This window comes from Paraburkholderia sp. MM5482-R2 (genome assembly GCF_050436125.1).
Taxonomy (GTDB): domain Bacteria; phylum Pseudomonadota; class Gammaproteobacteria; order Burkholderiales; family Burkholderiaceae; genus Paraburkholderia; species Paraburkholderia tuberum.
Genome location: NZ_JBNDLP010000004.1, coordinates 747,147 through 803,596, shown reverse-complemented (window position 1 = coordinate 803,596; position 56,450 = coordinate 747,147). Strand labels below are relative to the sequence as shown.

The 56,450-nt window shown below is 62.7% G+C and carries 53 protein-coding genes and 2 pseudogenes (2 of these 55 cut by a window edge); 27 read left to right on the top strand and 28 right to left on the bottom strand.

Features of this window, described 5'->3' with window-relative positions; all coding sequences use genetic code 11:
* Positions 1–561, bottom strand: partial view of a DUF4410 domain-containing protein gene (locus OKW37_RS39755; protein WP_429401819.1) — the 5' portion only. 363 nt of this gene lie to the left of the window's left edge; 561 of the gene's 924 nt are visible here — the first part of the coding sequence; its start codon is at positions 559–561; its stop codon lies beyond the left edge, outside the window.
* A gap of 65 nt (positions 562–626) precedes the next feature.
* Between OKW37_RS39755 and OKW37_RS39750 the strand changes: the two genes are divergently transcribed.
* Positions 627–2,279: an FAD-dependent oxidoreductase gene (locus OKW37_RS39750; RefSeq protein WP_429401821.1), complete on the top strand. Its 1,653-nt coding sequence runs from the start codon at positions 627–629 to the stop codon at positions 2,277–2,279.
* Between the two features lie 42 nt (positions 2,280–2,321).
* On the opposite strand, the gene OKW37_RS39745 is transcribed toward OKW37_RS39750, so the two are convergent.
* Together OKW37_RS39745 and OKW37_RS39740 are read right to left on the bottom strand one after the other, a co-directional pair.
* On the bottom strand, positions 2,322–3,224 hold the full coding sequence (locus tag OKW37_RS39745) for an ATP adenylyltransferase family protein (protein WP_429401823.1): 903 nt from the start codon (positions 3,222–3,224) through the stop codon (positions 2,322–2,324).
* Positions 3,225–3,275: 51 nt separating this feature from the next.
* Entirely contained in the window at positions 3,276–3,761 is a 486-nt protein-coding gene (locus OKW37_RS39740) for an adenosine-specific kinase (protein ID WP_018422486.1), read from the bottom strand.
* Positions 3,762–4,175: 414 nt separating this feature from the next.
* On the opposite strand from OKW37_RS39740, the gene OKW37_RS39735 reads away from it, so the two are divergent.
* The 3 genes from OKW37_RS39735 (at position 4,176) to OKW37_RS39725 (ending at position 6,739) form a co-directional block, all read left to right on the top strand.
* Positions 4,176–5,483 carry a tryptophan leader peptide gene (locus OKW37_RS39735; RefSeq protein WP_429401825.1) on the top strand — a complete coding sequence of 436 codons (1,308 nt, stop codon included), beginning with the start codon at positions 4,176–4,178 and terminating at the stop codon, positions 5,481–5,483.
* A gap of 68 nt (positions 5,484–5,551) precedes the next feature.
* A complete protein-coding gene (locus OKW37_RS39730; protein ID WP_429354354.1) occupies positions 5,552–5,860 on the top strand; it encodes a hypothetical protein in 309 nt (102 codons plus the stop codon).
* A gap of 33 nt (positions 5,861–5,893) precedes the next feature.
* Positions 5,894–6,739: a GNAT family N-acetyltransferase gene (locus OKW37_RS39725; protein ID WP_429401827.1), complete on the top strand. Its 846-nt coding sequence runs from the start codon at positions 5,894–5,896 to the stop codon at positions 6,737–6,739.
* A gap of 112 nt (positions 6,740–6,851) precedes the next feature.
* Here the strand turns inward: OKW37_RS39725 and OKW37_RS39720 are convergent, their stop codons facing one another.
* Both OKW37_RS39720 and OKW37_RS39715 read right to left on the bottom strand, forming a co-directional pair.
* Complete coding sequence (locus OKW37_RS39720; protein WP_184068571.1) at positions 6,852–6,989, bottom strand: hypothetical protein; 138 nt, start codon at positions 6,987–6,989, stop codon at positions 6,852–6,854.
* 25 nt (positions 6,990–7,014) lie between these two features.
* Entirely contained in the window at positions 7,015–7,911 is an 897-nt protein-coding gene (locus OKW37_RS39715; protein ID WP_429332692.1) for a LysR substrate-binding domain-containing protein, read from the bottom strand.
* A 179-nt stretch (positions 7,912–8,090) separates the two neighbouring features.
* On the opposite strand from OKW37_RS39715, the gene OKW37_RS39710 reads away from it, so the two are divergent.
* The 4 genes from OKW37_RS39710 (at position 8,091) to OKW37_RS39695 (ending at position 13,798) form a co-directional block, all read left to right on the top strand.
* Positions 8,091–9,257, top strand: coding sequence for a mandelate racemase/muconate lactonizing enzyme family protein (locus OKW37_RS39710; RefSeq protein ID WP_184068557.1), 1,167 nt, complete (start codon positions 8,091–8,093; stop codon positions 9,255–9,257).
* A 272-nt stretch (positions 9,258–9,529) separates the two neighbouring features.
* Positions 9,530–10,546 carry an IS110 family transposase gene (locus tag OKW37_RS39705; protein ID WP_429401829.1) on the top strand — a complete coding sequence of 339 codons (1,017 nt, stop codon included), beginning with the start codon at positions 9,530–9,532 and terminating at the stop codon, positions 10,544–10,546.
* A 272-nt stretch (positions 10,547–10,818) separates the two neighbouring features.
* Positions 10,819–12,189 carry a C4-dicarboxylate transporter DctA gene (gene dctA, locus OKW37_RS39700; RefSeq protein WP_429354350.1) on the top strand — a complete coding sequence of 457 codons (1,371 nt, stop codon included), beginning with the start codon at positions 10,819–10,821 and terminating at the stop codon, positions 12,187–12,189.
* A 61-nt stretch (positions 12,190–12,250) separates the two neighbouring features.
* Positions 12,251–13,798: a methyl-accepting chemotaxis protein gene (locus OKW37_RS39695; protein ID WP_429401832.1), complete on the top strand. Its 1,548-nt coding sequence runs from the start codon at positions 12,251–12,253 to the stop codon at positions 13,796–13,798.
* 34 nt (positions 13,799–13,832) lie between these two features.
* On the opposite strand, the gene OKW37_RS39690 is transcribed toward OKW37_RS39695, so the two are convergent.
* The 4 genes and pseudogenes from OKW37_RS39690 to OKW37_RS39675 all read right to left on the bottom strand — a co-directional run bounded on the left by OKW37_RS39690 (position 13,833) and on the right by OKW37_RS39675 (position 18,536).
* On the bottom strand, positions 13,833–15,356 hold the full coding sequence (locus OKW37_RS39690) for an ATP-binding cassette domain-containing protein (protein ID WP_429401834.1): 1,524 nt from the start codon (positions 15,354–15,356) through the stop codon (positions 13,833–13,835).
* Positions 15,353–16,279: a branched-chain amino acid ABC transporter permease gene (locus tag OKW37_RS39685; RefSeq protein WP_429401836.1), complete on the bottom strand. Its 927-nt coding sequence runs from the start codon at positions 16,277–16,279 to the stop codon at positions 15,353–15,355. Before OKW37_RS39685 ends, OKW37_RS39690 begins: the two co-directional genes overlap by 4 nt.
* Before the next feature lie 23 nt (positions 16,280–16,302).
* Positions 16,303–17,178 (bottom strand): branched-chain amino acid ABC transporter permease, encoded by an 876-nt coding sequence (locus OKW37_RS39680; protein ID WP_090810933.1) that lies wholly within the window; start codon positions 17,176–17,178, stop codon positions 16,303–16,305.
* Between the two features lie 91 nt (positions 17,179–17,269).
* A pseudogene (locus OKW37_RS39675) lies at positions 17,270–18,536 on the bottom strand (ABC transporter substrate-binding protein).
* 570 nt (positions 18,537–19,106) lie between these two features.
* On the opposite strand from OKW37_RS39675, the gene OKW37_RS39670 reads away from it, so the two are divergent.
* From OKW37_RS39670 to OKW37_RS39635, 8 genes are all read left to right on the top strand, one after another.
* Complete coding sequence (locus OKW37_RS39670; protein WP_184067929.1) at positions 19,107–20,363, top strand: ABC transporter substrate-binding protein; 1,257 nt, start codon at positions 19,107–19,109, stop codon at positions 20,361–20,363.
* A gap of 40 nt (positions 20,364–20,403) precedes the next feature.
* A complete protein-coding gene (locus OKW37_RS39665) occupies positions 20,404–21,273 on the top strand; it encodes a carbohydrate ABC transporter permease (RefSeq protein WP_429401841.1) in 870 nt (289 codons plus the stop codon).
* Complete coding sequence (locus OKW37_RS39660) at positions 21,273–22,124, top strand: carbohydrate ABC transporter permease (RefSeq protein ID WP_429354345.1); 852 nt, start codon at positions 21,273–21,275, stop codon at positions 22,122–22,124. The genes OKW37_RS39665 and OKW37_RS39660 overlap by 1 nt, the downstream gene beginning before the upstream one ends.
* Before the next feature lie 56 nt (positions 22,125–22,180).
* The gene (locus tag OKW37_RS39655; protein ID WP_429401843.1) at positions 22,181–23,065 is read left to right on the top strand and encodes a phosphatidylinositol-specific phospholipase C; all 885 of its coding nucleotides are present in this window, start codon (positions 22,181–22,183) and stop codon (positions 23,063–23,065) included.
* Between the two features lie 1,448 nt (positions 23,066–24,513).
* Positions 24,514–25,257: an acetoacetyl-CoA reductase gene (gene phbB / locus OKW37_RS39650; protein ID WP_184069596.1), complete on the top strand. Its 744-nt coding sequence runs from the start codon at positions 24,514–24,516 to the stop codon at positions 25,255–25,257.
* Between the two features lie 94 nt (positions 25,258–25,351).
* The gene (locus tag OKW37_RS39645; protein WP_429354342.1) at positions 25,352–25,510 is read left to right on the top strand and encodes a hypothetical protein; all 159 of its coding nucleotides are present in this window, start codon (positions 25,352–25,354) and stop codon (positions 25,508–25,510) included.
* Positions 25,511–25,560: 50 nt separating this feature from the next.
* Entirely contained in the window at positions 25,561–25,827 is a 267-nt protein-coding gene (locus OKW37_RS39640; RefSeq protein WP_429401845.1) for a hypothetical protein, read from the top strand.
* Positions 25,828–26,009: 182 nt separating this feature from the next.
* Positions 26,010–26,264 carry a hypothetical protein gene (locus tag OKW37_RS39635; RefSeq protein ID WP_429401847.1) on the top strand — a complete coding sequence of 85 codons (255 nt, stop codon included), beginning with the start codon at positions 26,010–26,012 and terminating at the stop codon, positions 26,262–26,264.
* A 112-nt stretch (positions 26,265–26,376) separates the two neighbouring features.
* Here the strand turns inward: OKW37_RS39635 and OKW37_RS39630 are convergent, their stop codons facing one another.
* Positions 26,377–26,754 (bottom strand): DUF3022 domain-containing protein, encoded by a 378-nt coding sequence (locus OKW37_RS39630; RefSeq protein ID WP_018422505.1) that lies wholly within the window; start codon positions 26,752–26,754, stop codon positions 26,377–26,379.
* A 302-nt stretch (positions 26,755–27,056) separates the two neighbouring features.
* Between OKW37_RS39630 and OKW37_RS39625 the strand changes: the two are divergent.
* Positions 27,057–27,533: pseudogene (locus OKW37_RS39625) on the top strand (ABC transporter ATP-binding protein); the annotation flags it as partial.
* 44 nt (positions 27,534–27,577) lie between these two features.
* Here the strand turns inward: OKW37_RS39625 and OKW37_RS39620 are convergent.
* Positions 27,578–28,441, bottom strand: coding sequence for an alpha/beta fold hydrolase (locus tag OKW37_RS39620; RefSeq protein WP_184067916.1), 864 nt, complete (start codon positions 28,439–28,441; stop codon positions 27,578–27,580).
* Between the two features lie 108 nt (positions 28,442–28,549).
* Between OKW37_RS39620 and OKW37_RS39615 the strand changes: the two genes are divergently transcribed.
* A complete protein-coding gene (locus tag OKW37_RS39615) occupies positions 28,550–29,401 on the top strand; it encodes a LysR substrate-binding domain-containing protein (protein WP_184044869.1) in 852 nt (283 codons plus the stop codon).
* 177 nt (positions 29,402–29,578) lie between these two features.
* Here OKW37_RS39615 and OKW37_RS39610 read toward each other — a convergent pair whose 3' ends face one another.
* Positions 29,579–30,709, bottom strand: a complete 1,131-nt coding sequence (locus OKW37_RS39610; protein ID WP_184067913.1) for an MBL fold metallo-hydrolase — start codon at positions 30,707–30,709, stop codon at positions 29,579–29,581.
* An 84-nt stretch (positions 30,710–30,793) separates the two neighbouring features.
* Between OKW37_RS39610 and OKW37_RS39605 the strand changes: the two genes are divergently transcribed.
* Positions 30,794–31,408, top strand: a complete 615-nt coding sequence (locus OKW37_RS39605; protein ID WP_429401850.1) for a TetR/AcrR family transcriptional regulator — start codon at positions 30,794–30,796, stop codon at positions 31,406–31,408.
* Positions 31,409–31,533: 125 nt separating this feature from the next.
* Here OKW37_RS39605 and OKW37_RS39600 read toward each other — a convergent pair whose 3' ends face one another.
* Positions 31,534–31,722: a hypothetical protein gene (locus OKW37_RS39600; RefSeq protein WP_429401852.1), complete on the bottom strand. Its 189-nt coding sequence runs from the start codon at positions 31,720–31,722 to the stop codon at positions 31,534–31,536.
* 455 nt (positions 31,723–32,177) lie between these two features.
* On the opposite strand from OKW37_RS39600, the gene OKW37_RS39595 reads away from it, so the two are divergent.
* A complete protein-coding gene (locus OKW37_RS39595) occupies positions 32,178–32,744 on the top strand; it encodes a winged helix DNA-binding protein (protein WP_429401854.1) in 567 nt (188 codons plus the stop codon).
* 91 nt (positions 32,745–32,835) lie between these two features.
* On the opposite strand, the gene OKW37_RS39590 is transcribed toward OKW37_RS39595, so the two are convergent.
* From OKW37_RS39590 to OKW37_RS39550, 9 genes are all read right to left on the bottom strand, one after another.
* Positions 32,836–34,149, bottom strand: a complete 1,314-nt coding sequence (locus OKW37_RS39590) for a Rieske 2Fe-2S domain-containing protein (RefSeq protein WP_429401856.1) — start codon at positions 34,147–34,149, stop codon at positions 32,836–32,838.
* A 119-nt stretch (positions 34,150–34,268) separates the two neighbouring features.
* Positions 34,269–35,624 (bottom strand): purine-cytosine permease family protein, encoded by a 1,356-nt coding sequence (locus OKW37_RS39585; protein WP_429401858.1) that lies wholly within the window; start codon positions 35,622–35,624, stop codon positions 34,269–34,271.
* 130 nt (positions 35,625–35,754) lie between these two features.
* Positions 35,755–35,937 (bottom strand): Tar ligand binding domain-containing protein, encoded by a 183-nt coding sequence (locus tag OKW37_RS39580; RefSeq protein ID WP_429401860.1) that lies wholly within the window; start codon positions 35,935–35,937, stop codon positions 35,755–35,757.
* An 88-nt stretch (positions 35,938–36,025) separates the two neighbouring features.
* A complete protein-coding gene (locus OKW37_RS39575) occupies positions 36,026–36,391 on the bottom strand; it encodes a BON domain-containing protein (RefSeq protein WP_429401862.1) in 366 nt (121 codons plus the stop codon).
* A 40-nt stretch (positions 36,392–36,431) separates the two neighbouring features.
* Positions 36,432–37,175 carry an SDR family NAD(P)-dependent oxidoreductase gene (locus tag OKW37_RS39570; RefSeq protein WP_429401864.1) on the bottom strand — a complete coding sequence of 248 codons (744 nt, stop codon included), beginning with the start codon at positions 37,173–37,175 and terminating at the stop codon, positions 36,432–36,434.
* A gap of 20 nt (positions 37,176–37,195) precedes the next feature.
* A complete protein-coding gene (locus OKW37_RS39565; RefSeq protein ID WP_429401866.1) occupies positions 37,196–37,795 on the bottom strand; it encodes a bacteriohemerythrin in 600 nt (199 codons plus the stop codon).
* Positions 37,720–38,265, bottom strand: a complete 546-nt coding sequence (locus tag OKW37_RS39560) for a cupin domain-containing protein (protein ID WP_429401868.1) — start codon at positions 38,263–38,265, stop codon at positions 37,720–37,722. The genes OKW37_RS39565 and OKW37_RS39560 overlap by 76 nt, the downstream gene beginning before the upstream one ends.
* 28 nt (positions 38,266–38,293) lie before the next feature.
* The gene (locus tag OKW37_RS39555) at positions 38,294–39,409 is read right to left on the bottom strand and encodes an alcohol dehydrogenase catalytic domain-containing protein (RefSeq protein ID WP_429401870.1); all 1,116 of its coding nucleotides are present in this window, start codon (positions 39,407–39,409) and stop codon (positions 38,294–38,296) included.
* A 115-nt stretch (positions 39,410–39,524) separates the two neighbouring features.
* Positions 39,525–40,598 carry a porin gene (locus tag OKW37_RS39550; protein ID WP_429401872.1) on the bottom strand — a complete coding sequence of 358 codons (1,074 nt, stop codon included), beginning with the start codon at positions 40,596–40,598 and terminating at the stop codon, positions 39,525–39,527.
* A gap of 474 nt (positions 40,599–41,072) precedes the next feature.
* Here OKW37_RS39550 and OKW37_RS39545 point away from each other — a divergent pair, with 474 nt between their 5' ends.
* From OKW37_RS39545 to OKW37_RS39530, 4 genes are read left to right on the top strand one after another with little or no spacing between them, the layout of a single operon-like run.
* Positions 41,073–42,422, top strand: coding sequence for a Rieske 2Fe-2S domain-containing protein (locus tag OKW37_RS39545; RefSeq protein WP_429401874.1), 1,350 nt, complete (start codon positions 41,073–41,075; stop codon positions 42,420–42,422).
* Positions 42,423–42,447: 25 nt separating this feature from the next.
* Complete coding sequence (locus OKW37_RS39540) at positions 42,448–43,470, top strand: FAD-binding oxidoreductase (protein ID WP_429401876.1); 1,023 nt, start codon at positions 42,448–42,450, stop codon at positions 43,468–43,470.
* Between the two features lie 34 nt (positions 43,471–43,504).
* Positions 43,505–44,830 carry a M20 family metallopeptidase gene (locus tag OKW37_RS39535; protein ID WP_429401878.1) on the top strand — a complete coding sequence of 442 codons (1,326 nt, stop codon included), beginning with the start codon at positions 43,505–43,507 and terminating at the stop codon, positions 44,828–44,830.
* Between the two features lie 19 nt (positions 44,831–44,849).
* Positions 44,850–46,247 (top strand): amidase, encoded by a 1,398-nt coding sequence (locus tag OKW37_RS39530; RefSeq protein ID WP_429401880.1) that lies wholly within the window; start codon positions 44,850–44,852, stop codon positions 46,245–46,247.
* Positions 46,248–46,269: 22 nt separating this feature from the next.
* On the opposite strand, the gene OKW37_RS39525 is transcribed toward OKW37_RS39530, so the two are convergent.
* The 4 genes from OKW37_RS39525 to OKW37_RS39510 form a co-directional block, all read right to left on the bottom strand.
* Entirely contained in the window at positions 46,270–46,842 is a 573-nt protein-coding gene (locus OKW37_RS39525) for a winged helix DNA-binding protein (protein WP_184012166.1), read from the bottom strand.
* Positions 46,843–47,193: 351 nt separating this feature from the next.
* Entirely contained in the window at positions 47,194–48,489 is a 1,296-nt protein-coding gene (locus OKW37_RS39520; RefSeq protein WP_429401882.1) for an RNA polymerase sigma factor, read from the bottom strand.
* Positions 48,486–48,854, bottom strand: coding sequence for a YciI family protein (locus tag OKW37_RS39515; RefSeq protein ID WP_184023933.1), 369 nt, complete (start codon positions 48,852–48,854; stop codon positions 48,486–48,488). Before OKW37_RS39515 ends, OKW37_RS39520 begins: the two co-directional genes overlap by 4 nt.
* A 284-nt stretch (positions 48,855–49,138) precedes the next feature.
* Complete coding sequence (locus OKW37_RS39510) at positions 49,139–50,197, bottom strand: LysR substrate-binding domain-containing protein (protein ID WP_429401885.1); 1,059 nt, start codon at positions 50,195–50,197, stop codon at positions 49,139–49,141.
* Between OKW37_RS39510 and OKW37_RS39505 the strand changes: the two genes are divergently transcribed.
* The gene (locus OKW37_RS39505; RefSeq protein WP_429401887.1) at positions 50,175–51,116 is read left to right on the top strand and encodes an alpha/beta hydrolase fold domain-containing protein; all 942 of its coding nucleotides are present in this window, start codon (positions 50,175–50,177) and stop codon (positions 51,114–51,116) included. The genes OKW37_RS39510 and OKW37_RS39505 overlap by 23 nt on opposite strands.
* Positions 51,117–51,259: 143 nt before the next feature.
* On the opposite strand, the gene acnB is transcribed toward OKW37_RS39505, so the two are convergent.
* On the bottom strand, positions 51,260–53,845 hold the full coding sequence (acnB, locus tag OKW37_RS39500) for a bifunctional aconitate hydratase 2/2-methylisocitrate dehydratase (RefSeq protein ID WP_184067887.1): 2,586 nt from the start codon (positions 53,843–53,845) through the stop codon (positions 51,260–51,262).
* A 288-nt stretch (positions 53,846–54,133) separates the two neighbouring features.
* On the opposite strand from acnB, the gene OKW37_RS39495 reads away from it, so the two are divergent.
* Positions 54,134–54,736 carry a DUF1326 domain-containing protein gene (locus OKW37_RS39495; protein WP_429401889.1) on the top strand — a complete coding sequence of 201 codons (603 nt, stop codon included), beginning with the start codon at positions 54,134–54,136 and terminating at the stop codon, positions 54,734–54,736.
* A gap of 2 nt (positions 54,737–54,738) precedes the next feature.
* Positions 54,739–55,530 carry a DUF2182 domain-containing protein gene (locus tag OKW37_RS39490; RefSeq protein WP_429402512.1) on the top strand — a complete coding sequence of 264 codons (792 nt, stop codon included), beginning with the start codon at positions 54,739–54,741 and terminating at the stop codon, positions 55,528–55,530.
* A 34-nt stretch (positions 55,531–55,564) separates the two neighbouring features.
* Here OKW37_RS39490 and OKW37_RS39485 read toward each other — a convergent pair whose 3' ends face one another.
* Positions 55,565–56,450: the 3' portion of an alpha/beta fold hydrolase gene (locus OKW37_RS39485; RefSeq protein ID WP_429401891.1), read on the bottom strand. The gene runs 65 nt beyond the window's last position; the window shows 886 of its 951 coding nt (coding positions 66–951); the start codon falls outside the window, past its right edge; the stop codon is at positions 55,565–55,567.

Sequence of the window (56,450 nt, the reverse complement as noted above, 5' to 3'; positions counted from 1 at the left end):
CGGTTCACCCGGCGTGACGCGGCGCGCGTCTACTCCGGCCTTCTTCAGATCGTCCGTCAGAGATTGCGCCATCAGCGCAACGATGTCTCGCGCACGCGCCTGCGGATCCTGCTGCTGACGCAGCGGGCCCTCAGGCACCAGATTGCCCAGGATGCCTCGCGCGCGGTGGCCTGGCCCGCTGTCAGGGGCGATGTTCGCGGCGTCGAGATCGAAATCGGAGACATAGACGACCGGCGGCGCGACAGGAGCCGCGAGCGCCGCCGACGAATCCGCGGCCAGACATCCTTGCGCGCTGGCACACACGTACGTCGCCAGGCATACCATTCGCACCCATCGCAACACCATTGCGCACCTCCACGCTGATCGCCTGATACTGGTTGCATGGCAGCGACGAAATACGGCATTCATATCGCGGCCGTTCATCCAGCTTAGGTCTTTCAGAAGCGCACCCATGGCTTGATCGTCTGCATCGCGATCTGAAAATCCTATACTGGGTCGGTGCGGTTGCTGACTTCGCGCCTTGTCTGCACATCGGTTTGCGCGAGTCCAATCGTCCGACATGACGCATCTGAAACCCGGTGCACCGCGCGTTGCGTCATCTGCCTGACAGAACGGAAAACCAAGCCATGCTGACGATCGACGACATCCGCGCCGTGCCGCTGTTCTCGACCCTCCCCGACAGCGAACTGGAAATCCTCGTGCACGCGTGCGCCGACCTGCATCTATGCGCGGGCGAGTTCGCGGTCCATGAAGGCGGCGAGCGCGCGTTATACGCCGTGCTGTCGGGCAAGATGGAAGTCATCAAGACGTTCGACGGCATCGAGCGAACCTTGGGCTGGCGTCTGCCCGGCACGATCTTCGGCGAAGTGCCGCTCGCGCTGAGCTCACCGTTTCCGGGCGCGTATCGAGCGGCCGAGCCTTCGCGCGTGATGCGGGTCGACGCGCCGCAATACTATGCGCTCGCGGCGGCGTCGCCCGACGTGGCGTTCAAGATGGGCGCGCTCGCGCGCGAACGCATTGGCGGGCTGCAAAGCCTTTCCGCCGAGCCGCCGAAGGCGCGTGTGACGATCGTCGGCAACCGTTGGGACAATGCGTGCACGCTGCTGCGTCAGTTCCTCGCGCGCAATCAGATCAGCGTCGACTGGCTGGCGCCGGATGCGCCCGAATTGGCCGCGCGCTGGCCTGGCACATGTCCAACGGAAGGCGAGTGCCCCGCGTTGCGCCTCGTCGACGGCACGGTGCTGAGGCGGCCCGCGACCCGCGAGCTTGCGGGACTGCTCGGCCTCCAGACGCAGCCGCGTCTGGCCGGATACGACACGGCGATCATCGGCGGCGGCCCCGCGGGGCTGGCTGCCGCGGTATACGGCGCGTCGGAAGGTCTGCGCACGCTGGTGCTCGAGCGCGAGGCGCCGGGCGGACAGGCGGGCACGTCCTCGCGCATCGAAAATTATCTCGGCTTTCCCAATGGTGTTTCCGGCGACGAACTCGCGAGCCGCGCGCTGCAACAGGCACGGCGGCTCGGCGCGGAGATCCTCGTGACGCGCTCGGTCGAGCGCATCGATGTGCAGGCGCGGCGGATTCATCTCGACGGCGGCGACGCCGTGCACGCTCGAACCATCATTCTCGCGACGGGCGTCACGTGGCGGCGGCTCGCGATCGACGGCTTCGACCGCTTGATCGGCAAGGGGATTTACTACGGCGCGGCGCGCAGCGAAGCGAGCGCGACGCACGGCCTCGATGTCCATCTGATCGGCGGCGGCAATTCGGCCGGCCAGGCGGCGTTGTACTTCGCCAATCATGCGCGCAGCGTGACGCTCGTCGTGCGCGGCGATTCGCTCGAAAAGGGCATGTCGCGCTATCTCGTCGAACAGCTAGCGGGCAAATCGAATGTCGCGGTGCGGCTGCGCTCCGAAGTCGTCGGCGCGCATGGCGATACGCATCTGACGGCCATCACCGTTCGCGATTCGACGAGCGACGCAGTGAGCCGACACGACTGCGGCGGTCTGTTCGTCTTCATCGGAGCGGATGCGCAGACGGAGTGGCTGCCGCCCGAAATCGCGCGCGATGTGCGCGGCTACGTTCTGACCGGCGATGACGTCGTCAAGGCCGGACGCTGGTCGCATCAGCGCGATCCTTTTCTGCTCGAATCCAGCGTGGCTGGCGTGTTCGCGTGCGGAGACGTGAGACTGAGCCCTGTGAAGCGCGTCGCTTCGGCCGTCGGCGAGGGCAGCATGGCGATTGCTTTCGCGCACAGGTATTTGCAGTCGGACAGAGCTTGAGTTCGTCGCGTGAGTCTGCTGCGCGGTCGGGTTGCGCGGCCGCTATGGATTCGCAGGCAGCGCGACGCGTTCCAATACCGTCATCGGGCCGAGCCTTTCGATCACATCCAGTTGAGCCGCATCGCGCACGAACAGCGAACCCGCAAAGCCGAGCGCGTTGACCGACACGCCTTCGACTCGCTCTTGCGATCTCGGCACGAGCAACATCCAGCGCCGCGTGACCAGCAGGTTGTAGGGCGTCGCATGACAGCAGGCACGGTCGATTTCGAGCGCGCCGATATCCGCCGCTTCGAGCAGCGTGCGATAGCGGGAAAGCGCCAGCTTCGGCGCATCCGCGCGAGCCAGATCATCGGCGTGAAAGCGTGCGAACGCATGCCGGAACGGCAGATCCGGCAAGCCGTTCTCCGCACCGAGCAAGGGCTCGACAGGCACGGACGGATCGGCTTCCCCGAGCGGCAGCGGCACGATTTGCAGGTGCTTGTGCGGCTGGCTCGCGCCCGCCTGCGTGCCGGCGTTGTAAAAGCCGATGCCGTCGAATTCGGCCATGCACGCGAGCAGCGCTTCGAAATCGGCAAGATCGAGCAGCGCTTCCTGCGGTTCGAATTCGCGCGTGACGATCAGCAAATGATGATCGATCACGTTGAACTTGTTCAGCAACGCGAGGTGAGTATCGGAGATGTCGGCGACGAACAGATCCGGCTCATAGGGAAGAAATGGGTTCGCCTGAGGGTGCTTTGCCGTCTGCAGCTTGCGCGCTTGCTCGCGTTGCTGTTCCTTGCGCGTCAGGCTCGACACCCGACGCACGAGAAAACGGATGCCGCCGCTGTCGATCACGGACTGTTGCGTGTCGATCGGTCGCAGCGCGCCGCAGCTCAGCGCATGTCCGGTCTGTCGCACAATGGCGGGCCACAGCGTGCCCGGCATCAGGCGTCGTTGTCGTTCCATAGGATGTCGGCAGGCGTGGCGGCGCGCGTGAAGCGGGTGAATGCGCAGCCGCTACAGCTTGTAGCCTATCGTGCGCAAAAGATCCTTGCGCCATTGAATGTCCTCCGCGCTTTCCGTGCCGACAGGCGAAAAACCATCGACCACGCCGACGATGCCTCGCCCCTGATCTGTTTCAGCGATCAGCACTTCGACGGGATTCGCCGTTGCGCAGAAGATGCGGCAGACCTCCGGCACGGCCTTGATCGTGTTCAGCACGTTGACGGGGAAAAAGCCGTCGCCCAGAAACACGAAGAAGCTATGGCCCGCGCCGACGTTGGTTGCGTTCTGGCATGCCATCTCGACGAGGCTTTCGTCGGTGCCGGAGCGCCGCACGAGGCGCTTGCCGGAAGCCTCGCAAAACGCGAGACCGAACTTGATGCCGGGCACCGTGCCGACCATCGCTTCGTGAATATCCTCGACAGATTTGATGAAGTGGCTTTGCCCGAGAATGAAGTTGGTCGCTTCGGGCTTGACGACCTTGACGGCGGACAATTGCATGGTGGACCTCGCTCCATTGCGGCAACACGCCGATGAAAACACGTCGAACACGGGCCAACGCGACCGTGGATGGTTCGCGCGCCAGCCGGTCTTCGTCGATCCGGCTTCTAGCCTAGTACTAACCGCGCGTGAGCGAAACCTCGACCGACCACGAGCCGCGGGATTCGAATGCGCCCAGACGCCGTTTCCGAGTCGCGCCAGTCCAGGATCGAGCAGGCCGAGAAAGCCTGACTTATGGCGGCACCGATCGACCAAAAGCCGATTGATCCTCATAGCGTTTTGACCCGCTTTAAACCCCAATCGCACCGCGGCAACCTCTCCGGGTCAACAAGGTCAACCGCCGGTTTACGCCCCCGACCGAGTGTGCAAGTATCTTCACCAAGCCGCATCCCGCACACTCTTGCGAGGTTCACGATGGCCTGGAAACTTTGGAAGACCGAGAAGCGGTACGACGAGACGCGAAGCTGGCCGAGCGGCACGCATGAGTCGTTGAAGCAGCTTCTGGATATGTACCTGGGCAGCGACTCGCCACCGTTTGCGAACTGGGCCGCGCCTGGAATTACTTTTGCGCCCGAAGTCGAAACGCTCGCGCGAAACGGAGTCCGGGGGTATCAGCTTGCCCTCTGGTTGTGGCTTTTCGCCGAGAAGCACGGCACGATCGCGGCAAAAATGGTGCGTGAGTCTTTGTGCCTGCTCGCCGACGCCATGCAACCGTCGTCCGGCGACAAGATCGACTCGCTCCTCGACCTCGAAAACCGCCTCGCGCATTCTGTCGAGGACCTTTCCGCTCAACAGCGCACCTTCCGACTGGAGGGTCTGTCCGTCGAGCTACCCATGGAGTTTTTCCTCGCTACTGCTTTCCTCAGGCTCGCACCGGACTCGCCTTATGCCGGGAATGAAGGCGCCGACATGCAAGGCAACGACTTCAAACTGGCCGACTGTTTTGAGCATGCAACCGAAGAGGGGCTGGCGGTATTCCGGCCCATGATAGACGCGGTCGACTTCGACGCGAAATCGCTGCCCAACTGGAGATGGAGCGCTCATCCCGGCGCCGCCGAGCGACACCTGCAACGCCGCCACAAGAATCCCCTTTTCGCCCTTCATCGCCAGATGGTGACGGCTTACGAGGTCTATGAGGCACGGCTTGCCGACGCTCGGGCCATCGAGGACATCAGGACCGAGCTCAACGAGACTAGCCGGTCGTTCTCCGAGACGACCGAATTGCCCTTGAACTGGCAGCCCTTCCTCGAAGGATACCGGGACCACGTCGACAGGCTCGACGAACGCCGGCTCGTCGTTGGCGGACAGAGCACGTCGCTCGGCAATGCAATTGCAGCGTTGCGCGCCGACATACTTGCGACCTGGCGCGCTTCGATTCACAAGAACCGGCACAGTCTCGCGACTCTGGAGCAGGAAGAAGCGAAACGGGCTGAGCGACGGACGCTGCTGTATGGATGCGAGTGGACGGCCCAGCTTTTGAGCCACGGGTCGCTGATCCCGGCGGAAGAGGTGGTTCCCGCCCTGCTAAGCGAGCCCCCCTCCGAGCTGGAAAAGGTGGTGACCGGTTTGCGGGGCGAACCGCGACTGCATGAGACGCTTGCGCAGTGTTGTGCAACTGCGCATCGGCTTGTCAACGAGCTTCGCGCGGCTGGCCATCAGCTTCCCGACATCGACGACAAGCTTCGCATTCTGGATGGTGCGCCCGGCCAGTTGCCGGTCTGATCGTCTTCGAGGTGTGCCATGTCTTGTTACCTATTTGGATGCCACGCCCGACCCACAAAAGGCCACTTATGAACTCTTCCTCTCGCGACCCCGCATCTACGCTTTCAGAGTACCTGGAGCTTTCGCTAGACAAAGGAAAGAGCCTGATTTTTGTGCTCTCTCAAGGCGAAAATTGCGAAGTCTACCTTGGTGATCCTGGCGAGCCAGACGCGGACTGGACGAGCTGCGCGGCCATTCCGAACAAGCTGGTCCACGCGCTTCTGGAGACCACGCGGTCAGGATTCAACCAATTGGTCATTGAAGGACAGGCCTACCGCTTCGCTCGGACCTTCGCGCAAGTTGCCGAGCAGGGCGCTGTCGTCTTCACGCCTGCGTAGACGTTGTAGCCAATCACGTTGATGCGTTTGATCATGGATGATCGTGACGATTTCCTTGTGCGCAACATGGCGTTCCGCGAGGTCGATCTGGCGGTCGAATGGGCTGCGGCAGAGGGGTGGAATCCGGGCCTCGACGACGCGAGGTGCTTCTGGAATGCAGACCCCAATGGCTTTTTCGTCGGTACCTGGCGCGGGGAGCCGGTGGCATGTATCTCGGCAGTCGCCTACGATGAGCGCTTCGGTTTCATTGGCCTCTACATCGTCAAGCCGGCGTTTCGCGCCAGGGGTTTCGGTCTGCGCACCTGGCAGCACGCGATGCGCTATCTGGGAGATCGTACGATCGGCCTCGATGGTGTCGTTGCCCAGCAGCAGAACTATAAAAAATCCGGCTTCCAGCTCGCCTATCGCAACATCCGCTTCCAGGGCGTCGTGCAAGCTGCGTCGACGCCAAACCTGACGAACGCGCGGGAGGTACCGTTCGCGCAACTGGTTGCCTACGACAGCGCATGTTTTTCGACCGCCCGTCCCCGCTTCCTGGCGGACTGGATCGCGCAGCCACAGGCGCTGGCCCTGGCGGATGTGCGCAACGCTCAGATAAGGGGGTACGGCGTGCTGCGCCGTTGCGGGACCGGCTACAAGATCGGTCCGCTCTTTGCCGACGACGCACGGATCGCCAACGATCTGTTCGACGGACTGGTCGCGAGCGTCGCAGGCGAAGTCATCGCGTTCGACGTGCCGGAGGTCAACGCGGCCGCCGTAGCGCTCGCTGAACGCTACGGCATGGTTAGCGCGTTCGAAACGGCGCGAATGTACACTCGCGCCCCGCCGGCCATTCCCGTGCAACGCGTGTTCGGGGTGAGTTCGTTCGAACTAGGTTGACTGCAAAGATCGAGCCGCTGGAAAAAACCGGCAGTGATGCGCCAGACCTCCACTACGATCCGAGCGGTCCGCCCCGAAAGGGAACGATCATCGAGCGAGCGTAAGCGACGACTCACGCTTCAAGCTTCACTTCGTCGCGCGAAGGCTTGGTACGAACGCTCAGATAGCCGACGGTCTTGCCGCTTTCAATCACCGGTGTGACGTTCGCGCATACCCAGTAATGGTCGCCATTCTTGCGGCGGTTTTTCACGAGCGCTGTCCTCGCGACATGAACGTCACTTTCGCGAGACCCACTTCTTCCTCTCCGGAACTTCGACGGTGGCGTCGACCGGTGTGAACGGTGCGTGAAAATGATCGACGAGGAAGTCGATGAAGGCGCGTGCCCGCGCGGTCTGATTGCGCTGCCTGGGGTAATAGACGAACAGGTCCGCGGACGGCAGCACGGTATTCGGCAGCACCAGCTTAAGGCGCCCGCTCTGTACATACTTGGCCAGATCCCATTCAGAGCGAATCAGAATCCCATGACCGTCGAGCGCCCACCGAAGGACAATGTCGCCGTCATTGCTCGATAGCGCGCCTTTCACCTTGATCGCCTCGATGTGGTCGTTCACGATGTAGCGCCACACGCCATAAGCGTCATCGTTCTGCCGATGAATGATGCAGCGATGCTGGTGCAGGTCCTCCACCCGCTCGGGCGTTCCAGAACGTTCCAGATATTTCGGGGACGCGCAAAGAAAGCGGCGATTGCTCATGATGCGCCTCGCGCTCAGGCGACTGTCGGGTAGCTCGCCGAACCGTATCGCCATGTCGAAGGCCCCTTCGACGAGATCGACCGGCCGGTCTGTCACCTCGAACTGAACTTCGACATTCGGAAAACGCTTTGCGAAGTCAGAGACGAGCGGCGCGATGGTGGTCCTGCCAAAACCGAGCGTCGCGTTGATGCGCAACGGCCCATGCGGATCGCGTCTGGCGCCGGATATGGCCTCCTCCATCTCGCGGACCTGCCCGACGATCTGGGACGCGTAGCGCAGATAGGTCTCGCCCTCGGGCGTCAGGCTGACGCTGCGCGTGGTCCGGTTGACCAGACGCGCGCCGAGCCGCTGCTCGATGATCCCCAGCCGCTTGGTCGCCGCTGGCGGACTCAGATCGAGCGCCCGGGCGGCGCCGGACATGCTCCTGAGTTTCGCCAGGAGAATGAAGAACTCAAAGTCGGATGCGGGGGCAGTACTCACTTTTGGTGAAATATGTAGTGAACGTAAGTGAATTCTAGCAAGCTCTTTCGCGGCTAAGCTATTCACCACATTGAAGCCGGTGTGGCTCAATAACTGTTCAAATCTCTGGAGACAGTGGCGTGAGAATCGTTGAAATCCGCGAAAAAACCGTTCCGATCAGTTCCCCGATCCGGAACGCCTACATCGACTTCAGCAAAATGACCTTGAGTCTCGTCGCGGTCGTCACGGACGTCATTCGCGACGGCAAGCCGGTGATCGGCTACGGCTTCAACTCGAACGGCCGTTACGGTCAGGGCAAGCTGATGCGCGAGCGCTTCATCCCGCGCCTGCTCGAGGCCGCCCCTGCCTCGCTGGTCGACGACTCCGGCGACAACCTCGACCCCCACAAGATCTGGGCGACGATGTTCATCAACGAGAAGCCCGGTGGCCACGGTGAGCGGTCCGTCGCCATCGGCACGATCGACATGGCCGTCTGGGACGCGGTGGCGAAAATCGCGGGCAAACCGCTGTTTCAGCTCCTCGCGCAACGGTACGGCAATGGCGAGGCCAACCGCAAGATCTTCGTCTATGCGGCGGGCGGCTACTACTATCCGGGCCAGGACCACGAAAAGCTCAAGGATGAGATGCGCAGCTACATCGACCGGGGCTACACGGTCGTGAAGAAGAAAATCGGCGGTGCCTCGCTCGACGAAGACCTGCGACGCATCGACTCGATCCTCAGCGTGCTGCAGGACGGCCAGAAGCTCGCGGTCGATGCCAATGGCCGCTTCGACCTCGATACGGCGATCAGGTATGCGAAGGCCCTGTCGCAGTACGACCTGTTCTGGTACGAAGAGGCGGGCGACCCGCTCGACTTCGAGTTGCAGGCGACGCTGCGCAACTACTATGACAAGCCGATGGCAACTGGCGAAAACCTGTTCTCGATGCAGGATGCTCGCAACCTGATCCGCTACGGCGGCATGCGTCCCGATCGCGACTGGCTGCAATTCGATTGCGCGTTGAGCTATGGGCTCGTTGAATATCTGCGAACGCTCGACATGCTGCATCAGCATGGCTGGTCGCGCAGCCGTTGTATTCCCCACGGCGGGCACCAGATGTCGCTGAACATCGCGGCAGGCCTCGGACTTGGCGGCAACGAATCGTACCCGGACCTGTTCCAGCCATACGGCGGCTTCCCCGACGGCGTTCGTGTCGATAACGGATACATCACGATGCCGGAGCTGCCCGGCATCGGCTTCGAAGGCAAATCCGACCTCATCGCCGAGATGCGCAAGTTGGCTGAATAACGCGCGCGCGCAACGGCACCGACCAATATTCCCGGTTGAATGGCTCATATAAAGACGGAACGAAGCCGGCTCAATGCGGCCTTTCCACGCTACCGCGTGGGAGGGCCGCATTTTCCCTTTGAAGACGCCATGCACAGGAGATGGTATGGACGCCTCCCTCCCGCGTCGGATAGGAGAGGCAGTAGGAACGGCGGAGCCCTCGCTATACCCGACGGCATCAGAGTGCCAAAGTGGTGGTGTCAAAACGACCACTGAGGTAAGGAGGGCTCGAAATGAAGACTACGACGTTTGGCGTGGACCTGGCAAAGCGGGTCTTTCAGGTGCACTGGGTAGACATGGACACAGGCGAGATCAACCGTCGTCAGCTCAAGCGCGAACAGCTCGTGACGTTCTTCGCGAAGCAGGCGCCCGCGCTCATCGCGATGGAAGCGTGCGGCAGCGCCCATTACTGGGCACGCCGCTTCGCGAGCTTCGGTCATCAAGTCCGGCTCATTGCGCCGTCATTCGTCCGACCGTTTGTGAAGCGCAACAAGACCGATGTGGCAGACGCGCAGGCGATCTGGGAAGCTGCACAACGGCCGGAGATGCGTTTCGTCGCTGTGAAGAGCGAAGCGCAGCAAGCGGTGCTGACGCTGCACCGCGTGCGCGCACAACTGCTCAAGATGCGTCGCATGCAGATTAACCAGACGCACGGCTTGCTGTACGAGTTTGGCGCGGCAGTGCATCGCGGCTCGCACAGCATGAGCGACGCGGCCCGCATGCTCGGCGAGCTGGCCGACGCTTTGCCCGCCATGGTCATCGACACGCTTCGCGAACAACTGCAGCGTATCGAAGCGCTCACGCGCGACATCCGTGCCATTGAACACCGGCTCGCAGCATGGTTGCGCCAGGACGAAGGGGCCACGCGGCTCGCCGTCATTCCGGGTGTGGGCCTGCTCACGGCGACTGCCGCCATTGCCACCATCGGCGAGGCGAGTACGTTTCGCTCCGGGCGCGAGTTCGCCGCGTTCCTCGGTCTGGTGCCACGGCAAAGCGGCACGGGAGGTCGCGTCAAGCTGCTGGGCATCAGCAAAAGAGGCGACGTGTACTTGCGTACCTTGCTGATTCACGGCGCGCGCGCAGTGCTCTCGCATCCGAAGCACCTGAGCGACGCGCTGCAACGTTTGCTCGCGCGACGACCGTTCAATGTAGTGGTCGTCGCGCTCGCAAACAAAACGGCACGCACGATCTGGGCGCTGCTTGCCCACGCTCGAACGTACCAATCTGGTTACGTGGCTCACGCTGCGTAGAAGATCAACTAACTATGGAGACGTGGTCGCTAATAGGTTGCGCAGGTTGATATACATGTGATGGCGAAACAGGTCGGACCGCGGGGAAGCAAACCTGAATTCTGTCTTGTCCTTCGAGGACTCGCAGGAGATGAGGACTTCCCCGGCAGATTCCATCAGGGCCAGCGGATCACCATCCGCACCACAGGCCGGATATAAGTCTGCAACCTCATCCTGTCCGTCACACACCGAATATCACCTGGCAAACCGGGAGGCGTCCATATAAGACAGACATGCCAGTATCGAAAGTAACAAGAGCACTTTCCAAGCTGTACGTTCAGGTCCTCATCGGGATCGTGGCCGGTGTCCTGCTCGGCCACTTCTACCCCGAGCTCGCCTCGCAGATGAAACCGCTGGGCGACCTGTTCATCAAGCTGATCCGGATGCTGCTTGCACCGATCATCTTTGCATCGGTCGTGGTCGGGATTGCGCGCATGAACGACCTTCATCAAGCGGGCCGGGTTGGCGTGAAAGCCCTCCTGTATTTCGAACTGGCGTCGACCATTGCCCTCATAGCGGGAATGGTGGTCGTCAATGTCATCAAACCCGGCAGCGGAATGAACATCGATCCCTCGCAGATCGATGCCGCTGCGATTTCGACCTACACGCACGCGGCGCAGCAACACGGCATGCTCGACTTCTTCATGAGCATCGTTCCGAATAGCATCGTCGGGGCATTCGCCAAAGGCGAGATGCTTCCCATCATTTTCTTTTCAGTCCTGCTCGCCATCTCGCTGGCAAAGCTCGGACCTCGTGCCGCGCCATTCGTCGACATGCTCGACATGTTCCTTCAAGGAATGTTCGGCGTCGTGCGAATCGTCATGTACGTTGCTCCGATCGGCGCGTTCGGGGGCATGGCCTTCACCATCGGCAAATACGGCATCGGCACCTTGGCATCGTTCGGCGAGTTGATGCTTTGTCTGTATCTGACTTCGTTCTTTTTCGTGTTCGTCGTGCTCGGCCTCGTCATGAAAATGTGCGGGCTATCGCTGTGGAAGTTTCTCCGCTACATCAGGGACGAGATTCTGATTACGCTCGGCACGGCGTCGACGGAAGCGGTGTTGCCGCAGATGCTGATCAAGATGGAGGCGATGGGCTGCGCTCGCCCGGTGGTCGGCATGGTCTTGCCCACCGGCTACACGTTCAATGCCGATGGAACGGCGATCTATCTGACGATGGCGGCCTTGTTCATCGCCCAGGCGATGAACGTCCACCTGAGCATCTGGGACCAGTTGCTCGTGCTCGGCGTACTGCTGCTCACGTCGAAGGGTTCTGCGGGGGTGGCCGGGGCGGGATTCGTCGCACTGGCCGCGACGCTCGCCTCGATGCACAAGATTCCCGTGGAAGGCCTCGTGCTGCTGCTCGGCGTGGACCGCTTTCTCAACGAGGCGCGCGCAGTCACGAACCTGATCGGCAATGGCGTTGCCACCGTCGTCGTCGCTCGCTGGGAGGGGCAACTCGACAGGAACCTGGCGCGCGCGGTGCTGGATCGCGACAATACGCCTCACTTCCACACACCTGGTCCTGCCGCGCAACCGGCGATCCCGCCGGCACCGACGACCGAAGCCGCCGCGCTTCTCGACGGCTCGCCGAATCATCAATAGAACTGAACTTTTCCGGGTGGGTGCCGTTAATGCAGAGACACCTCACTCCACCGCATTCAGCATGAAACTGACCATCAAGTTCCGTCTTCTCGCCACACTCGCCTTGCTCGGGTTCCTGCTGACCGTGACCGGCGTGCTGGGGATCGCCGGCATGCGTGGTTCAAACCATGCCGTTGCGCAGGCGTACACGAACGACGTGGCTGCCGCAACCGCGCTCGGCAAGTCCAACCTGAACCTGACGGTAGTGCGTACCACGCTCGACCGCGTGCTGCTGCACCCGGAAGCAGCGGACAGAGCCGCGCTCATCGATAAGGCCCGCAACTATCTTGCGGTCTCCGACAAGGCCTGGAAAGAGTACCGCGCACTGCCCGTTTCCGAGGCCGAGGCGGCCTTGTCGAAGGCCGTGGCCGACGCCCGGGAAGCGATGCTGCATGGCGCACTCGAACCGATGATGGACGCGATGAGCCGTGGCGACCATGAAGCCGCCGACCACGATGCGATGGTCGTGATGCCACCGCTGTCGGCGGCTCTCACGCAGAAAACCGCGAATCTGGACAAGTTTCGCAACGAGCAGGGTAATGTGCGTTACAAGACGGCACAGGACCGCTATGACACCCTCGTGACAATTACCGGAATCGCGATCGCCGTCGGTCTTCTGACCTGCGTCACCTGCGGTTTCACGCTGCTTCGCGCAATCGCGCGCCCGATCGATATGACGGTGCGCCATGTCGAGCGACTCGCTCAGGGTGACATGTCGCAGCAATTGCGCTTCGACAGTGATGACGAAATGGGTCGCCTCGTCAGAAGCGTCGGGCAGATGCAGAAGGACATCGGCACGATGATCGGACAGATCGCGCGCGGCAGCGAGTCGATCGCATCCGCGACCCAGCAGATCTCGGCCGGCAACGCGGACCTGTCGGCGCGCACCGAGACGCAGGCGGCGTCCATCGAGGAAACGGCGGCGAGCATGGAGCAACTCACCAATGCCGTCACGGAGAACGCCGCGCACGCGCGTGAAGCGCGCGAGCTGGCCGACGCGACGAAGACGACGGCCGGTGCGGGTGCGGACGTGGTGCGTCAGGTCATCGCCGCGATGACCGACATTCACGACGGTGCGAAGAGGATGGGCGAGATCATTGGCGTGATCGAAGGCATCGCCTTTCAAACCAACATCCTTGCGTTGAATGCGGCTGTCGAGGCTGCTCGCGCCGGAGAGGAAGGACGTGGCTTTGCCGTCGTCGCTGGCGAGGTGCGCAATCTCGCCCAGCGCTCAGCGACAGCGGCGAAGGAAATCAAGGAGCTCATCGACGCGTCGACAGCCCGCGTCGCGGACGGTTCGCGCCTGGTCGGTCGGGCCGGTGAGACCATGGGCGAAGTACAGACGGCCGTCAGCCGCGTCACGTCGATCATGAGCGACATCGCGACGGCCTCGGCCGAACAGAGCGATGGCATCGAGGAAGTCAATCGGGCGATTACGCAGATGGACCAGATGTCGCAGCAAAATGCCGCGCTGGTCGAGCAGGCAGCCGCCGCGGCCGCGTCGCTGACCGAGCAGACCGGTCTGTTGACGAAGGCGGCGGGTCGATTTCGCTTTGCGTCCCTGTCCTGATGCGGCGCTATGGGCTCGCCTGCCGCTGCGGGCCTTAGCTGCGCGCGTCGCCGGAGGTCGTGGCGTCGGGCTCACCGGTAGGCGCTGCCTCGAGAAAGCCGCGCCCCATCTCAGCCTCGAAGCGCGAAGCGCTGCCCTCCCAGATGATGCGTGCATGTTCGAGCACGTAGACACGGTCCGCATGCGGCAGCGCAAACCTGACGTTCTGCTCGCCCAGCAGTACGGTAATGGGCGTGGACTTTTGCAGCGAATCCAGCGCTTTCGACAATTGCTCGAGAATCACGGGCGCGAGCCCCAGTGTCGGTTCGTCGAGAATCAGCAGCTTCGGCTGGGTCATCAGCGCGCGCGCGATCGCGAGCATTTGCTGCTCGCCGCCGGAAAGCGTGCGCGCGGTTTGGCCCTGGCGCGATTTGAGGATCGGAAAGAGATCGAACAGCCACGACAGCTGTTTGACGCGCACCGTATCGGCGAGATGATATCCGCCGAGTTCGAGATTCTCGCGTACCGTCATGTCGCCGAATAGCTCGCGCGTTTCCGGGCATTGCACGAGGCCGGCGCGCGAGATCGCGGCACCGCTGCTGCCGCGCAGATCGCGCCCGTCGAAGCGAATCGTCCCCTTGTACGGCACGAGGCCCGAGAGCGCGTTGAAAAGCGTCGTCTTGCCCGCGCCGTTCAGACCGACAACCGATACGAACTCGCCCTCGCGCACCTGCAGACTGACGTCGTCGAGTGCGCACGCCTTGTCGTAAAGCACACGCACACCGGTCACCTCGAGGATCGTGGGCCTGGCAATGCCCGCGGCTCCGGTGCGCTGGCGCAACTCCAGCTTGCTGCCCAGATAGACCCGGCGCACTGTCTCGTTCTGCATCACTTGTTCGGCGGTGCCCTCGGCGACATGCTCGCCAAGGTACATCGCGAGCACGCGGTCGGCGAGCGCGGACAGACTTTTGACGTTGTGATCGACCAGCAGCACCGCGCGGCCTTCGGCGCGAAAGCCGCGAATCAGCTCGGAAAACGCCTCCGATTCCGCCACCGTCAGTCCCGCGAACGGCTCGTCCACCAGCACGACCTGCGGGTCGCGCGCAATCGCTTTGGCCATCTCCATGCGGCGCAGATCCGCAAATGGCAGTGTCGCGGGATGCCGATGCATGACGGCGGCAAGGCCCACACGCGAGGCAATTTCCTGCGCGCGCTGGTGCACGTGCGGTTCGGCGGCCAGCTTGACGAGCGAATCAGGAAGTAGCGCGAGCTTGATGTGTTCCAGCACCGTCTGCCGATGGAGCGGCCGCGAATGCTGAAACACGATGCCCACGCCCGCGCGCGCGATCCGGTGCGGCGCCCAGCCGGCCATCTCCACGCCATTCACCTTGACCGACCCCGCGTTGGGCCGCTCGATGCCCATGATCAGCTTCATGACGGTCGACTTGCCCGAGCCGTTTGGTCCGATCAGGCCAAGAATCTCGCCGGGCCGGATGTCGAAGCCGATATCCTTCACGGCGACGAGACCGCCGAAGCGCTTGGTCAGTCCGCGTACGGAGAGCAGCGGCGTGTCGCTCATTGGCGCTCCCTCGCACGCAGCAGATTGCCGAGCAGACCGTCTGGAAAAAACAGCAGCGCCGCCAGTGCGACCGCCGCGACGACGAATGTGTTGAGCTGGCCGAGCGGGCGCAGAAACTCGCCGGCGACGATCAGGAAGATCGAGCCGAGCACCGCGCCGAGTATCGTGCGGCGTCCGCCGAGCACGGCCGCGATGATGATCTGTACTCCCACGCTGAGATCCACCACCGTGCTCACGGAGGCCGTGCCCTGGTAGAACACCAGCATCGCGCCGGCCACGCCGGAGAAAACGGCGCTGATGCAAAAGGCCACGAGCTTGTGTCGCGTGACGTTGAAACCCAGCGCCTGCGCGCCGGTCGCGTCCTGGCCGCTTGCCTGCAGGATCAGACCGACTGCCGAACGCGACAGGCCGAACAGCAGGACGGCGCAAACGATCAGGAACGCGAGCGCGATCCAGTAGTTATGGTTCGCATCGACCGACATCACGTCCGGCACCATCATGCCGATCTCGCCACCAGTTATGCCCGCAAAGATCACGATGGCGTTTTGCAGCAGCAGCACGGCCACGAGCGTAACCAGCCCGAAGTAAGGACCGCGCAACCGCAGCGCGGGCACCGCCAGCAGCAGACCGCCCACCAGCGCGACGCCGCCGCCAGCGAGCACGCAAACGGGTATGGGCAGACCCCATCTGGCGTCGAGGATCGCGGCCGAATAGGCGCCGAGTCCGATCAGGAACGTCGGCCCGAAGTTGACCTCGCCGGCAAAGCCGAACAACAGGTCCCACGACATGGCGAACACGCCGAAGTAATACGCAACCGTGAGCACGCCGAGGATGTAGCCCGAAAGCCACCACGGCAACGTCGCCGCCATCGCGACGAGCGCAACGGCGAACCATGCGCCACGCGAACGGAGAAGAACGGACATGGGGGTACGCTCCATTCGCACTGTTAGCGGCGTCCCAGGAAGCCTTGGGGTCTTACATACACCACGAGCACCAGCAGCAGCAACGCGGGCAGCGGCCGCAGGGTCGGCGCGATCAGATAGGCCGTAATGGTTTCCAGATAACCGACGACATACGCGGCCATCAGCGAACCGGACACGCTGCCGAGCCCGCCCAGCACCACAATGGAGAATGCGCTGGCCGTGAGCTGCCCCGCATTGTTGGTGCTCACGCCGAGGAACGAAGCGAGCAGCACGCCCGCGATACCGGCCAGCACCCCATAGATGCTCCACGCGAGAAGATAGATTCGGGAGAGTTCGAAACCGAGCAGCGTGAGACCACGAGGGTTCATCGAAGCCGCGAGCAGCGCCTTGCCCGCGCGCGTGCGGTTCACAAACAGCCACAACATGGCGATCACGGCCCAGCAGACCGCCGCGATCATGATTTCGTTGAACGGCACGCGCACGCTGCCGACCATCGCCACACCGCTGATCAGCGGGCGCATCGTCACCGGGTTGTCGGTGAATAGCCACGCCATGCCCTGCTGGATCATGATGCCCCACAGCAGCGTGCCGGTGAGCACGAAGATTTCCTTCTCTTCGGCGGGAATCGCGGCCGAGCGTTGAATGGGCCGCACCACCATCAGGTAGGTGACGAAGGCCGTCACGAGACCCGCCAACACGCCGAGCAGCGTGCCGAGATAGGTGCCAAGTCCCGCCTCGCCCGCGAGCATCCAGCCCATCAGCGCCGCGACCAGCATCACGCCGCCGTGCGCGAGATTCAAGATGCCGGAGACGCCGAAGATCAACGTGAAACCGATCGCGCCCAGCGCGTAGAGCGAACTGATCGCAAAGCCGTCGACGAGAATCTGCAGTAGCAACATGCCCGGCCTTTCATGTTGGTTAAGGTGTCGATGCGTGCGCTGTCCGGGCCTTCGCTACGCGCGGGTCCGGACAGTCGCGATCGTCGCGCTGCTAGTTCGCGCTTGCCTGCTGCACCTTCATGAAGGTCGGGAATTTGACCGCGCCGTTGGCAATCGACTTGGGCCAGATCGCAACCTGCTTGCCGTTTTGCCATTGCAGGTCGATGCCCGTGATATAGCCGGGCCCGTACTTCAGCGCGTGCGTGAACTGATCGCTCTTGCCGTAGAACTGCCAGCGTCCGATCGTGCCCACGTAGTCGGTTTTCTCGAGTGCGTCGACCATCTGGTCCGGATCGGTCGAGCCCTTGTTGCGCTTGATCGCGTCCGCGAGGATGTAGACGAGGTCGTAGCTCGTGAAGCCGCAATACGCCGGAGAAACGCCGAACTTCTTCTGATACTCATCCGTAAAAGGTACCGTTTTCGGCGTGATCGCCACGCCCGGCGCCGCGGCCGAGGCCGTGATCACGCCTTCCGTCGCGCCGTTCGTGTCCTTCCAGAAGCTCGTGGTCGTGGCCTGCGAGCTTTGGCCCGACATCGGGATCGGCACCTGCTGGTCGTGCCATTGCACGGTCGGCTGCACGCCAACGTGGCTGATGCCGGTGGTGATCGTATCGGGGTGCTTCGCCTCGATCTGGTTGAAGATCGGCGTGAAGTCGGAAGTGTCAGGATTGAAGCGGATGTGATCGAGCACCTGAAGTCCCGCTTTGGGCAGGCATTCGAGGTAGCGTTCGTCGAGCGGCTTGGTCCACGCCGCGTCCTCGCTCATGACGACCGTCGTTTTCATCTTGAACTGGCCGACCAGAACGTCGTGTGAGAAGTCGCAGATGGACTGTGCGATGAACGCCGACGTCATCCAGCCGTGGAACGTGTACTTGTAGTGTGTCGTAGTCGTCGTGAACGTGCTTCGAGATGTCGTTGCTAGCCGCGCCGGGAGTGATGAAGGGCATCTTCAGGCGTCCCGACCACGGCTCCATCGCGAGCGCCACTTCGCTGATGTAGCTGCCGATCACAGCGACCACCTTGTCCTGAGTCGCCGCGCGCTGGAAGGCGCGCACGCCGTCCGAAGCCGATGAATGGTCGTCGTACGCGACGATCTGGATGGGCCGGCCATCGACGCCACCGCTGGCGTTGATCTGGTCCGCGGCGAGTTGCGCCGCCTTGCTGATCGAAGCGCCCGCCACCGAGGATTCTTCGCTGATCACGCCGATCTTGATCGGCTCTGCCGCCGCATGGGCGCCTGCCGGCAGAGCCAGGCCCGCCGCTACCATCCCCGTCACGACGACGCAATGAAAGTTTCGCCACACACTGTTACTGGACATCATGCATCTCCGATTCGAAAGGATCGTTGAGCAACATTTGCCCGCCACATCGCAGCATTTGAAGAATGCGCACACAACAATATTCACGGGACTCGCGGCGCTCAATCGGTACAAACGATGACCGGGTCCCTACGGATTTCATGGTGCAGAGCGGAAAAAATTTTGCCGCCCGCGCTACCGGACGCGGTTTGTCCATAGTGAGAGCGATGGCTATGGACTGCGAGACTAGCGGCCTTCATCCTCTCGCTCATTCGTGATCCGAAGCATTGTGGCCGCATCGCTTTGCGGGGTTGGTGCGGCGGTTCAATGGACCAACCCGCGCCATGATCAGCCGAGGGCGGTCGCGGCGCGGAAACGGACCACGCGGCCAAGCGTGCCTGCGTGCGGGTCCGAACACTACCCGGCAACCTTGCTTGCTGACACATGTACGTCATGCTAGGTTGCTGCAATTCCCGCTGCCGCATCTGGCATCTATTTTTCGCAACGCTGCGCGCGATCAAAAAAAAGCGGGGTGGGTTGCTCTGGACTCATCGTACGCATACGCCTTTCCCCTGGAGGAATTCAAGAGCCATGGCTTCAATGATCCAGCGGACGACCCTGTTCGCCTGCCTGCGCGCGGCTTGCGTCGCGGCTTGCCTGTCCATCGCCGCCCTTGGTGCCCATGCCGCGGATCTCGTGATCGCGGGCCGGGACGACATCTACGGCCGCGGACTCGCGCAGGCGGTGGACGGCTACAAGAAACAGCACCCGGGCGTCGATATCGAGTTGCTGAAGCTGCCGAACAACGACCTGTATCAGAAACTGAAGCTGTCATTACGCGAAAACACGCGCGCCTATGACCTGGTGATGATGGACGACACCTGGTCCCCCGAATTCATCGCCAACGGATGGCTTCAGCCGCTGCCCGCCACGCTCGCGGATGCCGACATGGTGACGTCCACGATCTCCCTCGGACGCACGTCGACGGGAACCTTGTACGCGATGCCGATCGTCGGCAATGTCGAGATGTTCGCCTATCGCAAGGATCTGCTCGCGAGTCGCGGCCTGCAGCCGCCGCGCAGTTGGGACGACGTGCTGAAGATCGCGCAGACCATCGGCACTGCCGACAAGGACGTCTCGGGTGTCGTGTTTCGCGGCGTGAAGGGTAACCCCATCGTCACCGGTTTTCTACCGATCCTTTGGGCCTATGGCGGAGATGTCGTCGACACCAACGGCAAGGTCACGATCGATTCGCCCGAAGCGCTGGCCGCGCTGAAGATGCTGCTCGCCCTGAAGAAGTGGGCGCCGAAGGACGTCGACGTATATGGCGCCGGTGAAGTGCGAGACGCCCTGCAAGGCGGCACGGCCGCGCAGGCCATCGAAGTGTGGCCCGCCTGGCTGCCCGCGCTCGACGATCCGGCGAAGTCGCGCGTCGTCGGCCAGGTCGCGCTGCAACCGCCGCCCGGTCAGGTCAAAGGGCCGGCGCCGATGCTCGGCATCTGGCAAATGGGTATTGCGAAAGATGCGGCACATGCGAAAGTGGCGGCGGATTTCCTCGCCTATCTGACTTCGTCGGCCACGCAAACACAACTGGCCGTGCTCGGCATTCCGCCGACGCGCAAGAGCGTCTTCGTCAATCCGACGCTCGTCAAGCAGTATCGCTGGTACCCGGACCAGCTGAAGGCGCTCGAAGCGGGCCGTGCGCGGCCTCGCGTGAAAGACTGGCAGCAGATCGAGGCGATTCTCGGCGACGCGTTGCAACTCGCGCTGACGGGGCAGGCCGCGCCCGACGCAGCCTTGCATCAGGCGGCGCAGAAGATCGCCCAGGCCAACGCCGCATTGCAGTGAAAGCGGCGGTGACAGCGCAGACAAGCGTGGGAGAGAGTCGATGAGCGGGTTGCGACGTTATCTGCCGCTGATCGTCCTGATGAGCCCAGCCGCGCTCGTGCTCGGCATGCTGGCGCTCTATCCGATGGCGCGCGTGCTGATCGATTCGTTTTTCTCGGTGAATTACGCGTCGGGGCATCGCTCGTTCATCGGGCTCGCCAACTATCGATCGGTCATTGCGGACGGCGAGTTCGGCACGAGTTTCGTCAATACGATCCAGTTCATGAGCGTGGCCTCGCTCGCTGAAGTCCTGTTCGGCCTCGCGCTCGCGCTGCTGTTCGTGCGCGCGTTTCCGGGCCGGCGCATCGCCTTGCCGCTCGCCGTGCTGCCGATGATGCTCTCCACGCTCGTGTGCTCCGCCATCTGGCGCAATTGGCTCAATTACCGCGGCTTCCTGAATGCGCTGCTCACGGCGGCAGGTCTGCCGGCGGTGCCCTGGTTATCCGATCCGCACCTCGCGCTCTGGTCGCTGATGTTGGTCGATGTCTGGCAATGGACGCCGATGGCATTCCTGATCATTCTCGCGGGGCTGCAGTCGATTCCGCCTGAAATCGCCGAGGCGGCCCGCATCGACGGCGCGAACGAATGGCAGTGCCTGCGATACATCACGCTGCCGCTCGTTGCACCCCACGTCGCCCTCGCGATGCTGCTGCGCTCGATCGACACCTTCAAGCTGTTCGACAAGGTGTACGCATTGACGGGCGGCGGTCCGGGCAATGCCACGCAAACGCTGTCGACGTACATCTACGACACGGGTTTCCGGTTCTTCAACGTAGGACCCGCCAGCGCGGCTTCGGTACTGATGCTGCTCACGTGCGCGGTGCTGGTCTCGGGATACATATGGAAATCGGCCGTCAAGCGCGACCGTTGATGCCTCTCGCACGCTTGCAGGGTTTAGCGCGACGCTCGTCCGCTGCCGCGGTGCGAGGGCTGTTGCGGATCGCTGCGCTGGCGGTGTTGCTGCTGCCGTGCATATGGATGGCTGGCGCGGCCTTCACGCCGACGCTGGAACGCCTCGCCCATCCGCTCGCGTTGTGGCCTTCGGCGCCCACGTTCGAGCATTTCGCGGCGGTGTGGGAAAGCGGCATGGCCCAGTCGGTGCTGAACTCCGTGTGGGTCGCGCCAGGCGCCACGTTGCTCGCGCTCGCGCTGGCTTTTCCGGCCGCTTATGCCCTCGCGCGGCTTGCATTTCCCGCGCGCCTCGATCTGCTGTTCCTGCTGCTCGTGCTGGCACTGAAGCTGATGCCGCCGATTACGGTGGCCGTACCGCTGTTTTCGCTGGCCAAGTGGCTCCATCTGCTCGATTCGCTGTTTGGGCTGATACTCGCCTATCAGCTGTACGCGCTGCCGATGGCGATCTGGATGTTGCTGCCGTTCGTGCGCGACGTGCCGATCGAATTCGAGGAGGCCGCGGCGCTCGACGGCGCGAACCTCGCGCAGCGCATCGTCTTCATCGTCGTGCCGCTGTGCGCGCCTGGTCTCGTTGCCACCGCCATCTTCGTGTTCATCATCGCGTGGAACGAGTTTCTGCTGGCGCTGTTGTTCGTCTCGTCGCCGAGTCATTTCACGCTGCCGCTCGCCATGGCGGGTTATGTGACCGAGAACGGCATCGACTGGGGTGAACTGATGAGCGCGGGGCTGATTTCGTCGGTGCCGACGCTTCTGCTCGCGGGCTATGTGCAGCGCTATCTGCTGCAGGGCTTTTCGGGCGGGTTGAAGTAGGGGCTCCGACTTCACGCCGCCGCTGCAGCAGACGCTTTGCTTATCCAGAGGTTTTCTTGCGCCCTGCCCTGACTGATCACACCGTTTCGCCGGCTGACTGGATGTCGGCCATCGATGGCAGCCGCTTGCTGTCCGCACTGACCTTGCCGGGCAGCCACGACACCTGCGCCTACACGATCGATGACCGGCTCGCGCGCACGCAGCATGCCACGCTCGACGATCAGTTGCACCATGGCGTGCGGGTCCTCGACATCCGCTGCCGCCATGTGCGTGATCGCTTCGCGATTCATCACGGCGGCATCTCGCTGGGCCTGACTTTCGACGATGTGGTGCGGACATGCGCTCAGTTTCTCGCGCTTCACCGCGGCGAATGTATCGTCATGTCCGTCAAGGACGAATGGCCCGCGCGCGACTGCGCCCGCGCATTTGCCGCGACCTTCGAATGGTATGTGGAAAAACATGCGGATGTGCGCTGGCACCTTGCTTCCGGGCGGCCGCTGCTGGAGGCGGTACGCGGGAGCATCGTGCTACTGCGGCGCTTCGCGAGTGAAGAGCCGCTCGGCATCGACCTGACAGTCTGGCCCGAGAACGCGACGTTCGATATCGACGTCGTGCCCACGCCATTCACCATTCAGGACGAGTTTCGCGTGCCGGTGCCGACATCGATCGCTTACAAATGGCGCGCCATCGATTCACTGTTGAACCTCGCCCCCGCTCTGTGCGGCGAGCGGTGGGTCATCAACTTTTGCAGCGGCACGGGGATGGCGGCGGCGCCGGTCGTCGTGGCGTGTGGCGATACACGGCATCGCGGCATTCACGAGCAACTTGCGGAGCGACTCGCGGCTCGTCCGGAACCATGCGGCACGCTGATGCTCGACTTTTGCGACTGGCAGGACTGGCGCCTCGTTGATGCGTTGATCGACTGCAACTGGAGCCGATAAGGTTTCGCTGCGGGTATGACGTTGCCCGCGAACGTCAGCGTGGTTCCTTGTTTGCCCGAGGCTGCCGCGGTGGCGGCTTCGATTCTTGTCCGCGTTGCGCCGGTTCACGCGTACAGGCGTCCGGCGGCGTGACATAAGGAACGTCGTCGCGGCAACAGGCATAGATCGGAAACCCAAACGCGTTCGTGCCGACGATGGTCGTTGGCCCGTGCAGCGGGCACACCGCCTTCATGGCGCCCCCTTGAAACTCATCGATCAATCGCTTCCATCTTACGCTCGCGTGCGAACGGTGTTCCATGTGCGCCTGCGTTGCCCTTCGAAATCCGGCCCCGTTCACCGCTGCCGACACGCATTCGCTATGCGTGCCGCGCCGCAGCGTTCGCCATTCTCTACAGCACGCGCCGCGGACGAGCGACGCTCCTTGGGCAGCCGCCCCTCGTGCAGCGAGCCGGCCGGGCCCAGGCAGAAGTGTCTGACAGCGTCGGCTGAATTGTCATTTTCTTGCATGACATGCAATGATGCATCCGGTGGTGCTCACTGCAGTGTCCTGTCATTTGGGACATTTTCGTGACATTGTTGGGGTGCTCCGCGAAGCAATCGGAGAGCGCACTCATCATCGCTGGCCATGCGCGTCCTTCGTTCGGACGTTCGAACGTCGACTTAGCTCGACTATCTCCTCTGATAGCCGACCTTTCGGAATAAGGGTATTTACCTAGCCCTTCTTCTCAAAAATTTAACAATTTGAAGTTAGAATGAACCTTCTAACATCGATTGTTATGTCATTTCATGACAGTTGAAATCCAGGGCGAAGCATCCGGTCAGCGGCACGGCCGGACTGACGAGGGTTATGGCCAACCGATCGGCCGCGACCCGATTATGGACACCGTGTCGTCATTCGACTGTTGAATACCGACGATCAGAAGTGCGATCCGGGCCGAACTGGTTTTGTGGTGTTTATTCAGTCTTACTAATAATACTTTTGCTCTGGAATCGTTTCCGACTGACATTCAGCACATTCATTGCGCATGTCGTCTCCGGGGCAAGCGGGTTCGAAATCAATCGAGGGAGAAGCAATGAGAGACCTTTCGTCCGAAGTTTTGCTGAAATTCTGCCGAACGAATGCGTCGATTTTTCTTTCGCTCGCCAGCGAAGCGTTTGAAGGGCACAGAAACTCGCCGCCCTGAACCGGCAGGCGAGCAACACCATTCGGGGCATCTGGAATCTTTGAGCAGTGCGCCGGCGCGGCATATCGCCGCGAGCTGACGCACCCGGCTCCATTCGCGCAATACCACAAGCCTATAAAAACCCGCGCAGTTCAATCAATGCCGTAGCCGTTCCTCCCTCGACGCTGGAGGCGGCAGCGCATTGTGGCAAAACAATGGCGGGTATGCGAGACCGCCATTGGGTATTCACGATCCTCGCAGACGTTACGATCACGGATGGAAAGGATGACGAAACGAATCGTAGTAGTAACGGGCGGCATGGGCGGCCTGGGAGAAGCGATCAGTACGAAACTGCACGACGCAGGGTATGCGGTGGTAGTCACGCACTCGCCGAACAACACCGGTGCGGACAAATGGCTGGCTGACATGGAAACTCAGGGCCGGAGCTTCCGCGCTTACCCGGTCGACGTGGCCGACTACGACTCATGCCAGCGTTGCGCGGACAAGATTCGGGCGGAGGTCGGCCCGGTCGACATCCTAGTCAACAACGCGGGGATCACCCAGGACATGACTCTCAGGAAGATGGACAAGGTGAACTGGGATGCGGTCATTCGCACGAACCTCGATTCGGTCTTCAACATGACCAAGCCGCTGTGCGAAGAGATGGTCGCACGAGGCTGGGGGCGCATCGTCAATATTTCGTCCGTCAACGGTTCAAAAGGCTCGGTCGGCCAGACCAACTACGCCGCGGCCAAGGCCGGCATGCACGGCTTCACCAAGTCGCTAGCACTGGAAGTGGCGCGCAAAGGGGTCACCGTCAACACGATTTCGCCGGGCTACCTGGCCACCAGGATGGTCACCGCGATTCCGCAGGAGATCCTCGATACGAAGGTCCTGCCGCATATCCCGATGGGACGGCTCGGCAAGCCCGAGGAAGTCGCGGCGCTCGTGCTCTATCTCTGCTCGGACGATGCCGGCTTCGTGACCGGCTCCAATATCGCGATCAACGGTGGCCAGCACATGCAGTAACGCGACACACCGCGCCGGTACGCCCCGGAACATCGGACGAAGCGGCGTGAACCATTCACGCAACACCCCTGTGCTTCCATGAGAGGAACGTGTCATGAGTGAGACCTGGATGGGCCTGATCATTGGGGGCTCGGCCCTCGGCATCGCAATGCTGATGGTGATTGATCACTATCGCCGTGAGCGCAGACGGGCACGACTGCTACGACAGCTGGATCATCATGAGTGGTGGCATCAACCGCGCGGGCGAATGTAGATGCATCGTCCGTGCCAATAACAAATCAGATACATCGAGAGGGCTGAAGAATGACACCGGAAACCACCGGACAACTAAAGGCCACAGGCCATCAGATTACGGTTCGTACGAGGCGCGGCTGCATGCGGGTCGCCGCAGTGTGGCAGGTATTGATGCCGGTCGCAGATGCCATCGAGGACGTACGGATTACGAGCAACCGTAAACGTGACGTCGAAGACATGACGATCGCATTTGCCGACAGGTTCTCCGGATCGCTGCACACCGTTCTCAGGCAGTTCGAGACGATGCCGTGGGTGGCCGCCGCGGAGCTTTGCTGAACACCGGGGCCGTGCCGCTTGCAATGGGTCGCGTCGCCACGCGCGCCACGCGCGCGTCATGCTACCTGGCCCGCCAGGTAGCTGGCGGGCGGGCGCCCCGCATGGGTTGTTTGGCACGAACCGGCCAATTGAAGCCGGACGTATACGACCGGACCCAGCCGGTCACCACCTGAGAGAAGTGGATGAAAACAACAATCAGGAAAGGGCCCCCGAACAGGGAGAGCCCCTATACACCCCTGACCGCTGGAGATGCGATTTCCCATCTCGAACGGATCCTGTCCTCCGATGGCGCGGATTCGTTGTTCAGCCGGACCTACTGGCGCGCGCGTGTTCAGCAGGTGAGCGCTACTCAAGGACTGACTCCGCAGCAGCAGGCAAGGCTCGTGAAGTTGCTCGAGTCGCTCCCGCCCCCGATCCCGAGCGAAGAATCGTGCTAGTCACTTTTCGACCTCGCTACATCGTGGAGATTCGGGCGCAACTCGATTGGCAGGCGGCCGCCGGCTCGGACAGCCAATCGCCAAGCCGCGGACGTACGCCGTCCGCGATGGATCAGAGCTGATCGTCGACATCCAGCAGCCGATCCTCCACCTGCAGGTCTTCGGCGCACTCTCCCCGCAAGGGCAACTCACCGCCTTCCGCTCGGAGTCGATCGCGGACCATTTGGCAGAGGCGTTCGCGCACGAGGATACGTTGTGCCGTGTCCATCTGCGCGTAACGCTGAATCTGCGAATCCGAAAAGTGGAGTGTGAGCACGCATCGCGCATCCAGCGTCGTGTCGCCATGTGACTCGACGACCCAGGAGGCCTGGATGAAGAACGTCCGGCCGTCGTCGTAGCTGCTGATCGCGGGCGCCTTCGGCGACTCGAATAGTGTGGAAAGAGCCAGTTCGATTTCTTCGACGCGCTGGTTCAGATCGATGTCTTTCATTGAAAGTCCTCCTTGTGGTCGAGGGCCCGGTTGCATGGCATCGGGCGTCGTCGTGACCGCGGGGTCGCTCGACGCTGCGCCCGAGTCGCCCGCTGGCACGACGGCGCTCGCGTGTCCGCACTATGCGTGCCGGCTTTGCGCCTGGCCCCGCCGAATTGATGAATCGATGAATACGCGAGCAAGAACTGTGTCCGGCTGCCGCTGGCCGCCCAATGAAGAGGCAGCGCGCTTCGGCTGAAGCCGTCGAAATCGCTGGCGCGTCCCGAAGTGGGCGCGCGGCTCGTGGAGTAAAGCGCGGACTACGACCGCGCCAGCGCGCGCTGGCCGGCATCGGCTGGGTGCCGCAGGAACGCAATATCCTCAAGTCGCTGACGGTCGAAGAGAACCTGACGGCGATCGCCGTGTCCGGTCCGTGGGATCTGGCTCGCATCTACCGGATGTTCCCGCGCCTGCAGGAGCGCCGCGCCAATATGGGCAACCAGCTCTCCGGCGGCGAGCAGCAGATGTTGGCCATCGGCCGCGCGCTGATGCTCAATCCCCAGGTGCTGCTGCTCGACGAACCGCTCGAGGGCCTCGCGCCGATTATCGTGCAGGACTTGATGCGCATCCTCTCGGAGATCATCCGCGAAGGCCTCTCAGTGATTCTGGTCGAGCAGAACGCGCGCCAGGCGCTGGGCATCACGCACAACGCCGTGGTGCTCGAGCGCGGCTCGGTCGTTCATTCGAGTACGGCGGCCGAGTTGCTGGCCCAGGATCACAAGATCGATACCTTGCTGGCGGGGAAAACCAGCGTGCACGCCGGAGCACTCTGCCGCCAACCGGGCTACACCGCGAAAGTCGCAACCGCCCTGTTGAACGCATCCGGTCTCGCGACATTCATCCCATGCGACGCACCGTCGATCGTTTCGCGTTCGGCAAACTCGATCCACTGTTCGAGCTTGTCGACCGTATTGCGGAACATACGGGGACTTTTCTGGCCGTCGATCAACAACGTACGGCACTTGATATCGCGCGCGGCTTCCGGCGTATAGGCGGGAAGCGGATCGAGCAACTGCTTTGGCAGCGTGAGCGCGTTGTCGAGCGCCATGCGACGAAAGCTCTCCGGGCTTTTGTTCCAGAACCCCGGCATGCTCACCGAGTCGACGAACATCGACAAGCCGGCGTCGAACTCGCCCCGCTCGATCAGTTCCGCGACCCGTGCGCGCAACACGTTGGTCGCCGGCGGCATGAACGCGGGCTGCCCCCTCGGTTCGGTTTGCAGCGGGCCGCCGGGATCGGCTAGCGTCAGCGTTTTCACGAGGCGCGGAAATTCGCGCGCGAGATGGAAAGCCACGCACCCACCCCGCGAGTGACCGACCAGATGAACGGGAGCAAGGTCGAGCGCCGTGATGAATCCGGCAATTTCCTCGACGTGCGCTTCCCAACTGAAGTCGCTGTGTCCAAATGCATCGATCTCGGGCCAGTAATGGCTCAAGCTCGGCGCGAAGCAGCGAAACCGACCCGACAGGGAGGCCATCTGGGCGTCCCAATAGCGATAGTCGCAAAGCGAGCCGTGCACGAACACCATCGGCTCGCCGCGCCCGGACTCGACATACGGTATCGCAAGACTCGATGCAGTGGTCACAAACGATGGCGCGGACGCGCCAAAGGCCGGGGCCAGAATCGATGGGCTGGTACGTGCATTCATCACAGGGCTCCTTTGGCGCCACTATCGAGGGTGTGCTCGCAAAAGAAAATCGCATAATATTGATGGAATCGATCTACTTTTCTGATATCAACCATCATGGCAACGGAAATGAAAGCGCTCGATCTGGACGTGCTGTCCATGATCATCGCGGTCGCGGACGCCGGCACGATCAGTCGCGCGGCGCAGGTCGTGCATCGTTCGCAATCGGCGGTGAGCATGCAGATCAAGACGCTCGAGACGGCGCTCGGCAAGGCGCTTTTCGTGCGCAAGCCTCGCAGCGTGGTGCCGACACAGGACGGCGAAATGCTGTTGACCTACGCGCGGCGGATGATCGCCCTGCGCGACGAAGCGTGGGCAGCGGTGGTACGGCCCGACGTGACCGGACGCGTGGTGATCGGCGTGCCTGACGACTATGCGACGTCACTGTTCCCGCCGATCCTCAAGAAATTCTCGGCGACCTATCCGAAGGCGGAGATTCAGGTAGTGGGCCTGCCAAGCGTCGCTCTCGAGCCCATGTTGAAAGACGGCACGGTCGATCTCGTCTGCGCGACGCGCGTGAAAGGATTGCACGGCGAGTTCCTGCGTCACGAACCGATGGTCTGGGCCGCCGCGCCAGGCGCGACCGAGATCTGGCGTGAAAGGCCCTTGCCCATCGCCGTGTTTTTGCCCGGCAGCGTCGCGCGGGAGAAAGCCATCCGGAGCCTGGAGCGCGCGCGCATCACGTATCGAACCTCGTATGAAAGTCCGAGTCTGCTGGGTCTGCTGACGATGGCCGAGGCCGGACTCGCGGTGACTCCTTTGGCCAAGTGCGCGGTACCGGCTCACTTCTCGCTGCTGGGAACCGCGAATGGCCTGCCGGAAATCGGCACGCTTGAAGTCGTGCTGGCGCGAAGTGCCGCTTCGAAACGACCTGTGTGCGATTTTCTCGCGGAACGCATTCTCGCCGACCTGAAGAATTAACCCGCAGATCGACGGTTGCGTATCACGCCGCGGCGGACAGTTCCGACGGAGCGTACTTCGAGGTCGCGAGCGCTTCGGCGGGAACGGCAACGTGCGCGCGCCGCACCCGCGCGCCGCCGAGAAACAGTCCGCTCGGGCGCTCTCGTCCGCCGCAAAGACGTGGCGGTGCCAACGACCTCAGGACGACTCCCCCTCCTGGACCCCGCGCGACGCGCACATCCGCCACGAAGCCTTCGGCACGGCAGCGGTTTGCGCAACGTCGCGCCACCAGCGTTCGCCGCGATGCACCGCGGTCAGATCGAGCCGCTCGCCCATGCGCGGTGTCGACAGCGCGACGCCGCGCGCGAGCGCCAGCCCCGTCACCCTTTCGAACGGCTCCTGCCAGCGATGCATCGCGAGGTCGAAGGTGCCGTTATGGATCGGCACGAGCCAGCGGCCGCGCAGGTCGATATGCGCCTGCACGGTTTCTTCGGGCTGCATATGGACGTATGGCCACATCGCGTCGTACGCGCCGGTCTCGATCAACGTGACGTCGAATGGTCCGAGGCGCTCGCCGATCGCGCTGAAACCCTCGAAGTAACCGGTGTCGCCGCTGAAAAACACGCGCAAATCGTGATCGACGATCACCCACGACGCCCACAACGTCCGGTTGCCGTCGAACAGGCTGCGCCCGGAGAAGTGCTGCGCGGGCGTCGCGGTGAACTCGATGCCCTCGACCTCCGTGCCCTGCCACCAGTCGAACTGCCGGACCTTTGCCGCGTCGATACCCCATTCGATGAGCCGGTCGCCGACCCCAAGCGGCGTCAAAAACACCTCGGTATGCTGCGCCAGTATCAGCACGGTTTCGCGGTCGAGATGGTCGTAGTGATCGTGCGACAGGATCACGCCGTGCAGCGGCGGCAAATCGTCGAGTGAGATCGGCGGCGCATGAAAGCGCTTCGGACCGAGCTTGCGGAACGGAGACGCCCGCTCGGCGAACACGGGATCGGTCAGCCAGAACTTGCCGCGCAACTTCAGCAGCATCGTCGAATGACCGAGCCGGTACAGGCTGCGGTCGGGCGCCGCGTCGAGTTGCGCGCGCGTCAGCGTTTCGACCGGCAATGCGTCGGCCGGCACGGTGCCGCGCGGCTTGTTGAACAGCACCGTCCACGCGAGGCCGAGCGTTTTGCGCAGGCTTTCCGCCGGACGCGGCTTGACGTTGCGAAAGCGCTCGCCGTCATGCTGCGGCGACAGGCTGAACCTCGCGCGGCTGCGCAGTGCGGCGTTCACGCCGAGCATTCGGCGGACAAAGGCGGGAAGCGACGTCATGAAGTTGACCTTCCGAAGAAAATTTACACTCGGCAGTGTAGTTTATTTTCAAGAAAAGTAAACTGGCCAGTGTAAAATCGTTGGATGGAATCCTGTGCCCGCCCCCAACGTCTGACTGACCGAAAGCGCGTCGCGATCGTCGCTGCCGCGATCGAGGAATTCCTCGCGGCCGGCTACGACGCTACCAGCATGGACCGTATCGCCGCCCGCGCGAATGTCTCGAAGCGCACGGTCTATAACCATTTCCCGAGCAAGGAAGCGCTTTTCGCGGCGATTCTCCATCAGCTGTGGGACGCGAGCCATGACGGCGATGCACCCTCTTATCGTGCTGACCAACCGTTGCGCGCGCAGTTGCTCGATCTGCTGGAGCGCAAGCTGCGGCTGCTTCACGACGAGTCCTTTTTGTCGCTTGCACGGGTGGCGATCGCGGCTGGCATCCATTCACCGGAGCGCGCGCGGGACATGGTCGCTCGCATGGGCGAACGCGAGGAAGATCTGACGGCGTGGGTCCGGGCGGCCGCCGCGGACGGCCGCATCAAGACCGATGACCCCGTCTTCGCGGCACTGCAGTTGCAGGGGCTCGTGAAGGCTTTTGCCTTCTGGCCGCAAGTGGCGATGGGGCAAGTGCCGCTCGATGCCAAGGAGCAGATGCGCATCGCGGAAGCGGCGGCGGATATGTTTCTCGCGCGGTATGCGTGAGTCGGTTCGTCGGGTTGGGGCGTCAGGTCGATCGCGACTGGAGGGTTGATCTGCGTCGAGTCTCTCTGTCGTTTGTCGAACACTACCGATGGCTGGAATTGCCCTTCATCCTCCTTGAATCGACTTTAATTCATCAATGGTAGGGCAATCTGTTCGAGGGTTCGCAGTCCGCGCCTTCCGCGAATGATCAGCCAGCGCGAGCGGATGCCCTCTGTGAGCGACTGCACGTTGTCGCCCAGTTTGTATTTTCCCCGCAGCATTTCCTTGCCCGACGAGATGCCGCGGTGGCAGGCCTCGATCAGCTTCTTGCGCATCGAAGCCGAGAACCCGACCCATTGCCGAAGCAGAGTTCGATCAGCGAGTCGACGAGCGCGGTCGCGACCGACCTGAGTGATACGCAATACCGTGGAGTTGGACTACGCAAAGCGTTCGCCTGCGCCTGACCTGTGTCCGGCACTTTCCAAGGACTATCAGCTGCGCGGTGATGCGACCGCCAGCAAGAGAACGAAATTCGCCCGATCTAGACCCAACCTGACATTCAGGTTACGCAACCGACGCCAAGCCCCCGGACTTCGGCGGAAAATTTTCGAAAAATTGGTAGATCATCCAGTGTCATTCAACATATTGTCGATTGATAATTGATTTCATGCACCGGCCGCGGCAAGTACACACCGACTTGAAATTGTCTCGCGATGCCGGTGCTGGACGGCAGCCGGACCAGCCGGGGCCGCACTCCCCTGTCGACAATCTTTGATAAGCGAGTCAAGCAATGGAACCGAGGTTCTACCGATCGTGGCATCTCGCAAAATCTGACGCCGAGTTCAAGATCGCGGAGTTCGAGTGGTCACTGATTCGTTTTTACGAGTCCTTCACCCGCTTCGTTCTGGCAACAGGCGTCGTTACGATCACAGCGAACGTCGAACTCAAACATCAGGAGCACGTGATCCTTCACGTCATTCGTATGCAGGACCGTCCCAAGACCAGCGCAATGATCGGACGATTGATGAACCGCGACGATATTCCCAACATCCAGTACAGCCTGAGAAAGCTGGAAGCCGCCGGGTTGATCGAAAAGCTACAGGACACGAGCAGCAAGACCTACCTGTATTGTGCGAGCGATCTGGGGATCCGATTGACGGACGAGTACTACGAGGTCCGAAAAGAGATACTGGTTCAGCGCCTCGGGGAAATCAGCGACACAGAGGAGAAGTTCGAGCGCTACGCGCGCTTCATGTCTCTGCTTACTGGGATTTACGATGAGGCTGCTCGCGACGCCGCCACCATCACACCACAGACTGAAAAAGTGCGACAGCCACCGGATCGGCGCAAAGCGTGACACAGCAAAAGGAACCCTGAATCGGGTCCTATTCGACGAAAACAACCCCTCCCCCGGCGCAAAGTCCGAGGAGAGAGGTAGCACGGGCGGATCAGTCTTCGACCCGCTCGGTCTTGTAGGTCATCCGCTTGCCGTCCGCAGCGCGCTTGAAGCGCAGGCTGCTGTCCTTTCGTGCCCCCGGCACGCCGCGTCCCGGTTTCGCGATGCCGCGATTCCAGCGCGAAGCAACCTTGCGCCAGGTGATGGCCGAGATGTCCGTTGCGACCATCTGCTCGCTCTCCCATCCGGTGCCGTCACCGTAGAAGTCTTCCATCGACTCGCGTGCATAGATATCGCAGTCGTTGAAGCCATGCAGTGCCAGCGGCTCATAGACACGCTCGTAGCGATATTTGTGCGCCTCCAGTTCCTCCGGCGTGTTGCAGACGCGCACGATCACTTCCCAATACTCATGCGTGTCGTCGGTAATCGGCACGAACCACTCCAGCTGGGTCATATGTTCGCCCGGCCAGTTCTCGACCGCCACGAGTCCAGGCAACACGATCGAAGTCCGATAGGGGCGGCCTACGAGTCCAGGCACTTTCAGTCCCAGTTCCTTGTTTTCCAGCACCGGTTGCCACTTGTCAGTGCCGAGCCACTGCAGCATGCCCTTGGGACCGTCAGGGTCTTCGAGGGTCTCGACGCAGTCTTCGCCGCTCGGCAGCAGGCCAAGCGGAAGGACCCATTCCATCGCGTGAATGATGCTGTTGTCCTTGTGCAGCAGCAGATGAGCGTTGTCGATGCCGTTCTCGCACGCAATGCGCCAGTTCGTGAAGCCGATGCGATGAATGCCCATCGTCACCGCGTTCTCGTCGAGCAGACTGGGCACGGCCGGCCACAGCGGGTGCGGGTAGCGGTCGCTTTGCTTCGGAAAGCGCACCGGCAGATCCTGTTCCAGCGACGGAACGTCCTCAAGCGGGAAATCGTCGTCGCGCACGAAGACGAAGATCATGCCCGCGACTTCGTGCACCGGATAGCTCGTAATGCCGACCGTGCCGATCAGCTTGTCCTCGGGGTTCGCGATGATGGTCGCAAGCCTGCCCGTTTCAAGGTCGAACGTGAAGCCGTGATACCAGCACGATATCGTCTTCTTGTTGAAGCACATCGGCTTTTCGGAAAGGCGAACGCCACGGTGCAGACATTGATCCTTGAGCGCATGAACCTTGCCGTTCGCGCGCCTCAATACAATCGGAATCCCGCATATCTGCACGCCTTCCACTTGGTCCTCCGTCAGTTCGTGGCTGAAAAGCGCCGGATACCAGTGATTGACGAAGCCCCACGCAGCGTCCTTATAGGGCTGGTATTGACTCGATGTACCACTATTGCCGCCACTCACCGTGCGGCGGCGGACGATCGTCGGGTCTGACATTACTTCGCTCCATGATGAAATCGGGCGCCGCGGACTTGCCGTTCGCACGGCCCGGTTGACCAAATCAGTGCGTGGGCCAGCCTGCAATGCCTGGCCGTTATCGAAGCCAAATAGGTGAATTACGTCGTGACGGAGATGGAGCGCTTGCCATGCATCGACACCATCAGGTACGCGGCGACCGAAACCACAAACGTTGCCGGCACGGAAAACGTGTGGAGCGATTCCGGTCCGCTCATCACGCCAATGCCCGCCGCGACGCCGACAAACCACGAAATCAGTCCGCCGGAGTTGAAGGTCGGCACGTTGCACAACGTCGATTCGAGTGCGTCGTCGGAAGTCCGCTCCGACTTGTGCGACAGGATATGGGCGAGCGCCACCGCCACCCACGCGACGACGAACACTCCTTGATAGGCGAGTGCGAGGAGCAGCTTCGAGAAGATGCCGGACAGCATCAGCGCGTACACGATCACGCCGACGACGATCGTCCAGACAAATTTCGGCAGCTTCAGACCGAGGCCTGCTTCGAACAGTGCCTGCGTATTGATGGTCGCGAGATAGTAGTTGGCGGTGTTGATGCGAGTCTGCGTGACGACGAGGAAGCCGAGTCCCCAGAGTCCCATCAACTTGAGCAGCGCGAGCACGACCGATACCTCGGACAGCGCGCCTTGTCCGGGGATCGTGCTGACGAGATAAATCCCGATCACGCCGTTGACGATAAACGTAACAAACCAGAACGGCATGCCGAAGTTGATCACACTGTGATAGCGGACGTCCTGCTTCTTGCCGAAGCGCGCGAAGTCGAAAGCGGCGAGCATGAACAGCCACACGCCCATGTAGTAGACGAAGCAGTCCCACCAGCCGTTCGACACGACTGCCCCCTTCGTCTCGCCGAAATGCATCCAGGCCGGGCTATAGCCGTGCGTGGACGTCGCCACTACCACAGCCGCGACCAGGCCGGCCGCGTAGAACGGCAGAAGCACGCCGTTGAGCTTGTCGAGCCAGTTCTGCACGCTGCCGAAAACGAGCGGCACGCTATAGGCAACCACGATCAGGCAAGCCAGTGGATAGGAAACGGATGGAAAAAGACTGTTCAGCGCGACCGCGATAACGGAACTCTCGAAGACGGCATAGTAGATGACGGTTGCCGCGAATATCAGCGTTGCCAATGCGGCGCCCGCACTGCCGAACAGCACGCGGGAGAAAAGCGACACGGAAAGACCCGTGCGGATCGCATAGTTCGTCAGCACGTAGTTCACGGCCGAATAAACGACCACGGACATCACCATCCCGATCAGCGCATTGGTCGTGCCGTAATAAAGCGCCAGCGTTGCGCCGATGATCAGATACACCATCGCGCTGCAGAGCCCCCACCAGGCCATGGTGAGCGCGAACTTAGGCATGCGCGAACTCTCCGGCACCCTGATGGTCGAGACATCGACTTCATCTTCCTGCGTCAATTCAATCGTGCTAGGCATGACTCTCTCCAAACGTTCCGCCATTCGGCGGACAATTAGTTAGTAAAGCCAACTGAAGTACATGAGGCTGATTCAACTTCGCTTTGGCCCCTCCACCGAAGGGCTTGCTCCGACGCCGTCAAACGTCAACTCAAACCGCCGCCGGCGCTTCCACGCTGAATGCAGACACGAGGCGCGTCTCGTACACCGCTTTCAACGACGCGTTCACCCGGCCAATACTGCTCAGGCCGAGCATGCCTGTCCCGGTCAGGAGCAGACACAGGAAAGCCATCGCGATGGTCAATCGCGACTTGACGGTGATGCCGTCAAACATGCACGTCCTTCTTTTGGCTGATTCCGTATTGATTCGTCGTCCCGGGCGTGATCGTTCAACGTCCAATTGCTCGCGCCGGGACGACGTCTCACTGTCCCACCGGTCGTATGGTCAACTGGTTGTTCACCGACACGACACCGGGCACACCTTGGGCCGTGCGCAACGCAAGCTGGAGTTGGGACTGCTCCGGCACCCACCCCTGCAAAGTGAGCGCGCCGTCGTTCGCGCGTACTGCAATGCCCGACGCGTTGAGGCCCTTGGTGTGAGCCAGCGCGCGGCGCACTTTCTTCTGCAGTTGCCGGTTCGCCGCGCGCGTCGCGCTTTTGCTCTGGTCCGAAGCCGCGCTCGCAGCCGGCGTCGAAGCCGCTGCGCCGCCGCCCTGAGCATTCGCACCGAAGGCAATCAGCGCGATAAGCGCGCCGCCGATATACCGTGCTGCACGATTCGATCTCATCGTTCTTTCTCCTTGTGTCCCGTGAGCCTGAAATGGTCGTTCAGGTTGTCATGCCGCCGTCGACGGAAAGGGTGGTGCCAGTCACATAGGCCGCCTTGTCGGACAGCAGCCAGAGCACCGCGTCGGCGACTTCATGAGGCTGGCCGATGCGGCGCATCGGAATCATGTCATCGAGCAGGTGCACGTCGCCGTCGGTCGAGCGCATGTAGTTCGGCGTCTCGGTTGCGCCCGGACACACGGCGTTAATGCGGATACCGCTACCGGCATATTCCTTCGCGACCGCACGCGTGAGGCCGACTACCGCGTGCTTGCTTGCAACGTAGTGAGCGATGCCGTTCATGCCGCGTAAGCCGAAGATGGACGCGTTGTTGACGATCGCGCCGCCGCCCGCGCGCAGCATCGCTTCAACCTGATACTTGACGCCGTAATAGACGCCCTTGAAGTTCAGATCGATCACCCATTCCGACTCTTCGACCGGTGTCTGGTCGATGGGCTTAAAGTCCGCGTGGCCGCCCGCGTTATTGAATGCGAAATCGAGCCTGCCGAAGCGCGACTCGACGAACGCGACGAGCGCCTCGTTATCCTCGCGACGCGATACGTCGGCCGAGCGGATTTCCGCCCGTCCTCCGGCTCGCCGGATTTCGTCGCGCACGGTCGCAAGCTTTTCTTCACCGCGTCCAGCTAGCACGACGATCGCGCCCTCGCGCGCCAGCGCAAGCGCCGCCGCGCGCCCCATGCCCGAGCCGCCGCCCGTTACGAGTCCCACCTTGTCCTGCATGATCATGTTTAGCTCCGTCACTTCGTTCAGGCCGCCTCAGCCACTTGCAGATCGCGTCGCAACACGACGGGTGCGCCGCCATACATCTTCTTGTTGATCCACGCCGACAATGCCGAATCCATATAGTCGGCGTGACCTGGAAACCAGTCGACCAATGCCTGTGCGAGACGCTTGACGTCCTGCAGGCCGACCTGGCCAATGGCTGCGAGTGCGTTCACCTTTTGCACGGCCTCCATCACCCGTTGGTGCTCGTCGAGATGGCATTCGGCGGCGGGAAAATCGGTCTTTTCCATCCATTCCTGCTCGACTGCGAAGTGGGACAGCAGATGCGCCTCCACCGCCTGCAAGCAGACCAGCGCAGTATGCTGCGTACAACCGGCGAGCGCCGTCACCACTTCGACAAACTCTTCATGCGCGGCGTCGATCGGCGCGTGACCGAGCAACATCGCGTCGCTCCATTCCAGCGTTTCGGCGCGTGGTGCCCTGGGCGGCCCGTCGTGGGGATGTTCTGCTTGCTGACTCATCGTTTGCTCTCTCACTTCGTTTGCCGTTACCGCGCTGCCTGCGTCTCGGCGCCGATCAATACCGCCACCATCACCGCCGGCATCGTGCTGCGATTGCGCCATGCGTGGCGCGTGCCGTTCTGGATCACGATGTCGCCTGCCTTCAGATGGCGCATCTCACCGTCGTCGAGTTCGAGCCACAATTCGCCGGCAACGATGATGTCGTAGTCGACCGACGCGGTACGGTGCATGCCTGAACCATCGGGTTCGAACGCCTGGGCGAGGCCAGGCAGATGGGCTTCGTATTCCGCGCCAGCCGCAACCGGGTCGAAGTCCGCGGAATCGAGCGAGCTGTCCGGCGGGAACTGCACGACGAGCAGGCGTGTGCCATGCGGATCGGGCACCACCGACTGGATGCCGACCACCGGGTCCTTGCCGTCATGCGGCAGGGGCGCCATGCCCTGCAGCGTCGCCCATGCCAGCGTGGTCTGGAAGCCGGGCACGGCTGCGTAGTCGTGCGTATTGACGACGGGGCCATCGGAGACGATGACCGACTTGCCGTCTTTCTCGCCTGTCACGACGCGTCTTACCATGATGTTCTCCTGTTCGATTCGGGCTGTTTCATTGAACGATGACGACGTTGACGAAGCCGCCAGCGCGTTTTTCTGCTTCCGAGAGTGCTTCGTCAGCCTGATCGAGCGTGTAGCGGTGGTGTTCGAACACACCGAGATCGAGCGTGCCGGCTGCAGCCATCTTCGCCAGGTCCTGGCCTTCGGCAACCGAGAACCAGAGCGAGCCGATCACGCTGACCTGCGCGCACATCATCTCGTGCAGGTTCAGCGGCAGCGGGTCGGTCATCGCGCCAATTTCGACGAGCCGGCCACCACGCCTGAGTGCCGCCATGCTGTCGAGCGTGACCTGATGCGAGGCGCCCGGCGCGATTGCGTCGATGACCGCGTCGACGCCCACACCGTCCGTCTGCTCGCGGGCCCAGTCGGCCAGCGAGCCGGTGCCGTACGAAAACGTGCGGATACGCTGCGGATCGAGTGCACGCACACGGGCGAGCAGCGCTTCGTTGCGCGCGACGCACAGGATGCGAGTCGCGCCCATCGCGCGTGCGATCTGCACGGCGCCCAGACCCAGCGTGCCGCTTGCGCCCACGATCAGCACGGTCCGGCCCGCGCCGACGCCTGCCTTGCGCAGACCCGAATACGCGGTGCCGAGGTAGCCGAAACGCGCGGCCTGCTCGAAGCTCACTGCTTCAGGCAGCTTGACGAGGCCGTCGGCGGGCGCCGTTGCGAACTCGCTGAAGCCGCCGTATGGGTATTGCCGGTACATCGCCTTCGATTGCGGGCCAAAGCCGAAGTAGCCCTGAAACGTGAAAGCCACGCAGTTGATCGACTGGCCTGTCCGGCACGCGTCGCACGATCCGCACGAGCGGCCCGGATTGATGTAGACACGATCGCCCGGCACGAGTCCGGTCACGGCGCTGCCCACCTCGGCAACCACGCCGGCCGCATCCAGCCCGTAGATGGCGGGCAGATCCGGCACGGTGAGGTAAGCACGCTCGCCGTAATTGCTCATTACGTTGCGCAGATTCGGCACGACGCCGGACGCCTTCACGTCGACGAGGACGTCGGTCGGCCGCAGCAGTTCAGGGCGCGCGATCGTGTCGAGCACGAAGCGGCCGCCGGGTTCGTGTACACGCATCGCGCGCATGGTGCAGTGGTTGCTCATGGTGGTATCTCCTGCATGTATTTGGTGGGTCGTGACTGGCTTGCGCCAGCCGAGAAGCGCGGTGCCACAGCCTCGGTGTGTTGAGCGACGGGTTCCGCGTGGTCAGGTCATATCGTCAGAACACGTGCTGCAGACCGATGTCGACCGCCGTCTGCTGGCCGCCCGACGAGGGTCCCGGCACAAGCGAAATCCAGGCGGGGCCGCCCGAGGCCTGCTGCAGCGCCAGCGCTGAGTAGATGCTCGTGCGTTTGGAGAGCGAATACAGGACCGACAACGTCTCCTGACTGGCCTTCTGGCCTTTCAAGACGTCGTTGCCTTTCATGTACTGGTAGGCGAGATTCGTGTGCAGGAACGGGGAGACCGTCCACGTCACGTCGGCCTCGTAGACACCGACACGCGCGCCGTTCTGCGTGTTCTGCGTGCTCGTGTACATCGCCGCGAGCTCGGTCGGCCCCACGACCCACGAAGCGGCCAGACCCATGTTGCGGATACCGTCGTTGCCGTTGTTCAACTCGGGATACTTGATGTATGTGTACGCGCCATTCAGCGCGACGGCGCCGATGTGATAGTTCAGGCCGAAGCTCTGCCCGCTATCCTGACCGAACGAACCAGCCTGTCCGCCGAAGCTGTACTGCGCGCCCATCGAGAGGCCGCCGACTGTCGGGCTCATGTACTTGACCGAGTTCGCGATCGGAGCGCCGAGCGTGCGGTCGAAGTCGAACGAACCGTTGCCCGGTGGCCCTGGAATATTCAGGCCCGAAAACGAGCCTTGCCGCAGCCCCAGAGAATTGACGAACGGGAAGGCCGGGCCCCAGTGATCGACCACGAGCGAATAGAACATGAAGTCGATCTGATTGCCGGCGCTCAGCGTGCCCCAACGGTCGTCACGCAATCCCACATAGGTTTCGTGCCCGAACAGCCCGTTGGTGGATTCGCCGTTGTTCAGGCTGAACATGCCTTCGAGCTTGAATATCGCCTTCAGGCCATTGCCGAGATCTTCGGTTCCGCGAAAGCCGAACAAATTCGGCGCCATCGTGTCGGGGTCGGCCAGCCAGTTACTGTGACCGCCCACGTTCGACACATACATCACGCCCGTATCGATGATCCCGTAGATTTCGACGCTGCTTTGCGCATGGGCGTTAGCGGCCAGCGCGAGGCCGATCAGTAGTGCAGACTTCTTTATTTTCACCGCGTTCTCCTCTTCCTTTCGTCAATAGCCTTTGCTGCGCCCGCTGACCGGGCGAGTTGCCAGGCGGCGGCTTTTCAGCACACGTTTCGTGTTGTTTCTTTTGCCTGCGCGTCGCTCTGCTCGGGTACTGGGTTCTCGTCCGGGACGCATTCCGGGCGGGAGCATCGCTAGGGACAACCCTGGGAAGATCGTCCACAGCGGCACCCGCCTCCAACCAGCACATCGCCCGCTCAGCGCCTTCCCACGGGCGTTCGCCGATTTTTATCGCGCCATGTTCAATCGATTTACGATCAATGTACGACGGAAGATTGATTGAAAATTAATTGACTGTCAATTTATGTTTCCGTAGTCTTCACTCACAGCATCGGATGAGACGCGCACGGCGAAGCGCATCGAGCCGCGACAAGCTGTACAGAAATCAGCGCTCGTGAGCAGTCACGAGACGCGCCCCAGCCCACACATCAGGAGCACTCCATGAGCGACACGCCCATCGTCCGCCGGCGCAGCACCGGTCAGCGACTCAACGAGATCAGCGATGCCCGCGTCAACGACGCGAAAGTCCAGAGCCAGTACCAGCCGTACAAGGACGCGGCATGGGGCTTTATCAACCACTGGTATCCGGCGCTCTTCAGCCATGAATTGCCGGAAGATGCCGTCGAAGGCATCCAGATCTGCGGGGTTCAGATCGTGTTGCGCCGCGTGAAGGGCAAGATCTACGCGCTGAAGGACCAGTGCATTCACCGCGGCGTGCGGCTCTCCGCCAAGCCGATGTGTCTTACCGAGGACACGATCAGCTGCTGGTACCACGGCTTCACGTTCGACCTGGAAAGCGGCAAGCTCGCGACCATCGCCGGCAATCCGGACGACAAGCTGATCGGCACGACAGGTATCACGACCTATCCGGTCGAGGAAGTCGCGGGCATGATCTTCGTCTTCGTGCGCGAAGACGACTATCCGGATGAAGACGTGCCACCGCTCGCGCACGACCTGCCCATTCGCTTCCCGGAGAACGACGAACGCTTCCCGCATCCGCTGTGGCCGTCCGCGCCGAGCCTGCTGGACAAGGACGTCGTCGCGTATGGCATGCACCGCACGGGTTTCGCGAACTGGCGCATTGCCTGCGAAAACGGCTTCGATAACGCGCACATCCTCGTGCACAAGGACAACGCGATCATTCACGCGAAGGACTGGGTGCTGCCGCTTGGCATCGTGCCGACCGCGGACGACTGCATCGCGCCGGTCGAAGACGAGAACGGTCCCAAGGGCCTCGTGCAATGGCTCTTCACGGAGAAGTGGAACCCCGTCCTCGAGAACGAGAGAGTCGACCTCAAGGTCGAGAACATCAATGCCCGCCCGTACCGCACCTCCGTGTTCCTGCCTGGCGTGCTGATGGTCGAGAACTGGCCGGAAGAGCATGTCGTCCAGTTCGAATGGTATGTGCCGATCACTGACGACACCTACGAGTACTGGGAAATCCTCGCGCGCGTGTGCCCGACCGACAAGGAGCGCAAGGACTTCAAGTATCGCTACGACTATCTGTTCAAGCCGCTGTGCCTGCATGGCTTCAACAACTGCGACCTGTACGCACGCGAAGCGATGCAGGATTTTTATGCCGATGGCACCGGCTGGGACAACGAACAACTCGTTGCAACCGACGTATCGCCGATCAGCTGGCGCAAGATTGCTTCGCGCTGGAATCGTGGCATCGCCAAGCCAGGCAATGGTATCGACGGCACCATCAAGGCGTCGAGCATCCGCATGAAGCGAACCGCAGACGGCAAACGTCCTTCGTACTTCGTCGAGAAGATCGAAGAGGATCATTAATCACAGCAGTACTGAAGGTATCCGTATGTCTTCCGTTAAAAACGTCACATTGAGCTTTCGCGACGGGAAAGCGACATCGGTTGCCGTGCAGCAGGGCGAGAGCGTGCTGGACGCTGCTCTCGCCGCAGGTATCCCGGTCGTCCACCAGTGCCGGTCGGGATCCTGTTCGAGCTGTATGGCGAAGCTTGTCGAGGGCCGCGCCGGCATGCGCGCGGGTGCCAGCTCGACGCTTCTGCGCAGCGAATACGAGGCCGGCGACCGGCTGCTGTGCCTGACCGAACCTGAAACCAACTGCACGTTCACGCTGAACTATGCGAGCGATGCGGCCGACGTGCAGGCGGTCAAGGCGCACGCATTCGTCGACAGCGTCGAGAAGGTGGCGTCGAACGTCGTGCGCCTGCGGCTCGAACTGGCCGAAGGCGCGTGGCTCGACTTCAAGCCGGGGCAGTTCATACAGGTACGCGTGCCGGGCACGAATGTCACGCGCAGCTATTCGCCCGCCAGCACGGCGGCCGATCTGCCGAAGCTCGAACTACTGATTCGTGTGCTTGAAGATGGCGTGATGTCGAAGTGGCTGGAGCAGGAGGCGAAACCCGATGACGTTCTCGAAATCGAAGGCCCGTTCGGCAGTTTCTTCCTGCGTGAGAAGGTGCCTGCGCCGCACATCATGGTGGCGGGCGGGACCGGCCTCGCACCCATCCTGTCGATGATCGACGCCCTGCGTCGCCAGCCCGGACGCAAGCCGCCGATCCTGCTGAGCTTTGGCTGTGCAACGCCCGAGCAGCTTTTCTGCCTCGACGATCTGGAGCTACGCCGGCAATGGCTGCCGAATCTCAAAACGCGCATCTCGGTAGACCACCACGCGAGCGGCGAACTACTCGCCGGCAATCCCGTCGATGCGATCGGCGAGGCCGACGTGACGCACGAAAGCGCCGTCGCCTATCTGTGCGGTCCGCCGCGCATGATCGAGGCGGCCACGACAAAGCTCGTGAATCTCGGCCTGCGCCCGGAAAACATCTACGCCGAACAGTTCGCGCCGTCGAACTGACCACGCATCGCAACGCAATCTGGAGGTATCCATCGTGGTCAGCACCACACCCCTACCCTTTTCTTCCGAACAACAGGCCTGGTACGACCGGGCCTGCGCAAAGCTCGACGCGCGGCGGCTGCAACAGCTGCTGTTCAAACTCACGGACATTCACAGCCCGACCGGCGCCGCGCGCGACGCGAGCCAGTTCATGGTCGGACATCTGGCGAACGTCGGCCTGAGCGCAAGCTATCGACCCATGAACGAGCGCACCGGCAACGTCGTCGCCGAGAAACGCGGCAGCGGCGGCGGTGCCGCGCTGCTGCTCTACGCGCCCATCGACACCCATCTCGAGGGCGACGAAAGCGACGACCCGTGGATCGGTCCGCCCGATTTCGCGGACCTCAAGCCGCGCGCGCATATGGAAGGTGACTGGGTCTACGGCCTTGGCGCGTCGAACCCCAAAGGGATGATCGCCACGCTGACCGAAGTCGCGACCGCTCTGATCGAGGCCGACGTGCCGCTGGTCGGCGACCTGATCGTCGCGATGGCGGATGGCGGCATGCCCGTCGATCTCGCCGCGCGCGACCACGCGGGCATGTCCGCAGGCGTCACGCACCTGTTGAGCCGAGGCGTAGCGCCCGACTTCGCGATCGTGATGAAGCCCTGGAACTGGGTCTATCACGAAGAACCCGGCATGGGTTGGTTCAAGCTGAAGGTCAAGGGCACACTCGGTTACGCGGGCGTGCCGCGCGACACGCCGGGCTTTCGCAGCTCGGTCGTGCCGGCCGCGCACGTGATACTCGAACTCGAGCAATGGCTGATCGAGTACGCCGAGCGCAATACGTCCGGCGCGGTCAAGCCGCACGGCTGGATCTCGGGCGTGCGGGCGGGCTGGCCTGAACGGCCGGCGTTTCCTTCGGCCGTCACCGAGATTTTCTTCGACGTGCGCATCAATCCCCGTACCTCACCGGGCGAAGTGAAGGCGCAGTTCGCCGCATTCGTCGCGGCACTACGGGAGCGTCATCCCGATTTCGATCTCGACTGGGAAATGTATGGCTCCGTGCCCGGCGGCACGACGTCCCCGTCGAACTGGATCGTGCAGTCCGCGCGGCGCGGCTGGGAGCATATCGAGCAGCGTGCGCATCCGACGCCCGACCTGCTCGGCGGCCAGACCGACGGTGCCGCGCTGCGCCGCTTCGGAATTCCGACCGCGCGCATCGGCTGGCCATGGCCCGCCGAAGGCTCGCCGGTGCCGGTGGCCGAGGGGCTGGGCGGCATGGGCGCGACCTACATTCCCGACCTGATGCCTTGCGCGCACAAGATCATGTACGCTGTGATCGATACCCTCACGCGGCAGCGCGCAGAGCTCGGACTTTGAGTACGGAGGCAGATTGACCATGTCCCATTCCGGACTGCACTACATGGAGGTGCGCGAGTTGGCGCGCCTGATCGCCACGCGCGAGATCTCCCCCGTGGAAGTCACGACCGCGATGCTAGAACGCATCGAGCGGCTCGACCCCACTCTGCACAGCTACGCGCTCGTAATGCGTGACGAGGCGCTCGCATCCGCGCGCGAAGCCGAACGAAAAGTGCTGAATGGTGAGGCGCTCGGGCCCCTGCACGGCGTACCGCTGGCGGTGAAGGACCTGTACTGGTGCGCGGGTTCGCCGACTGCCGCCGGCACGACCATTCATCGCAACTTCGTGCCGACCGAAGACGCGACCGCCGTCAAGCGACTGCGCGATGCCGGCGCGATCGTGCTCGGCAAACTTCAGCTCACGGAGGGCGCATTCGCAACGCATCACCCCGAGATCGCCGAGCCGGTCAATCCGTGGCGTCCGGGGCACTGGGCGGGCGCGTCGTCGAGTGGCTCCGGCGTCGCGACGGCGGCGGGGCTATGCTACGCGTCGCTCGGTACCGATACGGGCGGCTCGATCCGTTTTCCCTGTGCAGCCAACGGTCTCACCGGCATCAAGCCGACGTGGGGACGCGTGAGCCGTCACGGTGTGTTCGCACTCGGCGCCAGTCTCGATCATCCGGGCCCCATGGCGCGCAGTGCAGCCGATGCCTCGCTGCTGCTTGGTGCGATTGCCGGGCACGATCCACTCGACCCAACCTCGTTGCCCGAGGCCAGACTCGTGTTGCCGGACGACGCGTACGATCTGGGCGGACTGCGAATCGGCATCGATGCCGAGTGGAACAGCAATGGCACCGACGACGTCATCGTGCACGCGCTCGCGCGGGTCGTGGAAGTGGTGAAGTCGCTCGGCGCTCAGGTGGAAGAAGTGCGCGTTCCCGATGTGCGCACGGTAGTCGACGAGTGGCAGGTCAACTGCGGTGTGGAAGTGGCGGTGGCCCATGCCGACACCTATCCGCGGCTCGCGGCGCACTATGGGCCAGCGCTTACGCGCCTGATCGAGATTGGTCGCGAAACCAGTGGGATGACGTATCAGCAGGTCCTGTTGAACCGTGCCGCGCTACGCGGAAAGATCAACCGGCTCATGAGCGGGATCGATCTGCTGATCGTGCCGATGCAGCCGTTCGCCGCGCCCACACATGAACAGCTTGGCGCGCTCGCGCAGGACCCGGAACTCAATGCGCGCCTGATCCAGTTCACGGCACCGTTCAACTCCAGCGGCCATCCCGCGATCGCTCTGCCATGCGGGCTCACGCTGGCCGGCCTGCCAATCGGCTTCCAGTTCGTTGCGGCTCATGGCGCCGAAGCCCCGCTGTGCCGCGCCGGCATGGCGTACCAGAAGGCTAGCGACTGGCACAGGTTGCATCCGGCGCTGTGACTCGCGCGGCCGCGGTTGCCGGTTAAGCGGACTTGCGCGAAGCCTTCGGCTTCGGCGGCGGCTCGTCGGTTTGGGGCGTGATGGTCGCCGAATCGCGAGCCGCTTCCTCATAAATGCCGGTCAGGAGAGACATGAAGCGCGCGCCGCGCTCGAACTTCTCGTCGACGTCGCTGATCTCCTCGAAACGCTTGACCAGAATCTCCTGCCGGACCTTGTTGTATTCGTCGGTCAGCTTGACGCCAAGCTCGCTCGCCGTATACGAGTAGGTCTTGCTGTTCTTGTCCTTGAGCTTTTCGATCAGGCCGGCCGATTCCAGCTTGCGCAAGCTGTATTGAATGTTCGGGATGTCATCCCGATTCATCAGCCGCGCGATGGTCGCGCTGTTCTTCGGACGATCCTGCATGCGGATCACGTGCAGGATCACATGCTCCTGATACTTGATATCAACGTCGGCCGCGATCGTGATCATGCCCGTGGTCAACACAAAACGCGAAAACGACTCGTAAAAGCGGATCAATGCCCACTCGAACTCCGTAGCCTTGTACTCGGTGTCCGATTTGGCCAGGTGCCAGCCGCGGTAAAACTTGGGTTCCATACTTCGCTCAACCTTCCATGGTTTCAACAGCCAGTGCCGCCCGGCAAGGCTGGGAACGCTCCAATACGCGTCAATGTACTGCGTGCGGCTCCGACAGCGGGCCATGCCTAACTGCCCGCCACCAAACGCGAAAGATTGGCTGTCGATCTTTTATCAACTACCAATTGGTTTTGAAGCGATAGTATACCAACCCTCGGTTCGGCATGCGGGGGCGTCTGTCGTTACGCGCCTACGGTCGGATAGACCTGCTTTGGCAATCCGACGCGCGACAGAACGCGCGCGTTCTCAAGAGCATTCGGGAAGCCAGGCGTATCTGATCGATATCGCCAAGCCGCTCCATTCAGGCGTCTCTTATGGGGGCTCCGCACCGCGCGTGAAGGTCCCGCTCGCCGATGCAAGCTCCATTCGCTTGCGCTGCAGGAACCGGCGCACGGCCGGATCACGCTCAAGGCCGATTGCCAGATCGTACGCGTCGAGTGCTTGCGCAGTCGCGCCGGCACGCGCGAGCAGATTGGCGCGTGCGGCCCAGTAGGGCTGGTAGTCGGCCAGCCGCGGGTCGTCCGCATACGGCCCAAGCGCGTCGAGCGCCGCCTGCGGGCCGTCGCGTTCGGCCACGGCAAGCGCACGGTTCACGGCGACCACCGGCGACGCTGCAATGGCGAAGAGCCCATCGTAGAGCTGCACGATTTCGTCCCAGTTCGGGCGACGCGTCCGGCAGCGATCCACATGCGCCGACTGCAGCGCGGCCTCGAGCTGAAAGCGCCCGATTGCGTTGAGCGCGTTCGCGCGCCGCAGCAGTGCGTTCGCCGCGTCGATCATCGGCGCGTTCCACGTTGCAGGGTCCTGGGCCGACAGCGGCACGTAGTCGCCAGCCGCATCGCGTCGCGCATCACGCCGCGCCTGTGCAAACAGCATCAGCGCAAGCAGGCCCAACGTCTCCGGTTCGTCGGGAAGCAGCTCGACGAGCAGTTGCGCGAGATACAGCGCCTCGTCCGCGAGGTCGCGCCGCTCGGTATCGCCGCCGACCGGGTCCGTCCAACCTTCCGCATACGCCGCATAGACCGCTTCGAGCACCGCGTCGAGCCGGCCCGGCAGCTCCTCGCGCTCGGGCACGCTGAACGGAATGCCCGCTTCGCGGATCTTGGTCTTCGCCCGCACGAGACGTTTGCTCATCGCGGCGGGCGACATCAGGAACGCCGACGCAATCGTCTTCGCTTCCAGCCCCAACACCACTTGCAGCATCAGCGGCGTACGAATCGCGGCCTCGAGCGCAGGGTGCGTGCACGCGAACAGCAGCGCAAGCCGCCGGTCGGGCAACGCGCCTGCCTCACTCTCGTCGATCTCGTCGGCGAGGATCATCAACTGGTTCGCCACGTCGTCGCCAACCTGGCGATGACGCGCGCCGTCGATCGCCCGGCGGCGCGCGACCGTCATCAGCCACGCTTCAGGACTCGCGGGACAGCCGTGCTCCGGCCAGTCCGCGAGCGCGGCCGCGAATGCGTCGGCGAGCGCGTCCTCGGCTGCGGCGACGTCGCGCGTGCGCATCGCCAGCAGCGCGACGAGCTTGCCGTAGCTGCGGCGAGCGACCGCCTCGGCAATCGAACGCGCGGCGCCGTCATCGCCCAGGGCGCCGCCGGACGCACTCATGCAGTGGGTGCCTCGTAAGGGGCGGTCCAGACCGGGCGCACCTCCATGACGCCGTGCGCCGCGCCGGGACAACGCGACGCCCACGACATCGCCGCGTCGAGGTTCGGCACGTCGATCAGGTAGTAGCCGGCGAGTTGCTCCTTCGAATCGGAATACGGTCCATCGAGCACCTGCGGCTTGCCGTCGACGAGCCGCACCGTGGTGGCCGTGTTCGTGTGCTGCAGCCGGTTGGCCCCCACCAGAGCCCCCGCTTTCTTCAACGATTCGGTGTACGCGTGATAGGCGGCAACGCCTTGCTGCCGCTCGCTTTCGGTCATCTTGTTCCAGCCGTTTTCTTCCGAGTAGATCATCAACAGGTATTCCATTTGAGCCTCCGTCATGGGGTTGAGGCGGATGAATTGCATTGGCCGCCATCACAATGACGCGCGGGCCGCATGCTGACGGACAGGGGGCGTCAAAAAAATCGCGGACGACCGCCTGGGACCCACGCCGCATTGGAAACAGACGCCTGGATCACAGCCGGTTCGACCGTGTTTCGCCAAGCATTGTCGGACGGGTCAAGTGCCTTGTCGACCGGCGATTGGCTGCGGCGCGGTAAGGCCGGACCGCGATCCCTGTTCGGCATGATCCGGTGTCGGCGGAACACTCGCTAGGTCCTGACCGGGACAAAGGCCGGACCGGGATCAGACGTGAGAATTTCCGAAACGAAATCGATAAATACGCGGGTCTTGGTCGGCAATCGCCGGCCGGCAGGATGAACGGCGTGGATGGGCATCGGCGCCGGCGCGAAATCCGGCAACAGGCTGACGACCGCACCGCTCGCGATCTCCGGCGCAAAGAGCCACGCCGGCGCTTGAACCAGTCCCATATGGGCGAGCACGGCAGCGCGAATCTGTTCCGCGTCGCCGGTGTGAAAATTGCCGGACGGGACGTGCAAGCCGGGACCGTCGACGTTTTCGAAGCGCCATGCCCGCGGCTCGCGCAGCGGCGCGAAAACGACGCAGGCATGTCGAGCGAGATCCTGTGGCCGTTCGGGGCGCCCGTGTTTTTCGAGGTAATCCGGCGTTGCGACGACAACGACTGGGCTCGATGCCAGCTGCCTTGCAATCATCGAAGAGTCGGCAAGCCGCCCGCTTTTGATCGAAAGGTCGAAGCCCTCCTCGACCAGATTGACGGTTCGCTCCGTGGCCGACAGGTCCACCGACACGGTCGGATACCTGGCGAAAAATGCCGGCAGGCGCGGCACCACATACAGCCGGCCAAAAACCGGCGCCACGGTGACCCGGACCATCCCGGCTGGCGAAACCTGACCGCGCCCTACGGACGATTCGAGCTCCGTGAAATCTCCAATGATGCGCAAACCCGCTTCATAGACCGATTGTCCTGTCTCGGTCAGCGTCATGCTGCGCGACGTGCGCCTGACCAGTTGCGCGCCAAGATGGCGTTCGAGCGACGCGATCTGCTTGCTGACCGCGGGCTGGCCCACGCCGATTTCGCGCGCCGCCGCAGCGAAACTCCCGCTCTCGACGATGCGGACGAAAAGTTTGAGCGCATCAAGACGGTCCACTCCTTGCCTCCCAAAACTTCCAGAATGGAATCGATTGTATTCCATTTGGCCTTCTTCTGTACGCTGCACGGAATCGATATCGTCTGCCCATCGACCACCACTAACGAAGGAGCAAATGATGAGCGTCGTACAGCAGACCAACCTGATCGAGATGCGGCACCCCTTGAGTGACGACGACCGCGAGGCGGCGATATCGGTGCTCGACCGTACTCAGCGACTCTTTGCGGAATCCGCCGGAGCCTCGCGTGAGGCCTACGACGCGATGACGGCGCAAACGCCTATAGCGGACGGCGTCGATCTTGAAAGAGTCGAGAGCGCGGACGTAATGGGTTGGTGGATTCGCCCCGAATCCGCCGTGGCCGGCCGCGCGATCGTCTTTCTGCACGGAGGCGCGTTCGTACTCGGGTCTGCCACCGGTTATCGCGGCCTGGCGAGTCAGATCGCCGTGCGTGCCGGCATCGACACTTTCGTTCTCGACTATCCGCTTGCGCCCGAGCATCCGTTTCCCGCGGCATACGATGCCGTGATCGAAGCGTTGCGGTGGATGGCGCAGTCAGGCATTCGCGACATCGCGCTGGTTGGCGACTCGGCAGGCGGCGGGCTCGCGCTTGCGGCGCTGGGCGCTGATGGAGGCCGGTCGATGAACGTTTCTTGTGTGGCCACTTTTTCGCCGTGGCTCGATCTTGCGTTGACGGGCCCGTCGTCGCGCAGTGAGGAGACCCGCGACCCGGTCTTGACGCGGCCGATACTCGCCGATGCCGCCGCCGCGTACCTTGGGTCAGCCGATCCCGCGGACCGACGCGCGTCGCCGCTGTACCACGTTCCCGCACATCTGCCGCCGATCGCCATTCAGGTCGGTACGGACGAACGGCTGCTCGACGACGCCCGGCGCTACGCGGCTGCCGCAGCGCAGCGGGGAAACACGGTGCAGTTGGAAATCTACGAGGGACTCCATCACGTGTTCCAGCGCTCGACCGACGAGCTTGCAAGCGCCCGATACGCGTTGGACCAGGTCGCGGGGTTTGTCTTGCGATGCGGATCGGCTATCGCCAGTCCCTGAGATTCCTCTGCGATCCCGGCGAGGCTGCCGCGCGCGGACCTCGACTCGAACGCCGCAAAAAAAATGGCGCCGCAGGCATTCAGCCCACGGCGCCATTTCGTGGCGCTACGACGCGAACCACACGTCGTAGTCCGACAGCACACTTACATCGTCACGGCGTCGGCGACTTCCTTGAAGTCCTCGATCTGGTCGAAGTTCATGTATTGATAGATCTTGTCGCCGTTGGCGTTGAGCACGCTCATGTCGGCCATGTACTCTTCCTTGGTCGGGATCTTGCCGAGGCGCGAGCAGATCGCCGCCAGTTCCGCCGAGCCGAGGTACACGTTCGTGTTCTTGCCGAGGCGGTTCGGGAAGTTACGGGTCGACGTCGACATGACCGTCGCGCCTTCGCGCACCTGTGCCTGGTTGCCCATGCACAGCGAGCAGCCCGGCATTTCGGTACGCGCACCAGCCGTGCCGAAGACGCCGTAATGGCCTTCCTCGGTCAGTTGCTTCTGGTCCATCTTGGTCGGCGGGGCCACCCACAGCTTGACCGGGATGTCGCGCTTACCTTCCAGCAGCTTCGACGCGGCGCGGAAGTGACCGATGTTGGTCATGCACGAGCCGATGAACACTTCGTCGATCTTCGCGCCGGCTACGTCGGACAGCGTCTTCACGTCGTCCGGATCGTTCGGGCAGGCCACGATCGGCTCGTGGATGTCGGCGAGATCGATCTCGATGACGGCTGCGTATTCGGCGTCGGCATCCGGCGACAGCAGTTGCGGGTCGGCCAGCCACTGCTCCATCGCCTTGATGCGGCGCTGCAGGCTGCGCGGATCCTGGTAGCCCTGGGCGATCATCCACTTCAGCAGCGTGACGTTGCTGTTCAGGTATTCGATGATCGGTTCCTTGTTCAGGTGCACCGTGCAACCGGCGGCCGAGCGCTCGGCGGAAGCATCCGACAGTTCGAACGCTTGCTCGACCTTCAGATCGGGCAGGCCTTCGATTTCGAGAATGCGGCCGGAGAAGATGTTCTTCTTGCCTTGCTTGGCAACCGTCAGCGTGCCTTGCTTGATCGCGTACAGCGGGATCGCGTTGACGAGATCACGCAGGGTCACGCCCGGCTGCATCTTGCCCTTGAAGCGGACCAGCACCGATTCCGGCATGTCCAGCGGCATCGTGCCGGTGGCGGCCGCGAAGGCGACCAGACCCGAACCGGCCGGGAAGCTGATGCCGATCGGGAAGCGCGTGTGCGAGTCGCCGCCGGTGCCCACGGTGTCGGGCAACAGCATGCGGTTCAGCCACGAGTGGATCACGCCGTCGCCCGGGCGCAGCGCGATGCCGCCACGGTTGCTGATGAAGTTCGGCAGCGTCTGGTGGGTCTTGACGTCCACCGGCTTCGGATAAGCGGCGGTGTGGCAGAACGACTGCATGACGAGATCGGCCGAGAAGCCGAGGCACGCCAGGTCCTTCAGCTCGTCGCGGGTCATCGGGCCCGTGGTGTCCTGCGAGCCGACCGAGGTCATCTTCGGTTCGCAGTACGTGCCCGGACGGACGCCCTGGCCTTCCGGCAGACCGCAAGCGCGGCCGACCATCTTCTGCGCCAGCGAGAAGCCCTTGCCGCTATTGGCGGGCTGCTGCGGCAGGCGGAACAGCGTCGAGGGGGCGAGGCCCAGCGCTTCGCGTGCCTTGGCGGTCAGGCCGCGGCCGATGATCAGCGGAATGCGGCCGCCGGCGCGCACTTCATCGAACAGCACGTCGGACTTGACCTGGAACTCGGCGATCACTGCGCCGTTCTTCAGGGCTTTGCCTTCGTACGGGCGCAGTTCGACCACGTCGCCCATTTCCATCTGCGACACGTCGAGTTCGATCGGCAGAGCGCCGGCGTCTTCCATCGTGTTGTAGAAGATCGGGGCGATCTTGCCGCCGAGGCACACGCCGCCGAAGCGCTTGTTCGGGATGAACGGGATGTCTTCGCCCGTGAACCACAGCACCGAGTTGGTGGCCGACTTGCGCGAGGAGCCGGTGCCGACCACGTCGCCCACGTACGCGACCAGGTGGCCCTTTTCTTTCAGCGACTCGATGAACTTGACCGGGCCGCGCTTGCCGTCCTCTTCCGGGGTGATACCGGGACGCGCGTTCTTCAGCATTGCCAGTGCGTGCAGCGGGATGTCCGGACGGGTGGTCGCATCCGGGGCCGGCGACAGGTCGTCGGTATTGGTTTCGCCCGTCACCTTGAAGACGGTGATGGTCAGGCTTTGCGGCACTTCCGGACGGCTCGTGAACCATTCGGCGTCGGCCCAGCTCTGCATCACGGCCTTCGCATTGGCGTTGCCCTTGTCGGCCAGTTCCTTGACGTCGTGGAACTGGTCGAACATCAGCAGGGTTTTCTTCAGCGCGTCGGCGGCCACGGTGCCCACTTCGGCGTCGGACAGCAGTTCGATCAGCGGCTGGATGTTGTAGCCGCCCAGCATCGTGCCGAGCAGTTCGGTGGCACGGGCGCGCGAGATCAGCGCGCAGGCGGTCTGGCCGTTGGCCACGGCGGCGAGGAAGCCAGCCTTCACGCGGGCGGCTTCGTCCACACCGGCGGGCACGCGGTTGGTGATCAGGTCGAGCAGCGTCTGCTCTTCGCCAGCGGGCGGGTTCGTCAGGAGTTCGACCAGCTCGGCGGTCTGCTGAGCCGTCAGCGGCAGGGGAGGAATGCCGAGCGCGGCGCGCGCGGCCACGTGAGCACGAAAATTTTCAAGCATGGGGGACCTGCTGGTATTTGCGTTTCAGGGAAAGGCTTTTAAGGCACTCCAAGCTGTGCCGGGCACTGCTTCGATCGCGATTTTAATTGCAATACCCATGCAAGGTCAAATGTCTTATGTCTTATATAAGAGTTGCGCCCCTCCCGCACCGCAAAAGCACCGACTGTGTAAGCCGCTTCAATCATTCGCAGCGCCCGAACACTTTGATTACTGCCCGCTTAACGGCTACAACAGAGGATGTCCGGCGATGTTCTTCCCGGCCGGATCCAACCGGCAGCGGAGGCGTGAATGAGCTATCAACTGATGGGCAGCATCCTCGAAGTGTGTGAATGCAAGGTGCTGTGTCCGTGCTGGATCGGAGAAGATCCCGATAACGGCATTTGCCGCAGCGCGCTTGCATACCACTACGAGCAAGGCATGATCGACGGCGTCGATGTATCGGGCCTGACGATCGCGTTCGCGGCGTTCATTCCCGGCAACGCGCTCAAAGGCGGCTGGCGCGTCGCGATGTTCGTCGACGAGCGCGCGAGCGACGCGCAATTCGACGCCCTGGTTAGCGTGTACCGTGGCGAGCGCGGTGGCCCCATCGCGGATCTCGTGCAGTTGATCGGCGAAGTCGTGTCCGTGGAACGCGCGCCGATCGAATACACGGTCGTCGACGGCAAGGGCAGGATGAAAGTCGGCGAAGCCATCGAGGCCGAGTTGGAGCCCTATCGCGGCCCGACCGGCGAGCCGACCAAACTGGTCGAAAGCATCTTTTCGACGATACCGGGCTCCCCTGCTTTCGTCGGCAAGGCGAACGCATTCCGCCTGCGGCACGAAAAGCTCGGTCTCGACCTCGCCTTGAGCGGACATAACGCCATTCAGGGATCGTTCAGCTTCGCGTCGTGAAGATGCTCGCACGCTCGCGGCTGTTCGCGCCGCTGTTCGTCGCATTGACGGGCAGCGCGTGGATCGCGTTATGGATATGGGACGCGGGGCCCTATGCGCGTTTTCTGCATCATGCGAGTTGGGCCGAACTGCCGCTCGTCGGCGCGATATGTCGTCAGGTGCCCGGCGCGAGCCTCACGATTGCGGCATTGCTGCACAGCGTCGCATGGCTGCTGATGATCGCGGCGATGATGCTGCCGACCGCCTTCCCGCTCTTCGACACCTTCCGGCGGATGACCGTCGCGCACGCAAACCGGCGCACGCTGATGGCGCTTCTGATCGTCGGTTATGCGACGATGTGGGCGCTGTTCGGCGTGCTCGCGCACGGCTTCGACGCGGCGCTCCATCTGGTCGCGGACCAGTCTGCGAGCTTGCTTGCAAACGGCTGGCTGATCGGCGCCGCGATCGTCGCGCTCGCGGGCCTTTATCAGTTCAGCAGCCTCAAGCACCGATGTCTCGACAAATGCCGCTCGCCGCTGATGTTCATCACCGAGCATTGGCGCGGCAGGAGCGCGCGCCGCGAGAGCTTTGCGCTCGGCATCAGTCACGGCGCTTTCTGCATCGGCTGCTGTTGGGCCCTGATGCTGCTGATGTTCGCGGTCGGCACCGGCAGCGTCGGCTGGATGCTGGCGCTGGGCGCGATCATGTCGGCCGAGAAGAATTTCCGCTGGGGCAGCTCCATCGGCAAGCCGCTCGGCATTGCGTTGCTTGTGTGGTCCGCATGGATCGTCGTACAGCACGCCCGCATCGCCTGAGCCATGCGCGGCATCTTGCGCCCCCGTAGCCCCGTTACCCCTCTGCGCTTCCAAAGAACGCAGTGAGTTCGTCGGCGACCGCGCGCGGTTGTTCTTCTGGAATGAAGTGCCCGCAGTGACTAATGATGCGGCCTTTGACCTCGGTGAAAAAGGCTCTCAAAGGTGTTGCCATATCGGCGATGGAACCTTGATCGGAACCGAGCGTCAGCAGTGGCAGGTCGAGCATGCCTCGTTGCTTCAGTTCTGCATTCTGTTGGGCGGACACATGCGCGGCCCGGTAATACGCAAGGCCCGCGCGTAAGCCGCCGTCTTTCTTGAGAATGCGTAGATATTCATCGATATCGGCGTCAGTGAAAGTATCGGGATCGGCCGCCTTTCGCCGCAAAAACCAGTCGAGGTATTCACGTTCCTTGCCGGCGAGCAGCACTTCCGGCAGGTCCGGTAGCCCGTGAAATGCGAAATGCCAGGTGCGCCATGCACGCTCGGGCGCGCTCGGCAACGCATCAGGCAACGTCACGCCGGGGATCCCCGCATCCAGCAGCGCGAGTCGCCGGATCTCGTCGCCGAACATTACGGCGTAAGGAAAAGCCACCCACGCTCCAATGTCGTGTGCAGCAAGAAAGTACCGGGTCATCCCCAGTTGCTGGAGCAAACCGTGAACATGGCTCGCAAGGGTTTGTGTGTCGTAGCCGTCCATCGGACGATCCGAATCACCTTGTCCGGGAAGGTCCGGTGCGACGACTCGGTAGGTCTTTGCAAGCAGCCCCATCACTTTGCGCCACGCGAACCAGCTCTCGGGAAAGCCCGCGAGCAACACGACCACGTCGCCCTGTGGGTTTCCACCGGTGACGTAGTGCAGCCTCAGTCCGTCGACGGTCGCGAACTTGTGCTCGAATCCTGCTAGCCCCGCAACGGGCCTT

Bases quoted from the DNA above. Each gene is read 5' to 3' on its own strand.
- OKW37_RS39620 (WP_184067916.1), bottom strand. From the start codon at position 28,441: ATGAATGCACGTACCAGCCCATCGATTCTGGCCCCGGCCTTTGGCGCG.
- OKW37_RS39635 (WP_429401847.1), top strand. From the start codon at position 26,010: ATGAAAACAACAATCAGGAAAGGGCCCCCGAACAGGGAGAGCCCCTAT.
- OKW37_RS39515 (WP_184023933.1), bottom strand. From the start codon at position 48,854: ATGGAATACCTGTTGATGATCTACTCGGAAGAAAACGGCTGGAACAAG.
- OKW37_RS39490 (WP_429402512.1), top strand. From the start codon at position 54,739: ATGCTCGCACGCTCGCGGCTGTTCGCGCCGCTGTTCGTCGCATTGACG.
- OKW37_RS39750 (WP_429401821.1), top strand. From the start codon at position 627: ATGCTGACGATCGACGACATCCGCGCCGTGCCGCTGTTCTCGACCCTC.
- dctA (WP_429354350.1), top strand. From the start codon at position 10,819: ATGCCAGTATCGAAAGTAACAAGAGCACTTTCCAAGCTGTACGTTCAG.
- OKW37_RS39595 (WP_429401854.1), top strand. From the start codon at position 32,178: ATGGAACCGAGGTTCTACCGATCGTGGCATCTCGCAAAATCTGACGCC.
- OKW37_RS39540 (WP_429401876.1), top strand. From the start codon at position 42,448: ATGTCTTCCGTTAAAAACGTCACATTGAGCTTTCGCGACGGGAAAGCG.
- OKW37_RS39580 (WP_429401860.1), bottom strand. From the start codon at position 35,937: ATGTTTGACGGCATCACCGTCAAGTCGCGATTGACCATCGCGATGGCT.
- OKW37_RS39640 (WP_429401845.1), top strand. From the start codon at position 25,561: ATGACACCGGAAACCACCGGACAACTAAAGGCCACAGGCCATCAGATT.
- OKW37_RS39645 (WP_429354342.1), top strand. From the start codon at position 25,352: ATGAGTGAGACCTGGATGGGCCTGATCATTGGGGGCTCGGCCCTCGGC.
- OKW37_RS39665 (WP_429401841.1), top strand. From the start codon at position 20,404: ATGAGCGGGTTGCGACGTTATCTGCCGCTGATCGTCCTGATGAGCCCA.
- OKW37_RS39735 (WP_429401825.1), top strand. From the start codon at position 4,176: ATGGCCTGGAAACTTTGGAAGACCGAGAAGCGGTACGACGAGACGCGA.
- phbB (WP_184069596.1), top strand. From the start codon at position 24,514: ATGACGAAACGAATCGTAGTAGTAACGGGCGGCATGGGCGGCCTGGGA.
- OKW37_RS39565 (WP_429401866.1), bottom strand. From the start codon at position 37,795: ATGGCGCAATCGCAGCACGATGCCGGCGGTGATGGTGGCGGTATTGAT.
- OKW37_RS39725 (WP_429401827.1), top strand. From the start codon at position 5,894: ATGGATGATCGTGACGATTTCCTTGTGCGCAACATGGCGTTCCGCGAG.
- OKW37_RS39740 (WP_018422486.1), bottom strand. From the start codon at position 3,761: ATGCAATTGTCCGCCGTCAAGGTCGTCAAGCCCGAAGCGACCAACTTC.
- OKW37_RS39570 (WP_429401864.1), bottom strand. From the start codon at position 37,175: ATGATCATGCAGGACAAGGTGGGACTCGTAACGGGCGGCGGCTCGGGC.
- OKW37_RS39560 (WP_429401868.1), bottom strand. From the start codon at position 38,265: ATGGTAAGACGCGTCGTGACAGGCGAGAAAGACGGCAAGTCGGTCATC.
- OKW37_RS39695 (WP_429401832.1), top strand. From the start codon at position 12,251: ATGAAACTGACCATCAAGTTCCGTCTTCTCGCCACACTCGCCTTGCTC.
- OKW37_RS39630 (WP_018422505.1), bottom strand. From the start codon at position 26,754: ATGAAAGACATCGATCTGAACCAGCGCGTCGAAGAAATCGAACTGGCT.
- OKW37_RS39690 (WP_429401834.1), bottom strand. From the start codon at position 15,356: ATGAGCGACACGCCGCTGCTCTCCGTACGCGGACTGACCAAGCGCTTC.
- OKW37_RS39575 (WP_429401862.1), bottom strand. From the start codon at position 36,391: ATGAGATCGAATCGTGCAGCACGGTATATCGGCGGCGCGCTTATCGCG.
- OKW37_RS39660 (WP_429354345.1), top strand. From the start codon at position 21,273: ATGCCTCTCGCACGCTTGCAGGGTTTAGCGCGACGCTCGTCCGCTGCC.
- acnB (WP_184067887.1), bottom strand. From the start codon at position 53,845: ATGCTTGAAAATTTTCGTGCTCACGTGGCCGCGCGCGCCGCGCTCGGC.
- OKW37_RS39670 (WP_184067929.1), top strand. From the start codon at position 19,107: ATGGCTTCAATGATCCAGCGGACGACCCTGTTCGCCTGCCTGCGCGCG.
- OKW37_RS39605 (WP_429401850.1), top strand. From the start codon at position 30,794: ATGGAATCCTGTGCCCGCCCCCAACGTCTGACTGACCGAAAGCGCGTC.
- OKW37_RS39555 (WP_429401870.1), bottom strand. From the start codon at position 39,409: ATGAGCAACCACTGCACCATGCGCGCGATGCGTGTACACGAACCCGGC.
- OKW37_RS39525 (WP_184012166.1), bottom strand. From the start codon at position 46,842: ATGGAACCCAAGTTTTACCGCGGCTGGCACCTGGCCAAATCGGACACC.
- OKW37_RS39715 (WP_429332692.1), bottom strand. From the start codon at position 7,911: ATGTCCGGCGCCGCCCGGGCGCTCGATCTGAGTCCGCCAGCGGCGACC.
- OKW37_RS39545 (WP_429401874.1), top strand. From the start codon at position 41,073: ATGAGCGACACGCCCATCGTCCGCCGGCGCAGCACCGGTCAGCGACTC.
- OKW37_RS39730 (WP_429354354.1), top strand. From the start codon at position 5,552: ATGAACTCTTCCTCTCGCGACCCCGCATCTACGCTTTCAGAGTACCTG.
- OKW37_RS39615 (WP_184044869.1), top strand. From the start codon at position 28,550: ATGAAAGCGCTCGATCTGGACGTGCTGTCCATGATCATCGCGGTCGCG.
- OKW37_RS39745 (WP_429401823.1), bottom strand. From the start codon at position 3,224: ATGGAACGACAACGACGCCTGATGCCGGGCACGCTGTGGCCCGCCATT.
- OKW37_RS39685 (WP_429401836.1), bottom strand. From the start codon at position 16,279: ATGTCCGTTCTTCTCCGTTCGCGTGGCGCATGGTTCGCCGTTGCGCTC.
- OKW37_RS39530 (WP_429401880.1), top strand. From the start codon at position 44,850: ATGTCCCATTCCGGACTGCACTACATGGAGGTGCGCGAGTTGGCGCGC.
- OKW37_RS39505 (WP_429401887.1), top strand. From the start codon at position 50,175: ATGAGCGTCGTACAGCAGACCAACCTGATCGAGATGCGGCACCCCTTG.
- OKW37_RS39610 (WP_184067913.1), bottom strand. From the start codon at position 30,709: ATGACGTCGCTTCCCGCCTTTGTCCGCCGAATGCTCGGCGTGAACGCC.
- OKW37_RS39600 (WP_429401852.1), bottom strand. From the start codon at position 31,722: ATGCGCAAGAAGCTGATCGAGGCCTGCCACCGCGGCATCTCGTCGGGC.
- OKW37_RS39680 (WP_090810933.1), bottom strand. From the start codon at position 17,178: ATGTTGCTACTGCAGATTCTCGTCGACGGCTTTGCGATCAGTTCGCTC.
- OKW37_RS39705 (WP_429401829.1), top strand. From the start codon at position 9,530: ATGAAGACTACGACGTTTGGCGTGGACCTGGCAAAGCGGGTCTTTCAG.
- OKW37_RS39520 (WP_429401882.1), bottom strand. From the start codon at position 48,489: ATGAGTGCGTCCGGCGGCGCCCTGGGCGATGACGGCGCCGCGCGTTCG.
- OKW37_RS39585 (WP_429401858.1), bottom strand. From the start codon at position 35,624: ATGCCTAGCACGATTGAATTGACGCAGGAAGATGAAGTCGATGTCTCG.
- OKW37_RS39495 (WP_429401889.1), top strand. From the start codon at position 54,134: ATGAGCTATCAACTGATGGGCAGCATCCTCGAAGTGTGTGAATGCAAG.
- OKW37_RS39590 (WP_429401856.1), bottom strand. From the start codon at position 34,149: ATGTCAGACCCGACGATCGTCCGCCGCCGCACGGTGAGTGGCGGCAAT.